Annotated in this window: 53 protein-coding genes and 1 pseudogene (2 of these 54 cut by a window edge); 21 read left to right on the top strand and 33 right to left on the bottom strand. The window is 69.1% G+C overall.

Annotated elements, in window-relative coordinates; translation table 11 throughout:
• Positions 1-861, top strand: partial view of a rhamnogalacturonan lyase B N-terminal domain-containing protein gene (locus tag SPR02S_RS29380; protein WP_019060603.1) — the 3' portion only. The gene continues 831 nt to the left of window position 1, outside the view; 861 of the gene's 1,692 nt are visible here — the last part of the coding sequence; its start codon lies off the left edge, out of view; it ends in the stop codon at positions 859-861.
• 72 nt (positions 862-933) lie between these two features.
• On the opposite strand, the gene SPR02S_RS29375 is transcribed toward SPR02S_RS29380, so the two are convergent.
• Complete coding sequence (locus tag SPR02S_RS29375) at positions 934-1,884, bottom strand: MerR family transcriptional regulator (protein WP_019060602.1); 951 nt, start codon at positions 1,882-1,884, stop codon at positions 934-936.
• Between the two features lie 140 nt (positions 1,885-2,024).
• Here SPR02S_RS29375 and SPR02S_RS29365 point away from each other — a divergent pair.
• Positions 2,025-2,396: pseudogene (locus SPR02S_RS29365) on the top strand (PIN domain-containing protein); the annotation flags it as partial.
• Between the two features lie 233 nt (positions 2,397-2,629).
• Here SPR02S_RS29365 and SPR02S_RS29360 read toward each other — a convergent pair.
• Positions 2,630-2,818, bottom strand: coding sequence for a hypothetical protein (locus tag SPR02S_RS29360; RefSeq protein ID WP_019060600.1), 189 nt, complete (start codon positions 2,816-2,818; stop codon positions 2,630-2,632).
• A 148-nt stretch (positions 2,819-2,966) separates the two neighbouring features.
• On the opposite strand from SPR02S_RS29360, the gene SPR02S_RS56590 reads away from it, so the two are divergent.
• Together SPR02S_RS56590 and SPR02S_RS56585 are read left to right on the top strand one after the other, a co-directional pair.
• Entirely contained in the window at positions 2,967-3,875 is a 909-nt protein-coding gene (locus SPR02S_RS56590) for an alpha/beta hydrolase (protein WP_078623030.1), read from the top strand.
• The gene (locus SPR02S_RS56585) at positions 3,860-4,168 is read left to right on the top strand and encodes a hypothetical protein (protein WP_026150958.1); all 309 of its coding nucleotides are present in this window, start codon (positions 3,860-3,862) and stop codon (positions 4,166-4,168) included. The genes SPR02S_RS56590 and SPR02S_RS56585 overlap by 16 nt, the downstream gene beginning before the upstream one ends.
• Before the next feature lie 69 nt (positions 4,169-4,237).
• Here the strand turns inward: SPR02S_RS56585 and SPR02S_RS29345 are convergent, their stop codons facing one another.
• Complete coding sequence (locus SPR02S_RS29345) at positions 4,238-5,392, bottom strand: right-handed parallel beta-helix repeat-containing protein (protein WP_019060597.1); 1,155 nt, start codon at positions 5,390-5,392, stop codon at positions 4,238-4,240.
• Positions 5,393-5,641: 249 nt separating this feature from the next.
• Here SPR02S_RS29345 and SPR02S_RS29340 point away from each other — a divergent pair, with 249 nt between their 5' ends.
• Positions 5,642-7,870, top strand: a complete 2,229-nt coding sequence (locus SPR02S_RS29340) for a glycoside hydrolase family 43 protein (RefSeq protein WP_019060596.1) — start codon at positions 5,642-5,644, stop codon at positions 7,868-7,870.
• Between the two features lie 12 nt (positions 7,871-7,882).
• Here SPR02S_RS29340 and SPR02S_RS29335 read toward each other — a convergent pair whose 3' ends face one another.
• Complete coding sequence (locus SPR02S_RS29335; RefSeq protein WP_019060595.1) at positions 7,883-8,674, bottom strand: HAD family acid phosphatase; 792 nt, start codon at positions 8,672-8,674, stop codon at positions 7,883-7,885.
• A 202-nt stretch (positions 8,675-8,876) separates the two neighbouring features.
• On the opposite strand from SPR02S_RS29335, the gene SPR02S_RS63290 reads away from it, so the two are divergent.
• A complete protein-coding gene (locus SPR02S_RS63290; protein WP_019060594.1) occupies positions 8,877-9,017 on the top strand; it encodes a hypothetical protein in 141 nt (46 codons plus the stop codon).
• A 117-nt stretch (positions 9,018-9,134) separates the two neighbouring features.
• Positions 9,135-9,401 carry a hypothetical protein gene (locus SPR02S_RS29320; RefSeq protein ID WP_019060592.1) on the top strand — a complete coding sequence of 89 codons (267 nt, stop codon included), beginning with the start codon at positions 9,135-9,137 and terminating at the stop codon, positions 9,399-9,401.
• A gap of 73 nt (positions 9,402-9,474) precedes the next feature.
• Here the strand turns inward: SPR02S_RS29320 and SPR02S_RS29315 are convergent, their stop codons facing one another.
• The 15 genes from SPR02S_RS29315 to SPR02S_RS29245 all read right to left on the bottom strand — a co-directional run bounded on the left by SPR02S_RS29315 (position 9,475) and on the right by SPR02S_RS29245 (position 26,393).
• Entirely contained in the window at positions 9,475-10,578 is a 1,104-nt protein-coding gene (locus SPR02S_RS29315; RefSeq protein WP_026150957.1) for a right-handed parallel beta-helix repeat-containing protein, read from the bottom strand.
• Between the two features lie 31 nt (positions 10,579-10,609).
• On the bottom strand, positions 10,610-11,671 hold the full coding sequence (locus SPR02S_RS29310) for a pectinesterase family protein (RefSeq protein WP_373283349.1): 1,062 nt from the start codon (positions 11,669-11,671) through the stop codon (positions 10,610-10,612).
• Positions 11,672-11,678: 7 nt separating this feature from the next.
• Entirely contained in the window at positions 11,679-12,845 is a 1,167-nt protein-coding gene (locus SPR02S_RS29305) for a pectinesterase family protein (RefSeq protein WP_019060589.1), read from the bottom strand.
• Positions 12,846-12,869: 24 nt separating this feature from the next.
• Positions 12,870-14,180, bottom strand: coding sequence for a pectate lyase family protein (locus SPR02S_RS29300; RefSeq protein WP_026150955.1), 1,311 nt, complete (start codon positions 14,178-14,180; stop codon positions 12,870-12,872).
• A 17-nt stretch (positions 14,181-14,197) separates the two neighbouring features.
• Positions 14,198-14,986, bottom strand: a complete 789-nt coding sequence (locus tag SPR02S_RS29295; protein WP_026150954.1) for a rhamnogalacturonan acetylesterase — start codon at positions 14,984-14,986, stop codon at positions 14,198-14,200.
• Positions 14,987-15,078: 92 nt separating this feature from the next.
• The gene (locus tag SPR02S_RS29290; protein ID WP_026150953.1) at positions 15,079-16,416 is read right to left on the bottom strand and encodes an ABC transporter substrate-binding protein; all 1,338 of its coding nucleotides are present in this window, start codon (positions 16,414-16,416) and stop codon (positions 15,079-15,081) included.
• A gap of 140 nt (positions 16,417-16,556) precedes the next feature.
• The gene (locus SPR02S_RS29285; RefSeq protein WP_019060585.1) at positions 16,557-18,068 is read right to left on the bottom strand and encodes a glycoside hydrolase family 43 protein; all 1,512 of its coding nucleotides are present in this window, start codon (positions 18,066-18,068) and stop codon (positions 16,557-16,559) included.
• 8 nt (positions 18,069-18,076) lie between these two features.
• Complete coding sequence (locus SPR02S_RS29280; protein ID WP_019060584.1) at positions 18,077-18,922, bottom strand: DUF6807 domain-containing protein; 846 nt, start codon at positions 18,920-18,922, stop codon at positions 18,077-18,079.
• The gene (locus SPR02S_RS29275) at positions 18,922-20,139 is read right to left on the bottom strand and encodes a Gfo/Idh/MocA family protein (RefSeq protein ID WP_019060583.1); all 1,218 of its coding nucleotides are present in this window, start codon (positions 20,137-20,139) and stop codon (positions 18,922-18,924) included. Before SPR02S_RS29275 ends, SPR02S_RS29280 begins: the two co-directional genes overlap by 1 nt.
• A gap of 49 nt (positions 20,140-20,188) precedes the next feature.
• Entirely contained in the window at positions 20,189-21,073 is an 885-nt protein-coding gene (locus SPR02S_RS29270) for a carbohydrate ABC transporter permease (RefSeq protein WP_019060582.1), read from the bottom strand.
• Positions 21,070-22,005 carry a carbohydrate ABC transporter permease gene (locus SPR02S_RS29265; RefSeq protein ID WP_019060581.1) on the bottom strand — a complete coding sequence of 312 codons (936 nt, stop codon included), beginning with the start codon at positions 22,003-22,005 and terminating at the stop codon, positions 21,070-21,072. Before SPR02S_RS29265 ends, SPR02S_RS29270 begins: the two co-directional genes overlap by 4 nt.
• Positions 22,006-22,104: 99 nt before the next feature.
• Entirely contained in the window at positions 22,105-23,835 is a 1,731-nt protein-coding gene (gene araD, locus SPR02S_RS29260; RefSeq protein WP_026150952.1) for an L-arabinonate dehydratase, read from the bottom strand.
• The gene (locus SPR02S_RS29255; protein ID WP_019060579.1) at positions 23,823-24,731 is read right to left on the bottom strand and encodes a dihydrodipicolinate synthase family protein; all 909 of its coding nucleotides are present in this window, start codon (positions 24,729-24,731) and stop codon (positions 23,823-23,825) included. Before SPR02S_RS29255 ends, araD begins: the two co-directional genes overlap by 13 nt.
• Positions 24,728-25,441, bottom strand: coding sequence for a GntR family transcriptional regulator (locus SPR02S_RS29250; protein ID WP_019060578.1), 714 nt, complete (start codon positions 25,439-25,441; stop codon positions 24,728-24,730). The genes SPR02S_RS29255 and SPR02S_RS29250 overlap by 4 nt, the downstream gene beginning before the upstream one ends.
• 202 nt (positions 25,442-25,643) lie before the next feature.
• Positions 25,644-26,393, bottom strand: coding sequence for an MBL fold metallo-hydrolase (locus SPR02S_RS29245; protein ID WP_026150951.1), 750 nt, complete (start codon positions 26,391-26,393; stop codon positions 25,644-25,646).
• A 114-nt stretch (positions 26,394-26,507) separates the two neighbouring features.
• Between SPR02S_RS29245 and SPR02S_RS29240 the strand changes: the two genes are divergently transcribed.
• On the top strand, positions 26,508-27,101 hold the full coding sequence (locus SPR02S_RS29240) for an HD domain-containing protein (RefSeq protein WP_019060576.1): 594 nt from the start codon (positions 26,508-26,510) through the stop codon (positions 27,099-27,101).
• A gap of 236 nt (positions 27,102-27,337) precedes the next feature.
• Here SPR02S_RS29240 and SPR02S_RS29235 read toward each other — a convergent pair whose 3' ends face one another.
• The 3 genes from SPR02S_RS29235 to SPR02S_RS56580 all read right to left on the bottom strand — a co-directional run bounded on the left by SPR02S_RS29235 (position 27,338) and on the right by SPR02S_RS56580 (position 30,455).
• A complete protein-coding gene (locus SPR02S_RS29235; RefSeq protein WP_019060575.1) occupies positions 27,338-27,925 on the bottom strand; it encodes a TIGR03086 family metal-binding protein in 588 nt (195 codons plus the stop codon).
• Between the two features lie 380 nt (positions 27,926-28,305).
• Entirely contained in the window at positions 28,306-29,469 is a 1,164-nt protein-coding gene (locus SPR02S_RS29230) for a hypothetical protein (protein WP_019060574.1), read from the bottom strand.
• A complete protein-coding gene (locus tag SPR02S_RS56580; protein ID WP_019060573.1) occupies positions 29,466-30,455 on the bottom strand; it encodes a 5-dehydro-4-deoxyglucarate dehydratase in 990 nt (329 codons plus the stop codon). Before SPR02S_RS56580 ends, SPR02S_RS29230 begins: the two co-directional genes overlap by 4 nt.
• A gap of 245 nt (positions 30,456-30,700) precedes the next feature.
• On the opposite strand from SPR02S_RS56580, the gene SPR02S_RS29220 reads away from it, so the two are divergent.
• The 7 genes from SPR02S_RS29220 to SPR02S_RS29190 all read left to right on the top strand — a co-directional run bounded on the left by SPR02S_RS29220 (position 30,701) and on the right by SPR02S_RS29190 (position 38,187).
• Positions 30,701-31,510: an NAD-dependent epimerase/dehydratase family protein gene (locus tag SPR02S_RS29220; RefSeq protein ID WP_019060572.1), complete on the top strand. Its 810-nt coding sequence runs from the start codon at positions 30,701-30,703 to the stop codon at positions 31,508-31,510.
• Positions 31,511-31,821: 311 nt separating this feature from the next.
• Entirely contained in the window at positions 31,822-32,592 is a 771-nt protein-coding gene (locus SPR02S_RS29215; RefSeq protein WP_019060571.1) for a DeoR/GlpR family DNA-binding transcription regulator, read from the top strand.
• A gap of 132 nt (positions 32,593-32,724) precedes the next feature.
• Entirely contained in the window at positions 32,725-34,095 is a 1,371-nt protein-coding gene (locus tag SPR02S_RS29210) for an ABC transporter substrate-binding protein (RefSeq protein ID WP_019060570.1), read from the top strand.
• Entirely contained in the window at positions 34,092-35,030 is a 939-nt protein-coding gene (locus SPR02S_RS29205) for a carbohydrate ABC transporter permease (RefSeq protein WP_019060569.1), read from the top strand. Before SPR02S_RS29210 ends, SPR02S_RS29205 begins: the two co-directional genes overlap by 4 nt.
• Positions 35,027-35,875: a carbohydrate ABC transporter permease gene (locus tag SPR02S_RS29200; protein WP_019060568.1), complete on the top strand. Its 849-nt coding sequence runs from the start codon at positions 35,027-35,029 to the stop codon at positions 35,873-35,875. Before SPR02S_RS29205 ends, SPR02S_RS29200 begins: the two co-directional genes overlap by 4 nt.
• A complete protein-coding gene (locus tag SPR02S_RS29195) occupies positions 35,872-36,861 on the top strand; it encodes a zinc-dependent alcohol dehydrogenase family protein (RefSeq protein ID WP_019060567.1) in 990 nt (329 codons plus the stop codon). Before SPR02S_RS29200 ends, SPR02S_RS29195 begins: the two co-directional genes overlap by 4 nt.
• A gap of 135 nt (positions 36,862-36,996) precedes the next feature.
• A complete protein-coding gene (locus SPR02S_RS29190) occupies positions 36,997-38,187 on the top strand; it encodes a TerD family protein (protein WP_019060566.1) in 1,191 nt (396 codons plus the stop codon).
• Positions 38,188-38,246: 59 nt separating this feature from the next.
• Here SPR02S_RS29190 and SPR02S_RS29185 read toward each other — a convergent pair whose 3' ends face one another.
• A complete protein-coding gene (locus SPR02S_RS29185) occupies positions 38,247-38,828 on the bottom strand; it encodes a TetR/AcrR family transcriptional regulator (protein ID WP_019060565.1) in 582 nt (193 codons plus the stop codon).
• Positions 38,829-38,965: 137 nt separating this feature from the next.
• Between SPR02S_RS29185 and SPR02S_RS29180 the strand changes: the two genes are divergently transcribed.
• Positions 38,966-40,417 carry an MFS transporter gene (locus SPR02S_RS29180; RefSeq protein ID WP_019060564.1) on the top strand — a complete coding sequence of 484 codons (1,452 nt, stop codon included), beginning with the start codon at positions 38,966-38,968 and terminating at the stop codon, positions 40,415-40,417.
• Between the two features lie 28 nt (positions 40,418-40,445).
• On the opposite strand, the gene SPR02S_RS29175 is transcribed toward SPR02S_RS29180, so the two are convergent.
• The 4 genes from SPR02S_RS29175 to SPR02S_RS29160 form a co-directional block, all read right to left on the bottom strand.
• Positions 40,446-41,462 carry a 1-aminocyclopropane-1-carboxylate deaminase gene (locus SPR02S_RS29175; RefSeq protein WP_019060563.1) on the bottom strand — a complete coding sequence of 339 codons (1,017 nt, stop codon included), beginning with the start codon at positions 41,460-41,462 and terminating at the stop codon, positions 40,446-40,448.
• Between the two features lie 13 nt (positions 41,463-41,475).
• Positions 41,476-42,123 carry a GntR family transcriptional regulator gene (locus tag SPR02S_RS29170; protein WP_019060562.1) on the bottom strand — a complete coding sequence of 216 codons (648 nt, stop codon included), beginning with the start codon at positions 42,121-42,123 and terminating at the stop codon, positions 41,476-41,478.
• A 116-nt stretch (positions 42,124-42,239) separates the two neighbouring features.
• Entirely contained in the window at positions 42,240-43,823 is a 1,584-nt protein-coding gene (locus SPR02S_RS29165) for a TROVE domain-containing protein (protein ID WP_019060561.1), read from the bottom strand.
• Between the two features lie 353 nt (positions 43,824-44,176).
• Positions 44,177-45,634, bottom strand: a complete 1,458-nt coding sequence (locus SPR02S_RS29160; RefSeq protein WP_019060560.1) for an alkaline phosphatase PhoX — start codon at positions 45,632-45,634, stop codon at positions 44,177-44,179.
• Between the two features lie 438 nt (positions 45,635-46,072).
• Here SPR02S_RS29160 and SPR02S_RS29155 point away from each other — a divergent pair, with 438 nt between their 5' ends.
• Positions 46,073-47,236 carry a chymotrypsin family serine protease gene (locus SPR02S_RS29155; RefSeq protein WP_019060559.1) on the top strand — a complete coding sequence of 388 codons (1,164 nt, stop codon included), beginning with the start codon at positions 46,073-46,075 and terminating at the stop codon, positions 47,234-47,236.
• A gap of 57 nt (positions 47,237-47,293) precedes the next feature.
• On the top strand, positions 47,294-47,740 hold the full coding sequence (locus SPR02S_RS29150) for a hypothetical protein (RefSeq protein WP_019060558.1): 447 nt from the start codon (positions 47,294-47,296) through the stop codon (positions 47,738-47,740).
• A gap of 57 nt (positions 47,741-47,797) precedes the next feature.
• Here the strand turns inward: SPR02S_RS29150 and SPR02S_RS29145 are convergent, their stop codons facing one another.
• The gene (locus SPR02S_RS29145; protein ID WP_019060557.1) at positions 47,798-49,234 is read right to left on the bottom strand and encodes a hypothetical protein; all 1,437 of its coding nucleotides are present in this window, start codon (positions 49,232-49,234) and stop codon (positions 47,798-47,800) included.
• A 334-nt stretch (positions 49,235-49,568) separates the two neighbouring features.
• Here SPR02S_RS29145 and SPR02S_RS29140 point away from each other — a divergent pair, with 334 nt between their 5' ends.
• Positions 49,569-51,392, top strand: a complete 1,824-nt coding sequence (locus SPR02S_RS29140) for a DUF8508 domain-containing protein (RefSeq protein WP_019060556.1) — start codon at positions 49,569-49,571, stop codon at positions 51,390-51,392.
• Between the two features lie 63 nt (positions 51,393-51,455).
• Here SPR02S_RS29140 and SPR02S_RS29135 read toward each other — a convergent pair whose 3' ends face one another.
• Both SPR02S_RS29135 and SPR02S_RS29130 read right to left on the bottom strand, forming a co-directional pair.
• Positions 51,456-52,181 carry an SRPBCC family protein gene (locus tag SPR02S_RS29135; RefSeq protein WP_019060555.1) on the bottom strand — a complete coding sequence of 242 codons (726 nt, stop codon included), beginning with the start codon at positions 52,179-52,181 and terminating at the stop codon, positions 51,456-51,458.
• A gap of 52 nt (positions 52,182-52,233) precedes the next feature.
• The gene (locus SPR02S_RS29130; protein ID WP_019060554.1) at positions 52,234-52,842 is read right to left on the bottom strand and encodes an ArsR/SmtB family transcription factor; all 609 of its coding nucleotides are present in this window, start codon (positions 52,840-52,842) and stop codon (positions 52,234-52,236) included.
• 168 nt (positions 52,843-53,010) lie between these two features.
• Between SPR02S_RS29130 and SPR02S_RS29125 the strand changes: the two genes are divergently transcribed.
• Complete coding sequence (locus tag SPR02S_RS29125) at positions 53,011-53,250, top strand: hypothetical protein (RefSeq protein ID WP_019060553.1); 240 nt, start codon at positions 53,011-53,013, stop codon at positions 53,248-53,250.
• Here SPR02S_RS29125 and SPR02S_RS29120 read toward each other — a convergent pair whose 3' ends face one another.
• The 3 genes from SPR02S_RS29120 to SPR02S_RS65760 form a co-directional block, all read right to left on the bottom strand.
• A complete protein-coding gene (locus SPR02S_RS29120) occupies positions 53,251-53,958 on the bottom strand; it encodes an antibiotic biosynthesis monooxygenase (protein WP_019060552.1) in 708 nt (235 codons plus the stop codon).
• Between the two features lie 80 nt (positions 53,959-54,038).
• Positions 54,039-54,746, bottom strand: coding sequence for a hypothetical protein (locus tag SPR02S_RS29115; RefSeq protein WP_019060551.1), 708 nt, complete (start codon positions 54,744-54,746; stop codon positions 54,039-54,041).
• A complete protein-coding gene (locus SPR02S_RS65760) occupies positions 54,743-54,871 on the bottom strand; it encodes a hypothetical protein (protein ID WP_019060550.1) in 129 nt (42 codons plus the stop codon). The genes SPR02S_RS29115 and SPR02S_RS65760 overlap by 4 nt, the downstream gene beginning before the upstream one ends.
• Positions 54,872-55,026: 155 nt before the next feature.
• Here SPR02S_RS65760 and SPR02S_RS29105 point away from each other — a divergent pair, with 155 nt between their 5' ends.
• On the top strand, positions 55,027-55,197 hold the 5' portion of the coding sequence (locus SPR02S_RS29105) for a hypothetical protein (RefSeq protein ID WP_020684224.1). The gene runs 72 nt beyond the window's last position; 171 of the gene's 243 nt are visible here — the first part of the coding sequence; it begins with the start codon at positions 55,027-55,029; the stop codon falls past the right edge of the window.

Raw genomic sequence — 55,197 nt, 5'->3', positions numbered from 1 at the left:
TCCCTCTCGGCGGCGAACCTCGACACCTCCTGGGTGGACTCGCTGGGCATCAAGGGCTGGGTCGGCAAGGCGGGCCGGGGCAAGGTGGCGGGCGTCGGCCTGAAGGGCATGGACGCCAACTACCCCTACACGGTGGGCTTTTCGAACACCAACGCGCAGTACTGGGCGAAGGCCGCGGCCGGCACCGGCGCCTTCTCCTGCAAGGGGATGCTGCCGGGGACGTACACGCTGACCGTCTTCAAGGGCGAACTCGCCGTGCACAGCCAGTCGGTGGCGGTGACAGCGGGCGGTACGACGTCCCTGCACACCCTGAACATCACGGGCGACCCCTCCACCGCGTCGACCGTATGGCGGCTCGGCAACTGGGACGGCACACCAGGCGAGTTCAAGAACGCCGCGCTGATGACGTACGCGCACCCCTCGGACGCCCGGGCGGAGAAGTGGACCGGGAACGTCACGATCGGGAGCGGGAGCGAGGCCGCGTCCTTCCCGGCGTACATCTGGAAGGACGTCAACAACGGGGTACTTGTGTACTTCAAGCTCACCGCAGCACAGGCCGCCGCAGCGCACACCCTGCGGGTCGGGGTGACGACGGCGTACATCAACGCCCGCCCCCAAGTCACCGTGAACGACTGGGTCTCGGCCATTCCCACCCCTCCCACCCAACCCTCGACGCGCGATCTCACCACGGGTTCCTACCGCGGAAACAACCACACCTTCGTTTTCAACGTCCCTTCCAGTGCGTGGAGTTCGGACGCGACGCAGTACAACGTGTTGAAGATCAATGTCGTCAGTGGTTCGACGGGGTCGGGGTTTCTCAGCCCGGGCACGTCGTTCGACTGCATTGACCTGCTGACCTGAGCCCCCCTCGGTCAGCAGAGCAACGCCCCTGCCGGTGACGACCGGTGGGGGCGTTGCGTTGTGCCCTGGATCTCAGGGACTCGTACGCCCCGGTGTCCGGACACGCAGAGCCTGGACGGACCAGTCGAGGACGGGGGCGAGACTTTCCGGTGCCGTCCAGCCGTTGACCACCGCGAGGAGCTGGAGATATCGCTCCCTGCGGGGGTCGTTGACGCTCTCCAGCCGCGTCGCCAACTGGGTGCGGAGCTCGATGTCGTCGGAGCGGCCGAGGAGGTGGGCGTAGTGCGCCGTGAACGACGCGACGAACGGATCGGCCTGGGGTGAGGTCGGGTCGACGCCGGCGGTGAGGGCCGGGCCGACCTGGTCGCGGACGGCTGCGGCGATGTCGCGGCGCGGAACCGTCGTATCCCTTCGGGCCTGCTCGGCCGCCTGCTCCTCGGCCATCCGCCGTACGGAGGCACGGAAATCCGGGTCCAGGGACAGTTCGGCCAACTCTACCCACGCCTGGACCTGTTCGGCCTCCGGGTTGTCAGGCAGCTCGGGGGTCATCGAGCGCCTGGCCCCCGCGAATGCGGGAGCGGCGTCAAGGCCGCCGAAGACGGCGTCGAGGAACTCGCCGATCAGGTATCGGCGTTCGTCCTCGGAAAGCTGGGCCAGCCTGTGCATGAGTTCCGTCTCCTCAGGTGTGGACCCGCGCTCGGCCACCGCCATCAACACCGCGCGCCGTATACGCAGGACCCGGATCTGCACGGCCAGCGCTTCGGCGTGCGCCGCGGCGACCTCGGGCAGCGAGAGCTCCCGGTCCACGACCTTGCGGATCGTGGAGAGGTCAACTCCCAGCTCGCGCAGGGTCCTTACAAGGTCCAGGCGTGCGACGGCGTCGATGCCGTAGAGGCGGTGGCCGGCCGGGCTGCGGTCCGTCGGCGCCACGATTCCGCGATCGGAGTAGAACCGGATGGTCTTGACCGTAAGACCGGTCCGCCGAGCGAGTTCACCGATCGAGTGAAGCGTGTCGCCGTCCATGCCCCCCACCTTCGCGTCTCCCCTTACTGGAGACTCAAGCCCCTTCGCCTGCCGGCGGGCAACCATGTCAAAGGTCCTTTGCGAGCCGGACTCCAAGGGAGATCCCGGTCCAGAGGGAGGTGACCAGGCCGACGATCCCAGCGCATGAGGCGATCATGTCCGCCGGACTTCTGGTCATGTCCCCGCTCCTGCTGGCGAAACTCGATCACGTCGCTACGCGCGAGCTCGGGCGTGAGGCCGCCATCAGCGCGGTCGATGACCTCCGGCGTTGGATGAGCCGAGGCCGGGTCGCCATGCCCGAGATCACGGAGGGCCACGTGGGCGCCGCCCCATCCGTCCGCGTCCGCTACGGCGCACTGGATCTGGACCTCACCGATGCTGTGAACATGCCGTTGGCAGCGGACTACGACACCGACACGATCCTCGCCCTCGACCGGCGCGACTTCCGTGCCGTACGTCCTCTCGGCCGGCACAAGGCATTCCGCGTCCTGCCCGCTGATCTGCCGCTGTGACGAGGGAACGGCAGGCTGCGATCTTCTGGTGCGGGATATTGCGGCATGAACGGTGAAGCCGGGCTGCACACTCCTCGACGAGCTTTAGCGAAGAACAACCCCAGGTCTCTGGCCCGGGGGCGAACTCTGGAGCGGGTGCCGAGAATCGAACTCGCACTCCAAGCCCGAGAAGCTCGGGTGTTCCAGGACCGCGTACACAGCCGGCCTGAATCAGTGCCGCGTTGCGGTCGTCGCTAGACCACCCTGCCCTTGCCCAGCGAGTCACCCAACGACTTGAACATCCGTGCCAACCGTGCGTCCGCCTCTGGCGGCGGTTCCGTGATAGGTGCGCCGGCGGCGATGTGCTCACCCACCAGCCACAGCACCTCGTACAGGTCCTCGGCGGTGTCACGATCGAGGCGCAGGACAATGTCATCGGTCATGACCGCAAGCTATCGCCTGAAGGGGGAGACACGAGGCGTGGGCCGCGGCTGAGCCGCTTCGTCCCGAAGCAGGACAGAGACGTCGAGCCGTCCGGGGTAGGTCCTAAATCCCTTTGAGACGGTCGCGGTCTCTCCTATGTTGGCCCGCGTGACGATCGAGGTGCCCTACCAGCCAATTCCGGTCGGCCAGACGGACGTTCACTACGCCCACGGCCCCGACTCGGCTCCACAGCCGGACGTGCCCGTCGGGGAGACGGTCGAGTCCGACTGGAACGACAGCGCGATCTACCCGGGCACGTCACGGAAGTTCTGGGTCCATGTGCCCGCGCGGTACGACCCGGCCGAGCCGGCGTCGCTGATGGTGTTCCAGGACGGGTGGTGGTACCTGGACCCCGCAGGGGAGGTCCGCGGCGCGACAGTCCTGGACAACCTCGTCCACCGTGGGGACATCCCGGTCACCATCGGCGTGTTCGTCGACCCCGGCGTCTTCACCGACGCCGAGGAACCGAAGAACCGCAACACCGAGTACGACGCCTACGACGATGCGTATGCCGGCTTCGTTCTGAACGAGATCATCCCCGAGGTCAGGAAGCACTACTCGATCGCCGAGGACCCGGATCGATGGGGCATCTGCGGTGGCAGCAGCGGCGGCAACTGCGCCTTCACCGCGGCGTGGCTGCGCCCGGACAAGTTCCGCCGCGTCATCGGGTACCTGTCCAGCTTCGCGCAGATGCCGGGCGGCAACCCGTACCCCGAGGTCATTCCCCGCGTTCCCCGCAAGCCGCTGCGGATTTTCCTCCAGGCAGGCCATCGTGACCTGCGCTGGAACGAGCCCGAGGCGAACTGGCTCGCCGCCAACCTGCGTGTCGCGGCCGCGCTCGCAGAAGCCGGCTACGACTTCCGCCTCGTCCTGGGGGACGGCGGCCACAGCCCCAACCACGGTGGTGTCCTGCTGCCCGACGCCTTGCGCTGGTTGTGGCGGTCCGACGTCGGTGATTCCCCGGGTTGCTGTCCTTCGTCGCCGTACAGCAGGATCGAACGATGTCCCGAACAGTAGGCGAGCACACCGCCGACCCATGCCCTCGGTGCTTCGTTCACGCGGTCCGGCCGGGCGAGCCGACGGCTGTCGGTGGATGCGATGTGGTCGGCTACCTCTGCGATCGATGTGCGCATGCGTGGACTCGACCGGTCGAGGATGACCTGGACGTCTACGACATCGTCAGGGTGGACCTGACCGACGCCACGCTCTACGGCACCGTCTGGCAGATGGACGCCGATCGCGTCCTGGTGCGCGGTACGAGCGGTGAGTGGCTGCGGTGGGTCGAGCGCTGGAGGGTGATCGTCTACTGAAGACCCTCACGAGGCAGAGACCCCGGTCAACCCGCGGTGACGGGGTCCGGGGTCTCCTCACGCGTCAGGTCAGTCCATCGTCGCGCCGATCGTCGTAGAGCCCGTCGTCAGGAACGTCGTCGTCGGCAGCGTCCCGCTCGACGAACGGGCACCGTACGCCGTCGTCGCGTCCGTCGACTTGAAGGACGGGGCGGTGACCCGGCTGTCCCAGTTGTTGGCCGCGGAGACCGTGGCCGAACCGAGCTTGTCCAGGCCGCCCTTGTTGCCGACCGCGAGGTTCCGGGCCAGGCGGGCCTTGCTGGTGGCGAAGAAGAAGCCCGCCTCCGTGTTGGCGTACGCGGTGTTGCGGTTGAGGACGATCGCGCCGGTGTTGGAGTTCTCGGTGAAGCCGTTGAGGGTGTTGTCCCAGGCCGCGTTGTCGTTGACGACGTGCGCGACCGAGACGCCTCCGCCGCCGAGCTTGAAGCCGTTGCCGTTGCCCTCGAACGCGGAGTCGTTCCAGCGGTTCTTGCCGTTGCCGAACGCCCAGGAGTGCTCGATGGTGACCGGCGAGGAGAACTGCCACAGGTCGAGGCCGTCGTCCGAGTTGTTGTAGAGGCGGGCGCCGGTGACCTTGTTGCCGGTGCCGGAGCCGAACTTGATGGCGATGCCGTCGGCGTTCTGGCCGTGCCCGGCGGCGTCGTAGTTGCCGTAACTGTCCAGGTTCTGCACGAGGTTGTTCGTGGTGCCGTCGCCGCGCAGGGTGAAGCCGGAGTCACCGTTGTTCGCCGTCACCAGGTTTTTGAAGATGCCGCCTACCGACGACGTGGCTACGAAGCCCTGTGCCGGGGAGTTCTGGAACGTGAGGTTCTGCACCGTCCAGTAGTCGCCGTAGATTCCGGCCAGCCACTGGCCCGCGGGCAGCTTGGAGCCGTCGATCTTCACCTTCTCCGTGCCGTACGCCTGCAAGGTGATGCGGGCCGAACTGGTGCCGTTCGCCGTGGACTTGAGGGTCGCAGCCGGGGTGTAGGTGCCGGCGCGGACCTGGATCACCGTCCCCGCCGTGGCGTTGGCCACGGCCGACTCCAGCTGGGCGGTGGTGGACACGGTGACCGTCGGCGAAGCGGCTTGCGCGCCACCGCTGTTGAGGCCGAGGTAGACGCCGCCCGCCCCCGCGGCGACGGCCACCGCGGCGGCGATCGAGAGGGTGCGGGTCCTGCGGTGGCGTCCGGTGCTCGTACGCACGGCGTTGGTTCCTTTCCTGGATGACGAGGACGAAACGGGCCGGAGGGGCCGCCCCGGCCCGTTTCTGATCCCTGGTCGCCGCCGCGGCCGGAAAGGGTTGCCGCGGTCACGGGAAAAGGCGGGGGGAAGGAAGCGAAACTTTCGCTCCGGCCCGTCCCACCCGCACCGATTGACGCCCCGCACCTCGCTGGTGACACTCCGAAGGCACAGCCACTCAACAGAATCCCCCACACTCCCCCAGGATGTGCCATGCGACCCCGCACCGCCCGCACCCTCCTGCTCCCCTTCCTGGCCCTCCTCACCCTTCTCCTCGCCCTGCTCGCCGCCCCACCCAGTACCGCGCACTCAGGAGGACCGCCCGTGACCCACCCCAAGTACGCCGGCTACCTCTTCGCCTACTTCACCGGCGAGGGCACCGCCGACGGCGAACAGATCCGCTACGCCCTCAGCCGGGGCAACGACCCGCTGCACTGGCGGGAGTTGAACCAGGGCAAGCCGGTCCTGACGTCGACGATCGGCGAGAAGGGGCTGCGCGACCCGTTCGTGATCCGCTCCCCGAAGGGCGACAAGTTCTACCTGATCGCCACCGACCTGCGGATGTACCGGAACAGCAGCGGGAGTTGGGACGACGTCCAGCGGCACGGCAGCAAGTCCGTGATGATCTGGGAGTCGACCGACCTGGTCCACTGGACCGACCAGCGGCTGGTGAAGGTGGCCCCGGACAACGCGGGCAACACCTGGGCACCAGAGGCCTATTGGGACGACTCGCTCGGTGAGTACGTCGTCTTCTGGGCGTCGAAGCTGTACGCCGACGACGATCCCGAGCACACCGGCTCGACGTACAACCGCATGATGTACGCGACCACCAAGGACTTCCGTACTTTCAGCGCGCCGAAGGTCTGGGACGACCCCGGTTACTCCGTCATCGACTCAACTGTCGTGAAGTACAAGGACACTTACTACCGCTACACCAAGGACGAGCGCGACCCGTCGTCCAGCTCGCCCTGCTCGAAGTTCATCACCGGCGAGAAGTCGACCTCGCTGACCTCCACGTCGTACGACTTCGTCTCCGAGTGCATCGGCAGCGGTGCGATCGAGCGGGGCGAGGGGCCGACGGTGTTCAAGTCCAACACCGAGAAGAAGTGGTACCTGTTCGTCGACGAGTACGGGCTGCGCGGCTACGTCCCCTTCGAGACCACCGACCTCGACTCCGGCGAGTGGACCCCCTCCACGGACTACCAACTCCCGGCAAGTCCCCGGCACGGCACGGTACTTCCGGTGACACAGGCGGAGTACGACCGGCTGCTGGCCGCGTATCCCGCCACTCCGACGTCGGTCGTGGACGCGACGGCGGGCGGGCAGAAAGGGTACGCCGTCGTCACGGAGGCCTCGTCGAAGGTCGTGCTGCCGATGCAACCCGGCGCGGATCTGCGGCACTTGGCGCCCTCGCTGGCGATCGGCTCGGGCTCCACGATCAGCCCGCCGTCCGGCAAGCGACGCGACTTCCGCACACCACAGCAGTACACAGTCACGGCCGCGGACGGAACGAGCCGCACCTGGACGGTGGAGGCGGTGCCGACGCGAAGTCCCGTGCTGCCGGGGCTGACCGCCGATCCGGACGTGCACTATCTCGACGGGCAGTACTGGATCTATCCGACGAGCGACGGCTACGCGGGCTGGAGCGGGACGAGCTTCAAGGCGTACTCCTCAAGGGACTTGGTCCACTGGCGGGACCACGGAGTGATCCTCGACCTGGGGCCCGACGTCTCCTGGGCCGACAAGAACGCGTGGGCGCCGGCGATCGCGGAACGCGACGGGAAGTACTACTTCTACTTCTGCGCCGAGCAGCAGATCGGGGTCGCGGTGGCGGACTCGCCCGCCGGTCCGTTCAAGGACGCGCTCGGCAAACCCCTTGTGGCGAAGGGTGGTTCGTTCAGCGGCCAGATGATCGACCCGGCCGTCTTCACGGACGACGACGGGCAGTCGTATCTCTACTGGGGCAACGGGCACGCGTACGTGGTGCCGCTGAACGCGGACATGACGTCGTACGACGCGACGAAGGTGAAGGACATCACGGCGGGCGACTTCCGTGAGGGGTCCTTCGTGGTGAAGCGCAAGGGCACGTACTACTTCATGTGGTCCGAGGACGACACCCGCAGCGAGAACTACCACGTGGCCTACGCGACGGGACCGTCCCCGCTCGGTCCGTGGACCGAGCGGGGCACGATCCTGTCCAAGAACCCCGAGTACGGCATCCTCGGCACCGGCCACCACTCCGTGGTGAACGCTCCGGGGACCGACGACTGGTACATCGTCTACCACCGGTTCGCCCTGAACGGGCCGGGAAAGCCTGGTGGGGACGGCACCCACCGGGAGACCACGATCGACCGCCTACGGTTCGCGGCGGACGGCACGATCCTGCCGGTGGTGCCCAGCCTCGGGTCGGTCAGCCCCGTACCGACGACCCGTACGAACTAGCGAACTAGCGAACTAGCCGACGAAGTAGGTCGGGTTGGGGATCTTGTACGTCTTGTCGGCGTAGCCCCCGTCGAGGTCCGAGTACTGGTCGCCGAAGTTGGCGATGATGTTGTACCCGAGGTCCTCGATGTGCTTCCGGGTACCGGACTTGTACTGCACGGTGGTGCAGGTCCAGGTACCGGCGGTCGCGCAACCGCTCAAGTACGACGGCGGGTTGGCCGTGTTCTTGAGGAACATGTGGTCGGCGTCGAGGTTGACGTCGGCGCCGACCTTCTTCAGGTTGTCGACCGCGTAGGTGCGCTGCGCCTCGCTGAGACCCGAGTTGTAGAACACCGTGACGCCCTTGGACGCGGCGTACTTGACCAGCTCGGGGCTGCCGAAGACCTCCGGGCGGTTGGCCTGCGCGACGTACGCGGCCCAAGTGGCCGAGCTGTAGCCGTAGTTGTTCTTCTTCTCGTAGTCGAGGCTGAGCAGCAGCGTGTCGTCGATGTCGAAGACGACCGCGGGCTTGACGCCCTTGTGGTGCTTGCGCACGGCCTCGTCTATGTACTTCTTCGCCGACGCGTCGATGCGCGCCAGGTCCTTGGCGTACGGGCTGGTCGCCGAGGCCTGGTAGACGCCACCGCTGTCGAGCGCGGTGCCGTAGTAGGTGTCGATGTCCTTCGTCAACAGGCCGATGTTGTACGGCTCGTGCGTCGAGTTCGCCGTCGACTGACCGGCGGTGGCGACGCCACTGCCGTACAGGGCGGCACCGGCGACGACACAGGCGGCGCCGAGGGCGGCCGCTCTAAGGGACTTCCGCATGGAATCTCCGGATCTGGTTCCGATGGGTGATGCACCAGGTCAGAGACTGTCTACGCGCATCACGCGCCGGGCGCGAGGAGCGTTATCCGATCGATACGCAATCCACAGGGCGGGTAATTACCCGCGCATGGGCCTCACTTGACCTTCTCTTGGCGGGCCTCCCCTACCGTCGTGGACGCGACTGCGAACGGGGGAACGCGCGATGGGTGACGGCAACGACCCGGCCAAGGCCCTCATCAAGACCGCCGACATGGCGGACGGTCATGTCGGCAACGACGAGTTGATCGCCGGGATGTTCACCGAAGTGAAGGTCACCGATTCGGACGGTGCCGGTGAGCGTTGAGGACGAGGCCCGGAAGATCCTGCTGGATCTGGGCCTGTGGTGGCCGGAGGCCGACTCCGGGAAGCCGCGGTCGGCGGCCGCTGACACAGAACACATCACCGAAGGAGAACCGAGAACGTGATCGACATCGTCTTCGCCCTGGGCGGTCTGCTGGCTCTGTGGTGCGGACTGAGCTGGGCCTTCGATGTGCGGGGTATCACCACGCGGAGGTCCGAACGGATCCGGCTCAAGAACGAGGCGGCATGGGCGGCGATGGGGCGCCTCGGTGGTTCGCCCACCGTTTTCGCGACCGTCGGCTATCTGCGGTTCCTGGGTGTCGTCATGGCAGGTGCGGGGCTGCTGCTCCTGGTCGTGGCGTACGCCCTGTGGCACCTGTCCGCCTAACACTGATGTGGGCTCGGCCGACCTTCTGCGGCACCTCGACCGAGCCCACGCCGCCACACGTCAGTTCATGACGTCAGTTCATCGTCGCGCCGATCGTCGTGCTCCCCGTCGTCAGGAAGGTCGTGGACGGCAGCGTGCCGCTCGACGAACGGGCGTTGTACGTCGTCGACGCGTCCGTGGAGACGAACGACGGGGTGGAGATGCCGGAGTCCCAGTTGTTGCCGGCCGAGGTGACCGCGGAACCCTTGCTCACCGAACCGCCGCCGTTGCTCACCGCGAGGTTCTTGCCGAGTTTGGCGGAGCTGGTGGCGAAGTAGTAGCCCGAGCCGCTGTTGGCGTACGCGGTGGTGCGGTTGATGACGATGGCGCCGGTGTTGGAGTTCTCGGTGAACCCGTTGCCCGAATTCCCCCAGGCGGCCGAGTTGTTGACGACATGGGCGACGGTGACGCCGTTGCCGCCCAGCTTGTAGCCGTTGCCGTTGCCCTCGAAGGCGGAGTCGCCCCAGCGGTTGATCCCGTTGCCGAAGGACCAGCTGTGCTCGATGGTGACCGGCGACGAGAAGGACCACAGGTCGATGCCGTCGTCCGAGTTGTTGTACAGGCGGGCGCCGGTGACGAGGTTGCCGGTGCCGGAGCCGAACTTGATGGCGACCCCGTCAGCGTTCTGACCGTGCGTCGCGGCATCGTAATTGCCGTACGAGTCAAGGTTCTTGACGGTGTTGTTCACCGTGCCGTCGCCGGTGAGCGTGAAGCCGGAGTCGCCGCCGTTGATGGTCTTGACGTTGCTCCAGTTGGTGCCGGTGCAGGACTGGCAGACGACCGCGCTGTCCGGGGAGTTCTGGAAGGTGAGGTTGGAGACGTTCCAGTAGTCGGCGGTGAGCTTGAAGATCCAGGACCCCGACGGCAGCGACGAGCCGTCGATCTTGACCGTCTCCGAGCCGTACGCGGTGAGGGTGATCGGCGCGGAGGAGGTGCCGTTGGTCGTCGACTGGAGGGTGGCCGTCGGGTAGTAGGTGCCGGCGCGGACCTGGATGACCGTGCCGGCGGTGGCGTTCTTGATGGCGTTGGTCAGATCGGTGGAGTTGCTGACCACGACGGTCGCCGCGTGTGCCGGGGTGGCGATCACGGCGAGTCCGAGCGAGGCCGTGGTCACGGCGAGTGCGGTGAAGGTGCTGATACGACGCATGACGTGCGGGTCCTTTCGTCGATCAGAGTGGGCGGACGGGTCGCCAGTCACCGAGGTAGGCGGCAGGGGTGTGCAAGTCGGCCTCGGCGGGCGTGAGTTGGGGCCGGTTCTCCGGGACGGTGATCACGGAGCCCGGTCCCCTGTTGCGGTACTCGTGGAAGCGCATCGACTGCCAGGGGTAGGCGTCGCGCATGTTCGTGTAGGGCGCGACCGGGTCGATGCCGGGCCCGATCCGGGTGTCCCGCACGACGAGGGACGGCCAGGCCGTCGTCTCGTACGACGGGACCCACGGCCGGGCCAGCTTGTAGGCGGCGTCCTCGGCGCCGGAGGTGATCCGCGAACGGACCGCGAGGATGCCGTACGGGTTGGCACGGGCGGTGGACGGGGCGAAGACCATGCCCTTGGGCGTGAAGGCAACGTCCCGTTGGAGGGTGTGGAAGTGGCAGTCCGCGAAGACCGCCGTGGCCCGCCCGAAGACGAAGTCGACGTCCCCCTCGATGTAACAGCGGGAGAAGTACTGCCGGTTGAAGGCTTCCAGCGCCGTCGTGTCCACGAACAGCGTGTCCTGGTGGGCCAGAAGACGGACGTTCGAGAACCGCGAACGGTCCCCCGTCACATACGCGGCCACCGCCTGCGTCCCCGTGATCTCCGGATGGTCCGCGCGCAGCCAGTCGTTGGCGAGGGTCAGGTCGCGCACGGTCAGCCCGGGCGCCGCCGAGGTGAACGTCGCGGAGCCCGCCGTCCCGTACGTCCCCGAACCGTCGGGTTTCTGCGTCCCGTTGGCGTTGTCGTAGACGATGACGACGTCACGCGGATCACGAGTGGCACCGCGCAACGTCAACTCCCCCAGTCCTACGGGTACGTTGACGACCTGGCGATACGTCCCGGGGTGCACGGCGATCGTCCAGCCACCGCCCTCCACCGCGTCCAGGGCCGCCTGCACCGAGTCACCGGGCCGGACGTGCAGGACACGACGACGATCGAGGGCTACGGCAGGCCCGGCACCGGCGGCCACCAGCCCACCGGCGATTCCCACCGATCCCGTTACTCCCGCCAATCCCGTCAGAAGTGTGCGTCTGCGCAGGGTCATCTCAGCGCCTCCGCCCGGGTGTCCAGTCGCCGAGATACGCCTCGCGGGTCGCCGACTCGGCCTGTTCGGCGGTGAGTTGGGGCCGGTTCTCCGGGACACTGATCACGGCACCCGGGCCCGTGTTGCGGTACTCGGCGAACCGCTGGCTCTGCCAGGGATAGGTGTCCGACATGTTGGTGTACGGCGCCACCGCGTCGATCCCCGGACCCAACGCCGTGTCCCGCACGGTGAGCATCGGATGGGCGGTGGTGTCCGAGCCGGGCACCCAGGGACGGGCCAACTTGTAGTAGCCGCCCGGGGCTTCACTGCTCACGCGGCTGCGCGTCACCAGGTATCCGCGCGGGTTCGCGACGGCCGTGGAGGGCGCGAAGACGAAACCGTACGGTGCCGTCGCCAGGTCGGTGCGGTCGAGCGTGCGGAAGTGGCAGTGGTCGTAGACGGCGGTCGCCCGCCCGAAGACGAAGTCGACGTCTCTCTCGATGTAACAGCGCGCGTAGTACTGGCGGGCGAAGACGCCGAGGGCCGACGAGTCGGCGTACAGGGTGTCTTGATGGCCGAGGAAGTGGCAGTCGAAGAACGCCGAACGGTCGCCCTGCACCTTGATCGCGACCGCCTGGGTACCGGTGATGTCGGGGTGGTCGGCGCGCAGCCAGTCGTTGGCGAAGGTGATCCGGCGGGCGGTGAAGCCGCCGGTGCGGATGGTCGTGGTGGCCGAGCCGGTGGTGCCATAGGCGCCCGAACCATCCGGCTTCTGGGTGCCGTTGGCGTTGTCGTAGACGATGACGACGGCACCCGGGTCCGCACCGGCACCGAGCCAGGTCATCTCGCTCGCGGCGGCGGTGAGTTGGCCGGTCGCCGGGTCGGTGACTCCGGCGGTGACCGTCTCGCGGTAGACGCCGGGGGCGATGACCAGGGTGTATCCGGCGGTGGTCGCGGCCGACACGGCTCCCTGGACGGTGGTGAAGTCGCCCCGGCCGCGCGGATCGACGTACAGGGTGAGCGGGGTCAGGCGCGCGGCCGGTGAACCGTACCGGCCGAATGGGCGCGGCCGGCCGGCGGCCAAGGCGGGGGTCGAGGCGAGGCCGAGCGCGGCGCCGGCGGCGACGGTGCCCGCTGCGAGGAACCCCCGTCTGGACAAGGGGCGTTGGAGGTGGTCGGGCGAGGGCATGCGGGTGCTCCTTATGACGGAGGGTCAGCGCAGGCGACCCGCACCGGCGTTGTGGTCGACGACGTACGGCACGGCCCTCGCGGGGTCGATCTTCGTGCGCAGGGTCGGTGTCCAGCCCGCGCCGGACTGGAGGATCTCGGTGGGCACACCGGCGTTGTGGACGGCGATCAGGTCGGTGAGCTCGCCGTTGACGTAGTTGTCGTCGGCGGTGAGCGGCGCCTCGGACCACTTCTTGAGGATGGTGGCCTCGGAGATGCCGGCCGGGACGGTGAACGCGTTGTGCTCCGCGACGAGTTGGGACTCCAGTCCGATGCCGTAGCTGTAGCCGTATCCGGGCTCGGCGACGAAGTGGTTGTTGTAGGAGTCCACTTGGCCGAAGCGGACGCGGGGTGCGCGCTCGACCAGGTTGGAGAACAGGCTGTGATGGAGCGTCACCTTCAAGTGGCCCCGGTCGACCGCGGCGGTGGAGGCGCTGTCGCTGTTGCCGATGAGGATCGTCTTGTCGTGGTCGCCGAAGACGTTCCAGGAGGCGGTGACGTAGTCGGCGCCCTTGACGATGTCGAGTTCGCCGTCGTGCTGCTCGAAGATCCGCCCGAAGTAGGTGGGCAGCGTGCTGTCCGGGTGGTCGCCGTCGGTGAACGAGTCGTGGTCCAACCACACATGCGTGGAGCCGTAGATGACGGCACTGTCGTACTCGGAGTTCCAGTTGCCCGTGTCCCCGTCGGTCGGGTCCCACTGCGGGAAGCAGTCGAGCGGGCTCTCGAACGAGAGGTTCCGGACGATGACGTTGTCGACGGCCGTGATCTGCAGGCTGGCGCCCTTGAAGCCGGCGTTCCTGTCGACGCCGATGAGGGTGGTGTTGGCGGGGATGAAGGCCTTGATGGCGGTGTTCTGGTTGGCGGCGGAGACGCGGCGCAGGCCCTCGGGGCTGTCGGCGGGCTCGTTGTCGAGGTTCTGGTCGTAGCCCCAGACGGCGGGGTCGTAGGTGGCGAGGTACTGCGCGAAGTCGTGGCCGGGTGCGGCGAAGGAGTCGCAGCCCTCGGCGTTGGCGTCGATCACACCTTTCACTCTGATGATCTTCGGCGCGCTGCCGCCGGCGGCCAACGCGGCCTTGAAATCGGCCCAGTTGGTGACGGTGTAGACATGCTCGGCGGTCGCGCTCGCACCACCGCTGGTGCCGGTGCCGTAGGAGCCCCAGCCGTCACCGGCGCCGAGGGTCTGCCGGTCGAGGGCGCGCGGATGGGCCTGGGCCGTGGTCGTGGTGACGGCGAGGGCCAGGGCGGTGCAGCCCACCAGCGTCGCTATGACACGTCCATGACATTTCTGTGTGCGCATCGTGCGGGTCTCCTTGCCTACGCGTCCGAGGCGTCGCTCGCCTCGGGCCAGGTGATCCAGAACGGGGGAATCTCGTCGTGCAGCCGGACGAGCTCACGCGGCGCGAGCACCCGGGTGCGCGCCAACTCCCGCGCCACGAGCCGCGCCACGGCGATGGCGCCGGGCGGATTGAAGTGCGTGTTGTCCTGCTCGGTGTCGGTCCAGTTGAAGTAGACCTTCGTCTCCTCGACCCCGAGCCGCTGCCACAACGCGAGCGACAACGCCTCGATGTCGAGCAGCGCGACCCGCTCCTCCTGCGCGAGCGCCCGCATCGCCGCCGGGTAATCCCCGTGCGTCGGCAGCGCGTTGCCGTCGACGTCGAACCTGCGGCGCTCGACTGGGGTGGCGAGCACGGGCAGGGCGCCACGGCCCCGGGCCCCGTCGATGTAGAGCCGCAGACAGTCCTGGTAGGTCGTCCAGGGCTCGGTGTACCGGGTGGGGTCGGCGGTCTTCTCGTCGTTGTGCGCGAACTGGATGAGGAGGAGATCGCCGGGCTGGATGCCGGCGAGAATCGCGTCCAGCCGCCCCTCGTCGACGAAGCTCTTCGAACTCCGGCCATTTATGGCCTGGTTGGAAACCTTCACCCCCTTGCGCAGAAAGAAGGGGAGGGCCATTCCCCACCCGGTCTCCGGAGCTTCGATGACGTACTTCTGGGCAGCGGTGGAATCCCCGGCGATGTACAGAGTCCGATTCCGCCGAACACCGCCACCGCGTAAAGGAACGGCGGCGAGAGCAGCTAACGCGACTTGCCTACGGGTAAGAGACACAATGGGGCCACCTTTCGGTTTTTAGGGGCGCGGGGAACTGCGCGACCAGCCCCCACCGGCCCGCAGCCCCCCACAATCCGCAACCACCCAATTCAGTGGTTCTTCTTCCAGTCCGCCTGAGCCTTGTTCAACTGGTCGGCCAACGTGTCCAGAAACTCCTTCGCCGTCACCTTCCCCAACAACAGCTTCTGGAAGTTGGGCTCGTTGTCCGCCTTGGAGATCGTGTTCCAGTCCGGCAGGTAATACGGCAACTGCACAATCTTCGTGGACGCCCCGTTCAACGCCGCCGCAGCCAACTCCGTAGGCTCGGACTTCTGAATCCAAGCCGCACCGGCAGCATCCGTGTTGGCCGGAACCTGCCCCGCCGACTCGTTGTACTTCGAGTTCTCCGCCGCGGACACCGCGAACTCGATGAACTTCCAGGCCGCGTCCTTGTTCTTGCTGGACTTGAACAGACTCAGCCCGTCAACGGGGTTGGAGATCTGCACCCGCGTACCGTCGTCCAGCGTCGGATTGGGAATGCCCTTGAACTTGTCCGCGCCCAACGCCTTCAGGTGATCCTGATAGGACCCGAGGTTGTGACTCAGCATCCCGATCGTGCCGCTGTCCCACTGCGCGACCATTTTCGTGAAGTCGTTGTTGAGGTCGGCGGACGGGGTGTCCTTCTTGAACAGCCCGACGTACTTCGCCAACGCGGCAACATTCTTGGGGTCATTGACCGTGGTCTTGTCCCCGTTCCAGAACGACGTGATCCCGGTCTGCCCGTACACCGCGTCGAGCGCAGGCGCGATCGACCCCTCGCCACCCCGAATGGTGAACCCGAACTTGTTCTTCGCCTTGTCGGTGAGCTTGTCCGCGGCGGCGTAGAACTTCGACCAGGTGGTCGGCGCGTCCAACCCCGCCGCCTTGAACAGATCGGTGCGGTACCACAAGGTCCCGTTGTTGGCGGAGGTGGGAATCTGGTACAGCGTGTCCCCACCCCCCGCGCTCTTGCTGACGTCGAGCAGGTTCTGGCTCAACTTCCCGTTCAGGGAACTCGACTTGAGCCGACTGTCCAACGGCTCCAGCGCCCCCTGCACCGCGACCTCCGCGAGCACAGCCGTCCCCACACCGCCGACGTCGGGCAGCCCGCCGCCCTGGATCGCGGTGTCGTACTTGGACTGGGCGCTCGCGGCCGGTATCCCGACGTACTTGACCTTGATGTCGGGGTTCTTCTTCTCGAAGTCCGCGATGATCTGCTTCCAGATGTCGGTGCGGACACCGCCGTTGTTGTCCCAGAAGGTGATCGTGCCCTTGCCGGACCCCTCGTCGCCCTTGTCCCCCGCGGCGCCGCTGCCGTCGTCGCCGCACGCGGTGGCGGTCAGCGCGAGCACGGAGCCCAGGGCGACGGCCACGGCGGCACGCCTGCTTCTGCGGATGCTGGTCTTCATAGAGCGGCTCTCTTCTTGTGGATACGACGGTGTGATGGCCTCGCCGGCGGTGAGCAAGCGCTTGCCACGGAGGTGCGTCATTGCGACTCCCAACAGGCGTACGGGCAGGGCGAGTCAACGGAGCGAGTGAACAGGACGAGTTACTGGAGAGAACTGATCCGGAACCGCGTGAACGTGGCCGCGCCGGCATGTCCCGTGCCGACGGGCGCGAGCGAGAAGAGCCCGAGCAGGGCGCCGACCCAGCGCCAGGGGGTGGCGGCGAAGACCTGGCCGGTCGCACGCGGCCCGTCCCCGACGTCGTAGAAGAAACGGCAGCGCGCCCCGGTGCCGATCTCGATGCGGAGCCGGACGCGCCCCGAAGGGGCGAGGCTCGGCTCCCCCGCGTCGCGTTCGCGCTCGGCGACGGGTTCGGCGAAGCGGTGGACGAACATCGCTCTTCCGTCCGCGCCCCGCTCAAGCCCGATCCAGCTGTACGCGTCGCCGAGCACGGCGAGTCCGGCTCGCGCCCCCAACTCCTCGCTGTGCAGCCGCAGTTCGACCTCGACGGCGGCGGGCGTGCCGGGCAGGCGCTGGGTGAGGAGGTTCGGGAGCCTGCGCAGGTCGTGCGCGTCGGCCGTGCGGGCGCAGGTCAGGCGTAGGCCGTCGCCGGAGTGGTGGGTGGCCCAGCCGTCCTGCGGGTTAGCCGTCCACTGCCACTGGCGGCCGTACCGTCCGCCGGGGAAGTCGTCGTCGGTGGCTGGCGCGGCGGGCGGCTGCGGCGGGAGGTCGGGTTTCCGGTGTACGGCTACGGGGGCGCCCGCGTCACCGATGACCGGCCAGCCCTCGTCGTCCCAGCGCATCGGCTGGAGGTGGACCAACCGGCCGTAGGCGCCCCGCTGTTGGAAGTGCAGGAACCAGTCCTCGCCGGACGGGGTGCTCACCCACGCCCCCTGGTGGGGACCGTTGATGTCGGTGTCCCCTTGTTCCAGGACGACCTTCTCCTCGTACGGGCCGAAGAATCCGCGTGAGCGGAACGCGCCCTGCCAGCCGGTCTCGACTCCTCCGGCGGGGGCGAAGATCCAGTACCAGCCGTCGTGTTGGTGAACCTTGGGGCCCTCCAGGGTGAACCAGCCGGGGATGCGGTCCGCGTCGACGATCACTTTGCCGTCGTCGAGCAGGGTCGTGCCGTCGGGGTGCATACGGTGGCCGGTGAGGCGGTTCTTGATGCCCGCGCGGGACTTGGCCCAGGCGTGGACGAGGTAGGCCTCGTCGTTGTCGTCGTCCCACAGCGGGCACGGGTCGATGAGGCCCTTGCCCTCCTTGAGGAGGTGCGGGCGGGTCCAAGGGCCGCGTATCTCGGGGGCGTTGATCTGGAAGATGCCCTGGTCGGGGTCGCCCCAGAAGATCCAGAAGCGTTCGTCGTGGTATCTCAACGCCGGTGCCCACACGCCGCAGTCGTGCCGTGGGGTCCTGAACTCCGCTGCCGGTTCCAGGCGTTGGAGGGCGTGGCCGATCAGGGTCCAGTTGACCAGGTCGCGCGAGTGCAGCAGCGGCAGGCCCGGTACACGGCCGAAGCTGGACGCGGTGAGGTAGAAGTCGTCGCCGACGCGGATGACGTCCGGGTCGGACCAGTCGGCGTTCAGGACCGGGTTCGTGTACGTCTCGTGCGTCACTGGCTGAGTCACTGGCTGACCGCCTTCCGCACCAGCACCGACGCCTCGTCCGGGTCCAGGCGGCCGTCCGCGACGACGGTGACGACGCGTCGTACGACCGTGTCCCCAGGCGGTATCGGCAGCCGTTCGGCCGAGGCCAACGACGCGCCCACGCCCGGGTATTCGGCGGTGCGGACGAACCACGGGTCCTGGCGGGAGCGGCCCGTGGCGCCGGCGAAGACCAGCGTCCAACCGGTGCCGGCGAGCGCGAGCCAGTCGGCGCGGGTGCCGTGGATCTCCGGTGCGCCCTCGCGGTCGGCGGTGAAGACCTGCGGGGTCTCCGCCTCCTTGCGGGCCCGCCAGAAGAAGCCGCCGTACGCGGCTCCGGGGCGGCCGTTGGTGGCGGGGCTGCCGATGGAGAGCGGGGTCGGTGTCACGTTGGTGAGGGAGAACGTGAAGTCCAACGCCCAGGCCGTGTCGGTGAGTTCGGTGGCCGCGACCGTACGGCGCTCGCGCAGCAGCTCGGCGCCGGAGGCCATCCAGCGCAGTTCCTCCACGAAGCCGTCGGGGTCGCGGAGTTGGAAGGCGGAGTGGCGTTGCGCGCCGTGGTTGTCCAGTTCCGTGGGGCCCTGGTCGCGGACGTACGTGCGGCCGCCCCAGAAGTTGTGCCCCTCGACGTCGGGAACGGCGACACCGACGCCGAGGTGGTGGGTGTGGTCGACGGGACTGAGTTCGGTGACCGCCGTGCCGGCCAGGGTGGTGACGGGGTGCAGATACGGGCGCGGGGAGAGCCGCTCGGGCAGCTCGGGCCTGGTGACGTACCGGGCGACCGGGCGGCCCGCGACGCGCAGCACCGGGGTGTCGTGGGTGATCATCAGGTGCTCACCTCTTTCGGTGGGGCCCAGGAGGCGCCCAGCTCGGAGTAGAGGGCGAGGGTGTCGGCCGCCGCCGTGACCAGTGCGTCGATGCCGGGGACGACCCGGCGGTTCTCGGCGGTCAGCAAGTGCCAGGCATCGGTGGGGAGTTGGGCCGGGTCGGGAGCCTCGCGGATCGCTTCGACGACCTTCATGAAGGCGCCTGTCGCGTCCGGTTCGACCAACAGCTCGTCACCGTCGGTGAGATGGGCGACCAGGTTCTCCAGCAGGTCCGTGCTGCCGTACTCGAACTCCTCGGGGCCGTGGCCCGCTCGCTGGAGCAGGGCGCGGTCCTGCTTGTACCAGTAGGTGATCCGGCCCTCGCTGCCGTGCACCAACACGTAGGGCTCGCCGGGGTGTTCGGCGCACAGGGTGACGGCGACGGTGACCGGGCGGCCCTGGACGGTGGTGACGCGGACGCAGGAGGTGTCGTCGGACTCGATGTCGTTGGCGCGCACGAGTTCCGTCTCGATGCGGGTCACGTCCTCGGCGCGGGTCGTGCCGTTGAGGGCGAGGGCGGTGGCCACGGCGTGCGCGAGGGGGTTGGTGAGGGCGCCGTCGATCACGTCGACGCCGTTCAGGCGCCGCTTGCCCGCCCAGGGGGCACGTCGGTAGTACGCCTCGTCGCGCGCCCAGGCACCGGCGCCGCCGACCCCGGTCAGCGTGCCGATCGCGCCCTTGGCGATCAGCTCTCGGATCGCGGGCACGGCGTGTGAGCCGAGCGACTGGAACCCGATCTGGCAGGCCACCCCGGCGGCGGCGACCCCGTCGGCCATCCGGCGGAACTCGGCGTACGAGGGCGCGGGCGGCTTCTCCAGCAACAGGTGCACGCCTCGCTTGGCGGCGGCCAGGGCGAGGTCCGTGTGGGTCGGGATCGGGGTGCAGACCACGGCGACCTGGGCGCCGGTGGAGTCGAGGAGGGCGCCGAAGTCCGGTGACTGCGCGGGGAGTTCGCCACCGAACTCCTCCTCGGTCAGCGGGGTCAGCTCGCAGATTCCGACGAGGCGTACGAGGCCCTTGTCCTGGAGCCGGCGGATGTTCTCGACATGCCAGCGGCCGTGGCCCCGGGCGCCCGCGAGGACGATGGTGACGGGCGGGGCGAGGGGTGTGGGGCCAGGTGCGGCGAGGGGCGTGGTGCCGGATGCGGGAACGGTCGTAGGACCGGTGTTGGTGGTCATGGGATTCTCCCTGCGTCGACGATCTTCGCCAGCAGGGTAAGCGGTTGCCTCATCCCTTCACCGCCCCCGCGCTGAAGCCGGTGATCAGCCACTTCTGAATGAAGGCGAACACGATCACCACCGGGATCGCCGCGACGATGCCGCCCGCGGCGAGCGCGCCGAGGTCGACGCTGTCCGCGCTCATCAGGGTGTTGAGGCCGACCGGGATCGTCTGCTTGCTCTGGTCGGAGAGGAACATCAGGGCGAAGAGGAAGTGGTTCCAGGCGTGCACGAAGGCGAAGGAGCCGACGGCGATCAGCCCGGGCCGCAGCAGCGGGAGGACGACGATGCGGAACGCGGCGAAGCGGTTGCAGCCGTCGACCCAGGCGGCCTCTTCGAGGGACTGCGGGACGTTCCGGATGAAGCCGCTGATCAGGATCATCGAGAGCGGGAGCTGGAAGACGGTCTCCGCGAGGATGACGCTGCCGAGCGAGTTGATCATCTGAAGCTTGGCGAAGATCTGGAACAGCGGGACCAACAGCAGGGCGCCCGGCACGAATTGGGAGCACAGCAGGGCCAGCATGAACGCGCGCTTGACCTTGAACTCGAAGCGGGCGAGCGCGTAGCCGCCGGCCAGCGCGACCACGGTGGTGAGGATCAGGGTGGCGACGCCGACGTAGACGCTGTTCTGGAAGTAGACGCCGAAGCTGCGTTCGGTCCACACCTTCTGGAAGTGGTCGAGGGTCATCGGCCAGGGGACGAGGGAGGTCGAGCCGGCCGGGCGGAACGCGAAGAGCAGGATCCAGTAGAAGGGGATCAGGGTGAAGACGAGGTAGATGCCCAGGGGGAGGTAGATCTGCCAGCGCGGGACCTCGTCCCAGGCGCGCCGGACCTTGCGGGGCTGTTGTGGGGCGGCGGACTCCTGCTCGCGCGCCGGAGCGATCTCGGTGATCACTTGTCGCCGCCTCCGAACTTGCTCAGGCGCAGATAGATGATCGAGAAGAAGAGCAGGATCACGAAGGCGACCGTGGTGAGGGCCGAGGCGTAGCCGAAGTTGTGTGCTTCGACGCTGGTGTTGGCGACGTAGAGCGGGAGCGTGGTCGTCTCGCCGGCCGGGCCGCCGCCGGTCAGGGTGTAGAGGAGGTCGACGTTGTTGAACTCCCAGACCGCGCGCAGCAGCGTGGAGAGCACGATCGCGTCCTTGAGGTGCGGCAGGGTGATGTTCCGGAACTGCTGGAAGCGGCTGGCTCCGTCGACCTCGGCGGCCTCGTACAGGTCCTTCGACACGGACTGGAGGTCGGCGAGGATGAGGATCGCGAAGAACGGGACGCCTCGCCAGAGGTCCGCAACGACCGCTGCGGAGAAGACGGTTGAGGGGTCGGAGAGCCAACTCGTGCCGTACTGGCCGATTCCCATGTCTGCGAGGTAACGGGTCACGCCTGTCTGGGAGTTGTAGAGCAGCACCCAGATCGCGGAGGTCAGGACGCCCGACACGGCCCACGGGGAGAACACCAGCGCGCGGCCGATGGACCGGCCCACGAAGGTCTGGTTGACGATCAGGGCGAGGGCGAGACCGAAGAGCAGTTGGAGGCCGACCTCTACGACGACCCACTTGGCGCTGAACGTCAACGTGTCCCAGAACTGGGGGTCGTTGGTGAAGGCGTGGGTGAAGTTGTCGAGGCCCGCGAAGCCGTTGCGCCACGGCTTGGTGGGGTTGTAGTTCTGCAGGCTGTAGTAGAAGACGCTGATGACCGGGTAGGCGATGAAGCCCAGCATGAGCAGGGCCGCCGGGGCGATCAGCAGGTACGGGAGCCTGCGCGGGGTCGCGGAGGCACGGCGCCGCCGGGGTGGCGCGGGCGGTTTCGCCACGGCTGCGGCTTGGGCCATGACTGTTCTCCGTTCGCTTGCGGGGGGTCGTGTACGGGGTGAAGCGCTTTCTCAGTGGGTGTGGCGCGGCGCTGTGCGCTACGAGGAGGCGGCGAGGGGCTAACCCGCGTACGGGTCGGCGACCTTGCCCGGCCGGGCCAGGAACTCGAAGTCGCAGCCGGTGTCCGCCTGGGTGATCTGGTCGTTGTAGAGCGCGCCGTAGCCGCGCTCGTACCGTGCGGGCGGCGGTGTCCACTCCGCCCTGCGTCGCTCCAACTCCTCGTCGTCCACGTTGAGTTGGAGGGTGCGCGCCTCGACGTCCAGGGTGATGGTGTCCCCGGTCCGCACGAGCGCCAGTGGTCCGCCGATGTACGACTCGGGCGCGATGTGCAGCACGCACGTGCCGTAACTCGTCCCGCTCATCCGGGCGTCGGAGATCCGGACCATGTCCCGGACGCCCTGCTTGAGGAGGTGGTCGGGGAGCGGGAGCATGCCGTACTCGGGCATACCGGGGCCACCCTTGGGACCCGCGTTGCGCAACACCAGCACACTGTCGGCGGTGATGCCCAACTCCGGGTCGTTGATGGTGCGTTGCATGGTCCGGTAATCGTCGAAGACGACCGCGGGTCCGGTGTGCTTGAGCAGGTGCGGTTCGGCGGCGATGTGCTTGATGACCGCGCCGTCCGGGCAGAGGTTGCCGCGCAGGACGGCGACCCCGCCCTCGTCCGCGACCGGGTTGTCGCGCGGGCGGATCACGTCGTCGTTGTGCACCCGCGCGCCGTCGAGCTGTTCGCGCAGGGTGTCGTAGGAGACCGTCGGCCGGTCCAGGTGGAGCAGGTCGGTGATCCGGGAGAGGAATCCGGGGAGGCCGCCGGCGAAGTGGAAGTCCTCCATGAGGTAGGTCTGGCCGCCGGGCCGTACGTTCGCGAGGACCGGGACCGTGCGGGCGATGCGGTCGAAGTCGTCGAGTGTGAGGTGGACGCCGGCGCGGCCGGCCATGGCGATGAGGTGGATCACGGCGTTGGTGGAGCCGCCGAGGCCGAGGACGGTGGTGACCGCGTCCTCGAAGGCGTCCTGGGTGAGGATCGACGAGAGAACACGCCCCTTTTGGACTTGTTCAACGATCCTCATGCCGGATTGCGCGGCCATCCGATCGTGCCCCGAGTCCACGGCGGGGATGCTCGACGCGCCCGGCACGGTCACGCCCAGCGCCTCGGCGGCGGCGGTCAGCGTGGACGCCGTCCCCATGGTCATGCAGTGCCCGGGCGAGCGCGCGAGGCCGCTCTCCAGTTCGGTCATCTCGCACTCGCCGATGAGGCCGGCGCGCTTGTCGTCCCAGTACTTCCACATGTCGGTGCCGGAGCCGAGGATCTCGTTGCGCCAGTGGCCCGGCAGCATCGGTCCGGCGGGGACGAAGACGGTGGGCAGGTCGACGCTGGCGGCACCCATGAGCAGCGCGGGGGTCGACTTGTCGCAGCCGCCCATCAGCACGGCACCGTCGACCGGGTACGACCGCAGCAGTTCCTCGGTCTCCATCGCGAGGAGGTTGCGGTAGAGCATCGGGGTCGGCTTCTGGAAGGTCTCGCTGAGTGTCGAGACGGGGAATTCGAGCGGGAAGCCGCCCGCCTGCCACACGCCCCGCTTGACCGCCTGGGCGCGCTCACGGAGGTGCACATGACAGGGGTTGATGTCCGACCATGTGTTGAGGATCGCGATGACGGGCTTGCCGAGGTGTTCCTCGGGGAGGTAGCCGAGCTGGCGGGTGCGGGCCCGGTGACTGAAGGAGCGCAGCCCGTCGGTGCCGTACCACTGGTGGCTTCTGAGCTCGTCCGGTGACTTCATACGGACCATCCGGCGGCTATCGCGGCGACCTCGGCCCGCTCACCCTCGGGCAGGGGCCTGCTGGGCGGGCGGACCTCGCGGCGGCAGAGGCCGAGGGACGCAAGCGCTTCCTTGACGATGGTGACGTTGTTCGCGGAGCCGTTTACGGCCCTTAGCTCCTCAAATCGGCGGATCTGCTCCCACACCTTCATCGCCCCCGGATAGTCCCCTGATCGAAGCGCTTCGATCATGTTCAGCGAGACGGACGGGGCGACGTTCACGAGCCCTGAGGTGAAGCCGGTGGCGCCCGCCGAGAAGTAGGAGGGCGCGTACGGTTCGGCCAGCCCGGCCACCCATACGAAGCGTTCGAGCCCCGCGTCCCGGGCGAAGGCGGCGAAGCGGGCCGCGTCCGGGACGGCGTACTTGACGCCGATCACGTTCGGGCAGTCGTCGGCGAGTTCGGCGAGGCGGGCGCCGAGGAGCTGGGCGTTGCGGATGTACGGGACGACGCCCAGGTCGGGCACGGCCTCGGCGATGGCGCGGTGGTAGTCGACCCAGCCGTCCTGTGAGACGTACGGGTGGACGGGCTGATGGACCATCACCATGTGGGCGCCCAACTCACGGGCGTGCAGGGCGGATTGGACGGCGGTGGGCACGTCGTGTCCGACGCCGACGAGGATCGCGGCGCGTTCGCCCACCTCGTCGACGGTCAACTCCGTGACCAGTTGCCGCTCTTGGGGAGTCAGGGCGTAGAACTCGCCGGTGTTCCCATTGGGCGTGACGATCCTGACCCCGCCGTCGAGCAGTCGGCGCAGCAGGGCCCGGTGGGTGTCCTGGTCGACGCTGCCGTCCTCGGCGAACGGGGTCACCGGGATCGCCACCACGTCGGCCAGGGCGGCGCGTTGGGCCTCGAACCTCGCCGTCATGCCCTACCGTCCTCTCCGTGGGTGTCCCGTCCCTGGCTGTCCCGTCCGGGGGTGCCCTGTCCGTGGGTCTCCAACTCCGTGCCGGGGAAGGCCCGTTGCACGAACGACGCGATATGGGTGTGCAGCGCGGTCGCCGCGCCGTCCGCATCACCGTCGAGGGCGAGCCGCAGGATCTCCCGGTGTTCGCCGGCCTCCCGTTCCCAGGAGGGCGAGGCGGCCCAGGCGACGGCGGAGACGAGGGCGGCCTGGTCGCGGACCTCGTCGAGCATCCGGCCGAGCAGCGGGTTGCCGCACGGCAGGTACAGCGCGCGGTGGAACTCCCGGTTGGCGAGGGAGCGTTCGGCGGTGTCGGTGGCCTCGTCGGCGCGGGTCAGCGCCTCGCGGGCGGCGTCGAGGGAGGCCTGGCGTCGTACGGCACGGCGGAGCGCCTCGGGTTCGAGGAGCAGCCGTACGTCGTACACCTCGCGCGCCATGTCCGCGTCCACCATGCGCACCGTGACGCCCTTGTACTGGTTCATCACGACGAGCCCGGTACCGGCCAGGGTCTTGAGCGCCTCGCGCACCGGGGTCTTGGACACCCCGAACTGTGCGGCGAGGTCGGTCTCGACCAGTGGCTGACCCGGCGTCAACCGCCCGGTGAGGATGCGGCGTTTGATCTCCTCCTGCACGTACTGCGTGCGGGACGGGATCGGCGTGGGCACAGAGGTCATGCGCGCCTCTCGGATGTCACGTGGTTGCGGTCGCGGGGTCGGATCTCACGGGTCCGGCTCGCTGGTCCGGCTCTCGCGTATCTGATCTCGCATATCGCGTCTCATATATGACGTATGAAGTACGACGCGTTGAAGGTAGGAGCGCGCTTTTGTTTCGTCAATGCTTCTGACAGAAGAACCGGCAACTGGCCCCGGTGGGGCGTCACATGGTCTTGGTGACGCCTTCCAGCGCGGCGGAGGTCCGGCCGGGGAAGATCGCGGCGGCGCGTTCCAGGGCCGCTTCGCGGGTGAGGGTGGGTCCCACGTGGGTGATGAGGAGTTCGCGCGCACCCTTGGCGCAGGCGGCGGCGTCCTCGGGCGTGAGGTGGAATTGCCGTTCGCCCTCGCGATGCCGGTCGATGTCGGCCTCGCACAGGAACACGTCGGCGCCGCCCGCGAGTTCGGTCAGCGCCTCGCAGGGTCCGCTGTCCCCGGAGTACCCCAGGACACTCCCCTGGCACTCGGCGCGCAGCCCGTACGCCTCGGTGTCGTGGGCGACGGCGCGTGCGGTGAGCCGGAGGTTCCAGTGCCGGACGGTGTGGCCGTCGTAGAGCGATCGGAAGTCGAAGACGCCGTTCAGGAAGCGGACGTCCGGCTGTCCGAAGAAGCCGGCGAGCCGGCGGGCGCAGTCCTGCGGGGCGTAGAGCGGGATCGGGGAGGTCGGGGTCATCCCGCCGAAAGCGAACGCGTAGGCGGCGGCGAGGAGATCGGCGCTGTGGTCGGCGTGCAGATGGGAGATCCAGATGGCGGTGAGCCGCGCCGGATCCGTGTGCCGCTGCAACTCGGCGAACGTCCCGGTCCCCGCGTCCAGCCACACCTCGGCGCCGCCGCCGCGCAGCAGGTACCCGGAGCAGGGGCGGCCGGGGCGCGGATGCGGGGAGGCGGTGCCGAGGATGGTCAGACTGAGAGGCATGGTGGGGAAGAGTACGGTTCCGGGGCCCACGGCACTCACATTTCAGGGCGTTCCGTGGTGCTCGGCCTCGGACCGACCGCGCCTGGGCACCGCGGTCAGTACCCTGACGCGGTGATGGCCGACACTCTCCTGTCGAGGGCGATGACCGGCGCCGTCGACCCGCCACTGCTTCCGCTGCCGGATCGGGTGGTCGAGCTGCTGTCCGAGTTGAGCAGCCCGGCGCGGCTCGCGGCCCACCTGCGAGCTGTCCATGACGTCGCCCATCAGCTGGTCGACTGGGTCGAACTGCACTGCCCCGCCGTGCGGTTCGACCGCGAGGCGGTGCTCTTCGGGGCGGCGACGCACGACGTGGGGAAGACGCTGCACGTCTCCGAACTGTCCGGGCCGGGAGCGGCGCACGAGGAGGCGGGACGGGATCTTCTGCAACGCCACGGCGTCAGCCCGGAGTTGGCCCGCTTCGCCGCGACGCACGCGTCGTGGGGGCGCCAACAAGTGGGCCTGGAGGACCTGTTGGTGAGCCTCGCCGACAAGGTGTGGAAGAACAAGCGTGTCCCCGAGCTGGAGGATCTCGTCGTGGCCCGGCTGACCGAGGCGACGGGCCGGGCGGCATGGGAGGAGTTCATGGCGCTCGACGAGCTCCTCGCCGGCATCGGCGACGGGGCCGACGAGCGCCTGGCGTTCCAGTCGTCCTTCCCGGTCCACGGCTGAGGCGCTTCGCCTCCCTCCGCTAGGCCGTGTCCGCAAAGTCCCTCCCCCACTGCCTTAAGGGCGTGGGCGGTGCCCCCACTCGCCGCACCGGGCGAAAGCCCAAGTACGTCCAGTACGAGGACTTCCGCCCGGCACTCCCCCAGCCTCCGGCCGGGGGACCCCCAGAGCACGCACCAGACGCCGCAGGGCCCGCCCTCCTGGACCGGACGACGGGACTTTGCGGACACGACCTAGCCCTACGGCTTCCAGCCCGGGTCCCGTCCGCTCAGGCCCACCGCCCGGTCCAGGAGGGGTGCGTCCGTCGGTACCGGGACCACCGGTCCGAAGATGCCCCCGCCTCCGGTCGGGTCCTCGGCCGCCGCCAGCAGGAAGGTGTACGACGTCCGCAGCGCGGCCGCGTCGGGCTCGTACGGCTGGCCGGTGGCCACCGCCAAGTCCCAGCCGTGGATGACCAGTTCGTCGGCGACGACGGCCGCGGCGACGGCTCCGGGGAGGTCGATGCCGCCCGCGCGGGTCATGCCGGTCCAGGCGGCGGGGTCGCGCCAGGCCTCGGCTAGTCCGTCGAGAATCTTGGGGAAGTCCTCGCGCCAGCCGGGGCCGATGTCGGAGGCGCCGGTGTCCGGTGCGGTGTCCGTCATGACGCCCAGGTCCTTGCGCGCGGCGTCACGGAAGGCGACGGACAGCCCGAGCAGGTGCCCCAGCATGTTGCGTACGGCGGTGCCGGGGCACGGGGTCACCTCCCTGAGCTGCTCGTCGGTGACGCCCTCGACGAGGCGGGCGACGACGCGGGTCTGCGGGCCGAGGTCGATGATGCTGTCGGTCATGCGCTTTCCTTCCGGGGGTCGGTCTCCACTCGTGAGGTAGACCGACGGCGGCCCCGAAACTCATCGCGGGCCGGTACGCCGGCCGCGTTCGGCGGACCTGCGGTGGCCGATCCGGACGCGGTCACATCCGTACCGGCGGTGGGACTGTGATTGCTGCCGCAGTGATCGGCCTGGGGCTCCGCGCGTGCCGGCGGGTGCCGCGGCGCTCGGCCTGGTGCTGCCGTGCGTGCCGATCGCCGCGTTCACCCCCGTACGGCGGGAGTCGCCGGGTCCGCTCGCGTGCCCGACGTCGCTTGAGCCCGGCGCGTCCCCGAAGTCGCCCGCTCCGTCCGGACACACCCCCGGCTCAGAGCCCGCTCAACGCCTCCCGCACCCCCGCCTCAGAGCCCGCCCAACGCCTCCCGCACCCTCACCAAGTCTCCCTCCGACGCCAACCCCGCGTGATACAGCCGCAGTTCACTCGCCCCGAGATCCCGCGCCCGTTCCGCGTCCGTCGCCAGCGACCCCGGCCGGCCGCCCATCCCGGAGACCACCGTGAAGTTCGCGGCCAACACGGCCCCGTCCACGCCCTGTTCGGCGAACGGTGTCAGCAGGCCCGTGCCGCCCGCGCAGGGGACGACCACGCCGTCGGCCACGGAGAGGATGTGCCCGGGATCCACGCCCGCGTTGGCACCGCAGTGGTACGACACCGGGTCCGCGTGGAGCAGTACCTGGAAGTCGGCGGGTGCGGCAGCCCGGACCGCTGCGACCGCCGTCTCCTGGAGGGTGCGGGCCCGCTCGTCGCGCCACGCGCGTGTGGCCGTCGCGTTCGCCTCGCCGAGGAGTTTCTCGACCCCCGCCCAGCCGCCGTCGGAGGGCGCGCCCTGCCACACGGGTTCCAGCGCGGCGCGTACGACCGCCGCCAACTCCTCGGCGTCGAGGCCCTGTTCGCCGTAGCCCTCCTGGCAGGTCGAGCAGAAGCACAGGGACATGAGGAACTGGGCGGCGTCCCCGAGCCCGACCCCGGCGGTCTTGTCGTGGGCGTGGAGATGGGTGAGGCCGTACCAGCCGAGGGACTCCAGTTCGGTGCCGCGCGCGCCGGGGCGTACGGCGGCCTCGGTGGCGAGGTCGACGAGGTACGCGCGCGTGGCGGGTTGGGCGATGCAGGGTGCCCAGGGGTAGTGGTCGCCGTACGCGTTGACCACCGAGGTGTCCGGATGGTCCGCGCCCAGGCGGGAGTTGTGGGCTAGCACGACCCAGGTGTGTACATCGAGGCCCGCGTCCGCGAGGGCAGCCGCGGCCTCCCCGTAGGCGTCGCCGGGGGCCCAGTCGCCGGCCGCGTACGGCTTCAACTCCCGTCCCTGCCAACGGTTGTCCGGCGGATACAGGACGGCCGCGTGCTCGGCGGTGACGATGCGGTGGCGCGGGTGGCGGGGGGTCAACGCGCGCGTGGAGTGGTACGCGGAGGCCAAGGTCGCCTGCTGGACGCCGAGTTCGGCGATCCTGGCGCCCGCCTCCGGGTCGCCGTTGACGTCCCAGGGGTAGACGAATGCCGATGCCTTCACGCGCCCTCCTCGATCCGCGACGCGACCTGTGACTCGACCTGCGACTCGGTCTCCGACTCGATCAACGCGTAGCCGCGCTCGATGAGTTGGGCGAGCTGCTTGACGTGGTCCTCGGTCGGTTCGGTCAGCGGCGGGCGGACCTCGCCGACGTCCGACCCCCGCATCCGCACGCCCGCCTTGACGAGCGAGACGGCGTAACCCCGGCCCTGGGCGCGCAGTTCGACGAACGGCAGGTAGAAGCCGTCGAGGAGGCGGTTGGCCGTGGTGTCGTCGCCGGTCGCGAGCGCTCGGTGGAAGGCGAGCGCGATCTCGGGGACGAAGCAGAACACGGCGGAGGAGTACAGGGTGATGCCGATGCCCCGGTAGGCGAGCTGGGTCTGTTCGGCGGTCGGCAGGCCGTTGAAGTACAGGAAGTCGCCCGGGACTTCGGCACGTACGGTGCTCACGATCCGCTGCATCAGGTCGAGGTCGCCGAGGCCGTCCTTGAACCCGATGATGCCCTCGGTGCGGGCGAGTTCGACCACCGTGGCGGGGGTGAACACGGCGTTGTCGCGCTGGTAGACGATGACGGGCAGCGCGGTCGCCGCGGCCACCTCGCGGTAGTGCCGCAGCAGCCCCTCCTGCCCGGCGACCACGAGGTACGGCGGCATGGCGAGCAGCCCGTCCGCGCCGGCGGCCTCCGCGAGCCGTGCGTACCGTACGGCGAGCGCGGTGCCGTAGCCCGCGCCCGCGACCACCGGCACCCGGCCCTCGGTCGCCTCCACGGCGGCCCGCACGCACGCCTCGAACTCCTCGGGCAGCAGCGCGTGGAACTCCCCAGTGCCGCAGCACGCGAAGACCGCAGCGGCTCCGGCCTCGACGCCCCGGCGGACATGCGCGCGGTAGACGTCGAGATCGACGGAGCCGTCGGGGCCGTAGGCGGTGACGGGGAAGAAGAGCGGCCCGCTGGGGATGCTGAGCCGGGCGGCGAGAGGGGCAGACGTCACGGGCTCTCCCTTGAACAGGTGCGTGCGTTGAACAGGTGCGTGCGTTCTTCTGATCCACGTCTACATTTCTGAACGATCCCACCCTAAGGAGCTGCCTCAGGATGGGTCAAGCCAGCAAATGAGCAAGAGTGAAGCGGATTTCGCAGGTCCGCGCCACACTTGACGGGCATGGTGACGGATATCTAGCTTGTCCATGCATGTGAATACCGTCCATGGATGAGATCGACCACTCAAGGAGACCGAGGATGCCCGCTCCCCGCACCGTTCTGCTCACCGGCGCCGCAGGCGGGCTCGGCACCCTGATGCGGGACCTGCTCCCCTCCTACGGCTACGAGCTGCGGCTGCTCGACCTCCGCCCCATCGAGGGCGAGCCGGACGCGATCACCGCCGACCTCTCGGACCGGGCGGCCCTGCGCGAGGCGGTACGGGGCGTCGACGCGATCATCCATCTCGCGGGCATCTCCCTGGAAGCCTCCTTCGACAAGATCCTCGCGTCGAACATCGAGGGCACGTACAACCTCTACGAGGCCGCCCGCGAGGAGGGCGTCCCCCGCATCGTCTTCGCCTCCTCCAACCACGCGGTGGGCTACACCCCGAGGCCCGAAGCCGGAGACCCGCTCATCCCCATCGACACCCCGCACCGCCCCGACACCTTCTACGGCCTCTCCAAGTCCTTCGGTGAGGACCTGGCGCAGCTCTACTGGGACAAGCACGGCCTGGAGACCGTCTCCGTGCGCATCGGCTCCTGCTTCCCGGAGCCCAGCAGCGTGCGCATGCTGTCGATCTGGATGAGCCCCGCCGACGGCGCCCGCCTCTTCCACGCGGCCCTCACCGCCGAGGACGTACAGCACACCGTCGTCTACGGCTCCTCCGCCAACACCCGCCTGTGGTGGGACCTGTCGACCGCGCGGGCGCTCGGTTACGAGCCGCAGGACGACTCCGAGCCGTACGCCGAGAAGATCGTCGCCGAACAGGGCGAGCTCCGGCCGGGAGTCGAGGCGCACGCCTATCTGGGCGGCCACTTCGTGAACGACCCGCCGATCTGGCCGTACTGACACGGGCGGGTACTGACACGGGCCGTACATCCGGTCGAACTGACGGGAAACGGGTCTCCGGAGACGCGGGCGGGCACCGAACGGGCCCGCCCGCAGGCATGTTCGGGCACGGACGCTGCCCGATCTCACGCCCGGGCGGACAGCCGCGCAGGTCCGCGACGGGCACACCGCGCGGTAAACGGTCACACACGGGCAGCATCGGGCGTGCAACAGGCCTGGTCAGTGCCGCGCACCCGCTGTAGAACTTCCCCCAAGGGTCGCACCGGGCCCGAACGGGCAGTACTCCAGTGAGCGGGAAGGTGGTGTCGGCCATGAGCACGAGTTCGGCGGAGGAGCGTCAGCGGGAGATCGTGCGGGCCGCGCGCCGCACCGGCTCGGTCGACGTCACCGCGCTCGCCGCGGAGCTGGGCGTGGCCAAGGAGACCGTACGGCGCGATCTGCGCGCCCTGGAGGACCACGGGCTGGTCCGCAGGACACATGGCGGCGCCTACCCCGTGGAGAGCGCCGGTTTCGAGACGACGCTCGCCTTCCGCGCCACCAGCCATGTCCCGGAGAAGCGCCGGATCGCGATCGCCGCGGCCGAGCTGCTCGGGGACGCCGAGACCGTCTTCGTCGACGAGGGCTTCACCCCACAGCTCATCGCCGAGGCGCTGCCCAGGGACCGACCGCTGACCGTGGTCACCGCGTCCCTGCCCGTGGCGGGCGTGCTCGCCGAGTCGGAGAACACCTCGGTGCTGCTGCTCGGCGGCCGGGTCCGGCACGGCACCCTGGCGACCGTGGACCACTGGACGACGAAGATGCTCGCCGGCTTCGTCCTCGACCTCGCCTTCATCGGCGCCAACGGCATCTCCCGCGAACACGGCCTGACCACGCCCGACCCCGCCGTCAGCGAGGTCAAGGCACAGGCCATCCGCGCCGCCCGGCGCACCGTGTTCGCGGGCGTGCACACCAAGTTCGGGGCGGTCAGTTTCTGCCGGTTCGCCGAGATCGGCGCCCTGGAGACGATCGTCACGAGCACGCTGCTCCCGTCGGCCGAAGCCCACCGCTACTCATTGCTGGGGCCACAGGTCATACGCGTCTAGAGCGTCACAAGCATCGGGCGCGTCCAGAACGCCGTTTGAAAAACCAACTGAGTCACTACGTAGGGCGCAGCCATGCCCGGCGGCGCCTTTGTCACCCCATAAGTCCAACTCCCCTTACTGCAGGAGCGATCCATGCGAACCCAGAGCCGACGACGGCCGCCGCGAGCCACGCTCGCCCTGGCCGCCGTAGGGACGCTGCTCGCCCCGTTGCTCTCCGGCTGCTGGGTCGGAGCGGGCGGCGCCGGATCAGGCGGCAACTCGATCAACGTCCTGATGGTCAACAACCCCCAGATGACCGAACTCCAGAAACTGGCACCGAACTTCACGAAGGAGACCGGCATCAAGGTCAACTTCACGGTGCTGCCCGAGAACGACGTCCGCGACAAGATCAGCCAGGACTTCGCCAACCAGGCCGGCCAGTACGACGTCGCGACCCTCTCCAACTACGAGATCCCGATCTACGCCCGCAACGGCTGGCTGCACGAGATGGACTCGTACGTGGCGAAGGACCCGGCCTACGACGAGCAGGACATCCTCAAGCCGATGCGCGAGTCCCTGACCGCCGACGACGGCAAGCTCTACGGGCAGCCGTTCTACGGCGAGTCGTCCTTCCTGATGTACCGCAAGGACGTGCTCGCCGACAAGGGCCTCACCATGCCCGCGCACCCGACCTGGACCCAGGTGGCCGACATCGCCGCCAAGGTCGACGGCGCCAAGCCGGGCATGAAGGGCATCTGCCTGCGCGGGCTGCCCGGTTGGGGCGAGCTGATGGCGCCGCTGACCACCGTCGTGAACACCTTCGGCGGCACCTGGTTCGACAAGAACTGGAAGGCGCAGCTCGACTCCCCCGGCTTCGAGCAGGCGACGAAGTTCTATGTCGACCTGGTCCGCAAGCACGGCGAGTCCGGCGCGGCCCAGTCCGGCTTCGCCGAGTGCCTCAACAACATCACGCAGAGCAAGGTCGCCATGTGGTACGACGCCACCTCGGCGGCCGGTTCGCTGGAGGCCAAGGGCTCCCCGGTGAAGGGCAAGATCGGCTACGTCCCCGCCCCGGTCGAGAAGACCGACTCCTCCGGCTGGCTCTACACGTGGGCCTGGGGCATCCAGAAGGCGTCCCACAACTCCGACAAGGCCTGGAAGTTCGTGTCCTGGGCGTCCGGCAAGCAGTACGAGCAGCTGGTCGGCGAGAAGGACGGCTGGGCCAACGTGCCGGCCGGGAAGCGCGCCTCGACGTACACGAACCCCGAGTACGTGAAAGAGGCCGCCGCCTTCCAGGAGCAGACGAAGGAAGCCATCGAGGGCGCCAAGCCCAATGACCCGGGCGTACAGCCGCGGCCCGCGCCCGGCATCCAGTTCGTCGACATCCCCGAGTTCACCGACCTCGGTACGAAGGTCTCCCAGGAGATCAGTTCGGCCATCGCCGGACGGCAGTCCGTCGACTCGGCCCTGAAGAAGTCCCAGAAACTCGCCGAGAAGATCTCCAAGGAGTACGAGGGACGATGACCGCCACGACAACGGCCCCGCTGGCCACCAGTCCGACCCGCACCGCGCGACAGCCATCGGACAAGCTGCGCGCCTGGGCCACCCGCGCCCCCCTGCTCCCCGCCCTGATCTTCATGATCGTCGTGACCCAACTCCCGTTCGTGGCCACGCTGGTGATCTCCTTCTTCGACTGGAACGCGCTCTACCCGAAGGCCCGGCACTTCACCGGTTTCGACAACTACCAGCAGGTCCTGACCGACGCCGACCTGCGCCACTCGGTGTGGACGACCGTCCTGCTCACCGTGGCGGTGGTGGTGGCCAGCCTGATCTTCGGCCTGCTGCTCGCCCTGCTCCTGGACCGGAAGTTCAAGGGCCGGGGCTTTGTCCGCACGCTGCTGATCGCCCCGTTCCTGGTGGTGCCGGTGGCCGCGGCCCTGCTCTGGAAGCATGTGCTCTACAACCCTGAATACGGCCTGTTCAATGGGCTGTTGCACTATGTGGGCGGCCCACAGCCGGATTGGATCTCCAACACCCCGCTGCTCGCGGTCGAGGCTTCCCTGGTGTGGCAGTGGACGCCGTTCATGATGCTGATCCTGCTGGCCGGCCTCCAGAGCCGCGACCACCAGCAGATCGAGGCCGCGAAAGTGGACGGCGCCAGCGACTGGCAGGTCTTCCGCTATCTGACACTCCCGCATCTGCGCCGCTATCTCGAACTCGGCGCCCTGCTGGGCTCGATCTACATCGTCCAGAACTTCGACGCGGTCTTCACCATCACGTCGGGCGGCCTGGGCACCGCCAACCTGCCCTACACCGTCTACCAGAGCTTCTACCAGGCGCACGAGAACGGCCTCGCCTCGGCGGCCGGTGTCCTGGTCGTCATCGGCTCGATCATCATCGCGACCTTCGCCCTGCGCGTCGTGTCGTCCCTGTTCCGTGAGGAGGCGTCCCGCGCATGAGCAGCATCGCCGTACGCGTGCGTGACCGCCGTAAAGGAGCGGGCCTCGGCCTGGTGGCCTGGCTTCTCGGCATCGTGTTCTTCCTGCCCATCGCCTGGATGGCGCTGACGTCCTTCCACTCGGAGACGGACGCGGCGACCAACCCGCCGTCCTTCGGGGCCGCCCTCACCCTGAGCGGCTACCGGGAGTTCTTCGGCACGGGCGGCGGCGCGAGCCCCTGGCCCGCGCTGGTCAACTCGCTGGTCGCGTCGGTGGCTTCGACACTCTTCGTGCTGGTGCTGGCGTTCCCGGCGGCCTACGCGCTGTCGATCCGCCCGGTGAAGAAGTGGACCGACGTCCTGTTCTTCTTCCTGTCCACGAAGATGCTCCCGGTGGTGGCGGGCCTGCTGCCGATCTACCTGTTCGCGAAGAACGCCGGGATGCTGGACAACATCTGGCTCCTGGTCATCCTCTACACCTCGATGAACCTGCCGATCGCGGTGTGGATGATGCAGTCGTTCCTCGCCGAGGTCCCGGTCGCCGTCATCGAGGCGGCGCAGATCGACGGCGCGCGGCTGCCAACCATCCTCGCGCGCGTGGTGGCCCCGATCGCCCTCCCCGGTATCGCGGCGACCTCCCTGATCTGCTTCATCTTCAGCTGGAACGAGCTGCTGTTCGCCCGGGTCCTCACGGGTGTGGTCGCCGAGACCGCCCCCGTCTTCCTGACCGGCTTCATCACCAGCCAGGGCCTGTTCCTGGCCAAGGTGTGCGCCGCGTCGCTCGTCGTCTCCCTGCCGGTGCTCGCCGCAGGGTTCGCCGCCCAGGACAAGCTGGTCCAGGGCCTCTCCTTGGGAGCCGTGAAATGAAGGCCGCCGTCATCGAGTCCGTGGGCCGCGCCGTCGTCACCGAGGTCCCCGACCCGACGCCGGGCCCCCGCGAGGTCGTCGTCGAGGTCGCCGCCTGCGGGCTGTGCGGCACCGATCTACACATCCTCCAGGGCGAGTTCGCGCCCAAGCTGCCGATCGTGCCGGGCCACGAGTTCGCCGGCGAGATCGTCGCGGTCGGCACCCAGGTCACCGAGGTCTCGGTCGGCGACCAAGTAGCCGTAGACCCATCCCTCTATTGCTACGAGTGCCGGCAGTGCCGCAACGGCCACAACAACCTCTGCGAACGCTGGGCCGCGATCGGCGTCACCACGGCGGGCGGCGCGGCCCAGTACGCACTCGCCCCGGTGGCGAACTGCGTGAAGCTCCCCGAGCACGTCCGCACCCAGGACGCGGCCCTCGTCGAACCCCTGTCGTGCGCGGTGCGCGGCTACGACGTCCTCAAGTCCCGCCTCGGCGCACACGTCCTGATCTACGGCTCCGGGACCATGGGCCTGATGATGCTGGAGCTGGCCAAGCGCACCGGCGCGGCGAGCGTCGACATCGTGGACCTGAACCCGGCCCGCCTGGAGACGGCCCGCACGCTCGGTGTCTCCGGCTCCGCGGCGAACGCGGACGAGCTGGACCGGCCGCAGGGCTGGGACCTCGTGGTCGACGCGACCGGCAACGCGGCGGCGATCCAGGACGGCCTGGGGCGGGTGGCGAAGGCCGGCACGTTCCTGCAGTTCGGGGTGGCCGACTACGCGACCCGGGTGTCGATCGACCCGTACCGCATCTACAACCAGGAGATCACCATCACCGGTTCCATGGCGGTGCTGCACAGCTTCGAACGGGCGGCGGAGCTGTTCGCGAATGGCGTCCTCGACCCGGAGATCTTCATCAGCGACCGGATCGAGCTGGAGCGGTATCCGCAGGCGCTGGAGCAGTTCGCGGCGGGGGTGGGGCGGAAGATCGTGGTGATTCCCTAGTCCGCAGAAGGGTTCAGGGGAGTCCGCAGGAGGGATCGAGGGCGGTTTCGAGCCGGTGGTGTCAAGGGTTGGCCAATTGGTCGCTTGGTAAGGGAACGGCAAAATGGTCTCGGTCGTTCACGAGTCATGACAGCTATGACCCCCGGCTCGAACATCCCTCTCTCCGCCGCGCGCGTGACGGTGGACGTCGCCGCCCCGGTGCGGCTCGACGTATCGGGCCTGCTGCTCACGGGCGACGGCAAGGTGCGCTCCGACGACGACTTCATCTTCTACAACCAGCCGACGGGCCCCGGCGTGACCTACCGCTCCGGCGGCGGTACGGCACCCGACGCGATCACCGTCGACACCGGCGCCGTCCCGCCGGGCATCGAGAAGATCGTCGTCACCGCCAGCCCGGACGCGGCCGGCCAGAGCTTCCAGGGCGTCGAACCCACGGCCACGATCCGCAACGCGGACGACAACAGCGTGCTGGGCACCTTCACACCCCCGCAGCTCGGCGCCGAGACGGCACTCGTGGTCGTGGAGATCTACCTCCGCAACGGCGTCTGGAAGGCCCGCGCGGTCGGCCAGGGCTACGCCAACGGCCTCGCGGGCATCGCCACGGACTTCGGCGTCTCGGTCGAGGAACCGGCCGCGGCTCCGGCAGCGGTTCCAGCTCCGGTGGCCCCGCCCGCACCGCAGGCCGCAGCAGCTCCCGTCGCTCCCGCGACTCCCCCGCCGCCGCCCGCCGCACCCCCGCTCGGCGCCGGAAAGATCAACCTCGACAAGGGCCGCGTCAGCCTCCAGAAGAACCAGACCGTCTCCCTGGTCAAGGGCGGCCGCCCGCTCCTCTCCCAGGTCAAGATGGGCCTCGGCTGGGAGCCCGCGTACCGCGGCAAGGACATCGACCTGGACGCCTCGGTCATCGCCTACGGCCCGCAGCGCAACCACGTCGACAGCTGCTACTTCGGCAAACTGTCGATCCTGAACGGCGCGATCAAGCACTCCGGTGACAACCTGACGGGCGAGGGCGGCGGTGACGACGAGGTGATCGTGGTCGACCTCGGCCGCATCCCCGAGAACGTCACCGGCCTGGTCTTCACGGTCAACTCCTTCTCCGGCCAGAAGTTCACCGAGGTCGCCAAGGCCTACTGCCGCCTCCTGGACGCCGCGACCGGCGAGGAACTGGTCCGCTTCGACCTCACCAACGCCGAGTCCCAGACGGGCGTGATGATGGCGAAGCTGGTCAAGCAGTTCACCGGTGAGTGGGACATGACCGCGATGGGCGACTTCGTGAAGTCCCGCACGGTGCGCGGCATGGTGAAGCCGGCGGCCCAAGCGCTGTAACCACCACAGACACAGTCCTACGACCGCTGCGGGCGCTCCTTCCGAGGGGCGCCCGGCGTTCACTCCGACCCGGCAGCGGGCCGTAGCCCGTTCGTCAGCAGGGACAGATAGCGGCGGATGGACTTCCCCTGGCCGTCCGCCAGTTCGGAAGCCGTGGACACCCCGTGGGCCAACCGCAGGACCTCGATCGGCTCGATGTCCTGACGCAGGGTCCCCTCCCGCTGTGCCGCCTCCACCAACCGCTGCGTCGCGCCCTTCATATGCGTACCGCAGGCCGTGAGCGCGAGATTGCTGCCGTCCGCGACGGCCGAGCCCAGCAGGGCCTTCATGCCGCGCACCTGGATCGTGCCGACGCAGACCTCGTACAGCCACTCGGCCAGCGCCTCGCCCGGCGGCAGCTCCTTCGCGAGCTCGTCGGCGCGGGTCCCGAGCGCCTCGATCCGGTCGACGTAGGCCGCCTCCAACAGCGCCTGCCGGGTGGGGAAATGCCGGTACAGCGTCCCTGATCCGACGCCCGCGCGCTTGGCGATGTCGTCGAGGGACGCGTTCTCCCCGTGCTCGGCGAAAGCCTCCGCCGCCACCTTCAGCAGTCGGTCATAGTTGCGCCGGGCGTCCGCGCGCATGGGTCTGACCTGCGCCATCCAGATACTCCTTGCGAACCGGGGACTGTCTCCGTATCTTACCGAGTACTAAACGGAGACAGTCCCCGCTTACCGCTGCGGGCAGTCCGTGCTGCCCGCACATGTCTCAGCCGGGGACGCCAGAACGGGAGAACTCCATGTCCAGCCCGTCCGCACCGTCCACCACCGTCGATCCTCTCTCCGCACCACCCCGAACCGCCAGGCTCGGCACCGTCCTCTTCGTCGTCGTCACGGCCTATTTGATGGTCGGCGTCGACTCCACTGTCGTCAACGTAGCGCTGCCGGACATCCAGAAGGACCTCGACTTCAGCCCCACCGGGCTGTCCTGGGTCCTCAACGCCTACACGCTCGCCTTCGGCGGGCTGCTTCTGCTGGGCGGCCGGGTCGGCGACATCGTCGGCCGTCGCCGTACGCTCACCATCGGCGTGCTGCTCTTCGCGACGTCCTCCCTGCTCGGCGGACTCGCCACCGACAGCGCCTGGCTGCTCGCGGCCCGCGCGCTGCAGGGCGTGGGCGCCGCGCTCATCGCACCCAACACGCTCGCCCTGATCACCACCAACTTCCCGGAGGGCCCGCGCCGTCACCACGCGCTCGGCATCTACACCTCCATGGCCGGCATCGGCGCCTCGATAGGCCTGGTCATCGGCGGCATGTTGACCTCCTGGGCGTCCTGGCGCTGGGCCCTGCTGATCAACGTGCCGATCGGCGTCGCGGTGGCCACCGCCCTCCCCCGTTTCGTCGCCGAACCCCCGCGCCACGCGGGCCGGTTCGACGCGGCGGGCGCGCTCACCGGCACCGCCGGGATGACCTCGCTGGTGTACGCGTTCATCCGGGTCTCGTCGGACGGCTGGGGCGATACGCAGGCGCAGTTGGGGTTCAGTTTCGCGGCGGCCCTGCTGGCGGGCTTCACCCTGGTCGAGTCCCGCGCCGCCCAACCCATCATGCCGCTGCGCCTGTTCGCGAGCCGCAACCGAGCGGGTGGCTACGCGGGCGTCCTGCTGTTGCCGGCGGGCATGTTCGGCGCGTTCTACTTCCTCACCCTGATCAGCCAACGGGTCCTGGACTACAGCCCGTTGCGCGCGGGCTTCGCGTTCCTGCCGATGACGCTGGCGATGTTCACGGTCGTGCGTTTCGTACCGCGCCTGCTGGCCCGCTTCGGCGCCAAGCCGATCCTGCTCACCGGCATGGCCGTGCTCGTCGCATCGGCGACGTGGCTGTGGCAACTCCGCCCCGGCGACGGCTACTTGACCGGCCTGCTGGGCCCCCTGTTCCTGATGGGCCTGGGCGTCGGCCTCAGCTTCATGCCCCTCAATGTGACGATCCTCGCGGGCATCGAGCCCCGTGAGGCGGGCGCCGCGTCGGGTCTCCTCCAGACCCTCCAGTGGCTCGGCGGCACCCTCGGACTGTCCATCCTGGTCACGGTGTTCGGTACGGCGACCCGGCAATCGACCGGGTCACCGTCCGAGATCCTCGTCCACGGGTCGGCCCGCGCGTTCGGCGTCGGCGCGCTGATCGCCCTGACCGCGCTGCTGGTATCGGCGCTCGTGATCACCGGCAGGAAACCCGAGCGGGCCAAGGGGACTGCCTAAAGAGGACTGAGGGGACTGCGGGGCCTGCCTAGAACAGCGCGCTGTACGCGTTCAGCGCGGGCTGTCCGCCGAGGTGGGCGTAGAGCACGGTGGAGTCGGCGGCGATCTCACCGCGGGCGACCAGGTCGATCATCCCGGCCATGGACTTGCCCTCGTAGACGGGGTCGGTGACCATCCCCTCGGTGCGGGCGGCGAGGCGCATCGCCTCCAGGGTGGTCTCGTCGGGGATGCCGTAGATGCCGGCGTGGTAGCGGTCGTCCAGTTCGACGTCGTCGAGGGTCAACTCGCGCTTGACGCCGATCAGTTGGGCGGTGCCCTGGGCGATGCGGGCCACCTGCTCGCGGGTCTCGGCGGGCTTCGCCGAGGCGTCGATGCCGAGCACCCGGCGCTCGCGCCCGCCCGCTTCTTCCAGCGCGCGGAACCCGGCGACCATGCCCGCCTGGGTGGACCCGGTCACCGAGCACACCACCACGGTGTCGAAGAAGACGCCCAACTCCTGTTCCTGCTGGGCGACTTCATGGGCCCAGTTGGCGAAGCCGAGGCCGCCGAGCGGGTGGTCGGAGGCGCCGGCCGGGATGGCGTACGGCTTGCCGCCGCCTTCCTCGACCTCCCGCAGAGCCTGCTCCCAGCTCTCCTTGAAGCCGATGCCGAACCCGGCCTTCACCAGCCGTACGTCCGCTCCGGCGAGGCGGCTGATCAGGATGTTGCCGACCTTGTCGTAGACGGAGTCGGGCCACTCCACCCAACTCTCCTGGATCAGCACGCACTTGAGCCCGGCGCGGGCGGCAGAAGCCGCGACCTGGCGGGTGTGGTTGGACTGCACGCCGCCGATCGACACGAGGGTGTCGCAGCCCTTCGCGAGGGCGTCGGCGACGAGGTACTCCAGCTTGCGGGTCTTGTTGCCGCCGTACGCGACACCGGAGTTGCAGTCCTCGCGCTTGGCCCACAGGGCGGCGCCGCCGAGGTGGGCGGTGAGGCGCTCCAGGGGGTGGACGGGCGAGGGGCCGAAGAGGAGGGGGTAACGGTCGTACGAGGAAAGGGACATGAGTTCTCCAGGGTCAGTCGGCGTCGGCCAGGTCTGCGAGGGTGTGCCAGATGTCGGCCGTGACGCGGACCGCACCGTCCGTGTCGCCTTCGGCGCAGGCCTCGATCAGCCGCTCGTGCAGTCCGGCCGAGCGGCATGAGCCGCCCTCGCCGAAGCGTCGTCGCTCCAGTCGGCGGATGAGCGGGGTGTAACGGGCGATGGTGGCGGCGGCGGCGCGATTGCCGCTCACCCGCACCGGTACGTCGTGGAGTTCGTCGTCGGCGCGCAGGGCCGCGTCCACGTCACCGGCGGCCACGGCGGCGGCGAACCGGTCGTTGGCCGCGCGCATCACGTCAACGTCCTTGTCCCGCAAGAGGGGTACGGCGACCCGCGTCACCAACTCGTGCATGGCCCCGACCACGGCGGCGGCGTCCCGCACCTCGGCGGCCACAACCGGCGTCACCCGGGTGTAGCTCTGCGGCTTGCTCTCCAGCAGGCCCTCCTCCACCAGCCGCGAGAACGCCTCGCGTACCGGCGCGCGCGACAACCCGAGCCGCTCGGCGAGATCGGCGTCCCGCACCACGGCCCCGGGCTCGATCTCCCCGGCCACGATGGCGTCGCGGATCGCTTCGTAGGCGCGGTCGCGGAGAAGGGTGCGCGGGACGGGCCGTAGGGCTTCCATGAACCGATAGTAGAACTGAAATGTTAGATGTCAATGGCTCGCCCACACCCTTGTCCGGACATGGGTGTGGCCCGCACCCATGTGTGGGTGCGGGCCACATGTCTCGCTTCCTCGCTTCAGGCCGCCCAGGGCCAGTCCGCGTCCCGGGCCGCCTCCAGCAGCGGCACCATCCGGAAGGCCGCGTCCGAGAGGCCGCCGAAGGTGTGCCGGTTCGCCGTGCCGGACGGGCCGTGGCCCGCTCGGTACCCGGCGAGGTTCCAGGTGTAGACCGGGATGCCGGCCGGTACCTGCTCGGTCGGGTCGCCGTGCCGGCTGTACGCGTACTGCTCGTCGGTGACGATCAGCACCCGGTCCTGGCCCCGGTAGTGCGAGCGGACCGCCGAGGTGGTGTCGGTGCCGCCCAGGTCGCCGAAGCGCTCCAGGACCTTGAGCACCGACTCGCCCGCGCCGAAGTCCAGGCGCTTGCTCGTGGTGCCGAACTCGACGAGGTCCGCGTCCGCCGCCCGCAGCGCGAGCGCCGTGCCGAAGATCGCCGCCGCGTCGGCCCGGTTGAGCTCCGAGCGGTCGGACAGCCGCGAGAAGAACATCGAGCCCGAGCGGCCCACGAGCACCAGCGTGCGGCCCGGCAGCGCGGGCACGTTGGCCAGCGAGTGGCCGAGCGCCTGCTCCAGCGGGTACGACCAGCGCAGCGAGGGAGCGTGCTGGTACGCGGCGAGGTACCGGAAGGGGAACTGCCGCGAGCGCGCGACCTCCGCCGGGTCGCTGATCTTCGCCGCGACCTGGGCCGCGACCTCGTCACAGACCCCGGCCTCGTCGAAGTTCCGGAGGTTCCGGACCAGCGCCATCGAGCCCATGGACGGGATGACCGCCTCCCAGGCCGCCTTGTCCATCGGCCCCTGGAGCCAGCCGGCCAGCGCCTCCCACGTCATCCCGGCCGCCGCGAACCGCTCCGCGCCGTCGGCCGCGGTGACGACAGCGCGTCGCCGCTCGACCGGCAGCGCCATCAACTCGCGGTGCGCGGTGAGGACTTGGTTCGACGCGGGCGGTACGGCGGTGTCCGGGTGGTGCCGCCGGTCCAGCGCGTACTGGAACAGCTCGCCCTGCCACGCCTTGTCCGGGTCCGGCGCCGCGTGCACCAGGTTGAGGATGTCGCCGAAGCGGTAGCCCTTGGCCGCGGTGTCGTACTTCAGCAGCGACTTGCCGCCGTAGAGACGTCGTACGGCGTCGGCGACACCGCGCTTGACGGGCTTCGGGATGGCGCGGCCGTAGCGCGTGGTCCAGTACGCGAGCAGCTCGCCGGGCTCGTCCGGGCGCCGGAGCACGGAGTCGACGACCTGTCGGTTCGAGGGGCCGTCGGTGGCGCCGGCGTCGAGGCGGGCCTTCACGTACTCGGCGGCGCCCACGAGGGAGGCCGTACGGAGGTTGCCCTCGCCGCGCAGCCAGCCGAGGAGGCCGGCCGTCCAGGCCGGGTCGGTGACGGCGAGCTCGCGCACGAGGGTGGCGAAGCGGTCGTCGCGGTCGGCGCCGGACTCGTAAAAGGTCTGCTGGGAGACGAAGTTGGCGACGGCGAGCAGGAAAAGCTCGGAGCGCGCGTCTCGCTCACTGCCTCGGCCGCCCTGGTAGGTACGGAGCACTCGGCCCGTGGAGGTGACCCGCGAAGTGGGCTGGGTCTTCGCCGCCTTGGTGTTGAATCGCGCCATGGTGAATTCCCCCGAATTCCTTGGTGTTTCGGAGGAAGACGCAGCGGAAGGTGGGTGCCCGAGATCAGAAAGCGGCGACGGACTTATCAGATGCTCCACCCAATTGAGCTACACCGACCCGAAGTCGATGACGGGACTCGAACCCGCAACCGTCTGGCCCAATGAAGTAACCGTTGCCTGCGCACCGGGCACCCACCATGAGCTGCGCCTCCCGAGATCAAGAACGGCTGCGGTGTCTTTTTCGATCACAACGAAGTAACCGCCGCCTGCGCACCGGGAGGTGCGTGCTGTTGTGATCTCAGAGTAGGAGGCACAGCTCTGGAGGGGCCAACCAATTAATTCCGTACGGGAGTTCAGCCGCGCTTCTGCCGCTTCCAAGGCCCCGTGATCGCCAGCATGATCCCCGGCGTCTGGATGTTCGCGAACAGCGTCTTGCCGTCGGGCGAGAAGGTCACGCCCGTGAACTCGCTGTATTCCGGCTTCTCTTCGGTGCCGATGTTGAGTTCGTTGCGGGCGATCGGGTACGTGCGCCCGCTGTCGGTCGCGCCGAACAGGTGCTGGACGCCCTCGCCGTCCTCGGCGATGACGAGGCCGCCGTAGGGAGAGACGGTGATGTTGTCGGGGCCGTCGAACGCGCCGTCCACGGACGGGTCGGGGTTGACGCCGATGAGGACCTTGAGGGTGAGGGTGCGGCGCTTGGGGTCGTAGAACCAGACGGCGCCGTCGTGCTGGACGGGGCTCTCCGTGCGGGCGAACGAGGAGACGATGTAGGTGCCGCCGTCGCCCCACCACATGCCCTCGAGCTTGCGGGCGCGGGTGATCTCTCCGGCGGCGAACTGCTTGCGGACCGAGACCGTCTTCGCGTCGCGGTCGGGGACGTCGATCCAGTCGACGCCGTAGACCGTGCCGATCTTCGTGGCGCGGGAGAGGTCGTCGATGAACTTGCCGCCGGAGTCGAAGCACTTGAAGGCCTGGAGGACGCCCGCGTCGTCGGCGAGGGTGCGGAGCTTGCCGCGGCCGTGGTGGAAGTGCTCCGGCGGGGTCCAGCGGTAGAGGAGGCCGTTCGGGCCCGACGCGTCCTCGGTGAGGTAGAGGTGGCCACGCTTGGGGTCGACGACCACCGCCTCGTGGGCGTAGCGGCCAAGTGCCTTGATGGGCTTGGGGTTTCGGTTGGCGCGACGGTCGACCGGGTCGACCTCGAAGACGTAACCGTGGTCCTTGGTGAAGCCGTTGGTGCCGGCCTTGTCCTCGGTCTCCTCACAGGTGAGCCAGGTGTCCCAAGGGGTGTTGCCACCCGCGCAGTTGGTGACGGTGCCGGCGATGCCGACCCACTCGGCGACATGGTCGCGGCGGACCTCGACGACCGTGCAGCCGCCGGCCCCGGCGGGGTCGTAGACGAGGCCCTCGGTGAGCGGGACGGGGTGGGGCCACTGGGCGCGGGGGCCGGCCAGCTCGTGGTTGTTGACGAGGAGGGTGGCGCCGCGCGGGCCGTCGAAGGTGGACGTGCCGTCGTGGTTGGAGGGGGTGAACTCGCCCGACTCCAGCTTGGTTTTCCCGCTGTAGGTGATGACGCGGTATTTGAAGCCGGCGGGGAGGGCGAGGAGGCCGTCCGGGTCGGCGAGCAGCGGGCCGTAGCCGACGCCGGGGTGCTGGTGTCCGTGGCCGTATTCGGCCGCCGAGTTCTCACTGTCGGTGTCGGTGGCGGCGAGGGCGTTGGGCGCGGTGGCGAGGGCGCCGACGCTGCCCGCCAGCGCGACCCCGGCACCGGTCAGCGCGGACTTTGCGGTGAAATCCCTGCGGGTGAGCGACATGCGTGTCTCCTGTGACGGTGGGTGTGCCGTGGAGGGTGGCGGACCTCGGTCGGCGCCACGCTTCCGCCCATGTCTGAACGGGAGTTGAACACCGAGCGACATCACCAGTCTCCCTTCCATGAATCCGTATGTACTCCCCCACGAAACCCAAAAGTCCTCCGCTCCGGAAGAACTGGCCTGGCGACGCTTCGAAAGCAAGGCCAAAGGGCGTGTAGCGGACGGAAAGTATGGATCGGGGCGAAATTCGTGATTCATTTCAGATTGCCTTGACTCCGCCTGCTCCCCGGCCATAGACCTGAAGAGCACACCGCAGAAGGCCGGCTCACGAAGCCGGCCCATGTGAGCGGGAAGTGCCCCCCGCGACCGGCCCTTTCGAGAAGGCGCGATCGCCGTAGCCCGTAAGGGACCAAGAGCCGTGATCTGATGAGGTGGTCTGGCGTGAGCCAGCCCGAGATGATGCGAGGACCGACCGGCGGCCAGCTGAGTGACAGCTCCCGTCGGCAAGCGAATTCAGACTTCCTGCGGCCGCAGTCGCCGCTGGCCAACGTCGTCGGCTTCGGCCACGGCGTGAAGTGGATCGACGGACAGGCCACGGGCGAAGCGGCCGTGCTGGTGTTCGTGACCCAGAAGGTGCCGGAGTCCCAGCTCCCCGAGCGGGATGTCATCCCGCGCACGATGGACGACGGCACCCCCACCGACGTCGTCGCGGTCGGCCATGTCGCCGCGCAGCGTCAGCAGCAGCAACGCCGGACCCCGGGCCGCTCCGAGGACCGCGGTACCTCCTACCGGAGCGACGGCAGCACGGCCGAGCAACTCGCCGGCCTCACGCAGCCGTTGCTGGAAGAGCTCGGCGGGCTCGGCCGGTTCGAGCCGCAGCTCCTCAAGCGCCGTATGCGCCCGGCCCGTTCAGGCGTCTCGATCGGCAACGTGCGAGTGACCGCGGGCACGTTGGGCAGCGTGGTGTACGACTTCCTGCCGGGCGCCTCCGTGGACCCGCCGGGTCCCGGCCTCGGCACCCCCGCGCGGTTCTACGTCCTCTCCAACAACCACGTGCTGGCCGACTGCAACCGCGCCCAGCCGGGGAGTTCGATCCTGCAGCCCGGCGCGTACGACGGCGGCACGGACCCGGACGACCGTCTCGCGACCCTGGACCGGTTCATCCCTATCCAGTTCGCGCCGCAGATCCCGGTGGAGCGCCACAACAACGTGGTGGACTGCGCGCTCGGCGCCGTGGACTTCCAGGACGCCACCCGTGAGCAGCACTTCAGCGGTGCGCCGCGCGCCTGGCGGCGCAAGGCCAACGTCTCGGTCGGCGACCTGGTGAAGAAGACCGGCCGTACGACGAACATCAGCTTCGGCCGGATCATCGCGACCGACGTCACGATCGACGTCGGCTACGGCACGGCGGGCACGGCCCGGTTCTTGGACCAGGTCCTGACGACGAGCATCTCGGCGGGCGGCGACTCCGGTTCGCTGGTGACCTCCCTCGACAACGTCGCGACCGGTCTGCTCTTCGCGGGTTCCTCGGTCGTCACCGTCGCCAACCACATCGAGAACGTCCGCGCGCTGCTGCGGGTGGAGATCGCCGAGCAGCTTGCCTGACGGTCACTCAGCACCCGTAACGGTCGCTCAACACCTGTACCGGAAGAGGGAATCAGCATGACCACGCAGGCCAAGCGGCAGAAGAGCCATACCGGCTCCGAGCACCGTTTCCACAATCCCCAGGGCGCGGAAGTAAAGACGCGTGACGAGGCGTTCGCCTCCCAGCAGGACATGACCGCCGAGGCGGCCTCCGCGTCCACCAAGCTGGAACTGCACAACGGGTCGATGACCTTCGCCATCGAGGTGGAGTACAACCCCAACACGTACCCGCACGTCGTGACCGGCGGCAAGATCACCTCCGGCATCAGCGGCGCCCCCTGGGACATCACGGGCGGCTTCATGGGCGAGACGATCCGTCTCGACGCGAAGCGCACCGGCCAGGGCGCCCACGCCAACGCGACGACCCTCGTCGGCGAGTTCCAGAACCCGCCGGCCTACCGGGGTACGTACGGCTTCAACGGGGACTCCTCGTCGTTCAAGCACACGACGAGCTACCACTGCTGAGGCGGTGAACCGTCGGGGTGTGGGGAGGTCGCCCTCCCCACACCTCGGCTTTCCGCGTCAATTCCCTTGCTGGGAACGCGCCTTGAACGCCGCCTTGCGCGCTTCCTTCGCGATCCGCTTGTCCGGGTGCAGCCGGCCCATCGCCTCCAGGACGTCCGCGGTTGCCGGGTGGTCGACCCGCCAGGCCGCCGCGAAGAACCCGTTGTGCTGCTGGGCCAGGCCCTCGACCAGGGCCTGCAGCTCCTCGGAGTTGCCCTCGGCGGCGAGCTGCGCGGCGACCGTGTCGACGGTCAGCCAGAACACCAGGTCCTCGGAGGGCGCGGGGACATCGCTCGCGCCGTGCTCGCTCAGCCAGACCCGGGCGAGGCCGCCCAGTTCGGGGTCGTCGAGCACCTCGCGCAGCGCGGGCTCGGCCTCGTCGCCGACGAGGGAGAGCGCCTGCTGGCAGAGCAGCCGCCGTAGCGGCGCTCCGGTGTCGGCGCCGCGGGCCGCGGCGAGCAACTCCCGTGCCGCCGCCAGGGGTTCACGACCGGCCAGCCACTGCTCGGTCTCGGCCCGCGCGGCCGCCTGCGGGAACGTCGACGTCCCGTCGAGCAGCGCGTCCGCGCCCTTGTCCGCGAGATCTCCTACGGCGGGGGCGGCGAAGCCCGCTTCGAGGAGGCGGGCGCGCAGGCCGTAGAGGCCGAGGGGGGTGAGGCGGACCATGCCGTAGCGGGTGACGTCGGTCTCGTCGACGGGCGCGGAGGGTCCGTCGGTCAGTTCGTCGGGGTCGGCCATGAGGGCCTCGTCGACGGGCTGGTACTCGACGATGCCGACCGGTTCGAGGAGCCGGAACTGGTCGTCGAGGCGCATCATCGCGTCGGAGACCTGCTCCAGGACGTCGTTGGTGGGCTCACCCATGTCGCTGGGCACGATCATCGACGCGGCGAGCGCGGGCAGCGGGACGGGGCCGTCGCCGGGGCCGTCCTCGTTGACGGTCAGGAGGTAAAGGTTGCCGAGGACGCCGTCGAGGAACTCGGCCTCCGCCTCGGGGTCCCAGTCGAGTGACGAGAAATCGACCTCGCCGCCCTCGTCCATGGCGTCGACAAGACCGTCCAGATCGGGCACGCTCGCGTCCGCGAGAAGAGTGTCGAGGGCTCCGAGCCACACCGCGAGCACATCGCCGGGCGAGCCGGAGGTGAGCTGTGCCAGCTCCTCGCCCGCCGCTACGGTGCCCTCCTCCTCGTCGACGACCTCGACGAGCCCGGTGTCCACGGCGACCCGCCAGGCCTCGCTCGCGTCGGCCGCGGCGTCCTCGCCGGTGAGGCCGAGGAGCTCGGCCGCGGCGGGCAGTTGCTCGTCGACAAGGCTGCCACCGGCGTCGATGCGGGTGTCGGGTCCCGCCCAGCGGGCGAGCCGTGCGGCCCGGGCGAGCAGGGGTGTGGACAGCGCGTCGCGCGCCAGCTCCGCTTCGGAGTGCAGCCGCACCGGCGGCAAGGGGGAGCTGTCTGACATCGGTGGGTTCTCCTAGGGCGCCTCGAAGGCCGTACGACGGCTGTACGACGGCCGTACACGACACACGACTCAGCCGCTCAGCCTAGACGGATTTCGACCCATGCCGCCCGGTTCATGTTCCGGCCACGAGGAGTACATGGCCGAAACCTTGACAACTGGGCGGCCTCGCAATGAGATTGACGCGCGTAGAAATGTCATGGACACCCATTCCAGGTAAGTTCTACGCGCGTCGCCACCGCCCCACCGGTTCGCGGCTCCCACCGCCGTATCACCTGTTGTCACCTGTTCCATCACCCTCGTCCCGGCACTCATGCATGTCCCCGGAGGGATCCCGTTGCCGAGCAAGTCCTCCGCGCGTCTCGCCGCGCTGACCGTCGCCGCCGTCTGTTCCGTGGCGTCCACGATCGTCCTCACCTCGCCCGCGCACGCCGACAGCGTGCGCATCCATGACATCCAGGGCACGACCCGGGTGTCCCCGTACGCCGGCCAGAAGGTCGCGGACGTACCGGGCATCGTCACGGGCGTCCGTACGTACGGCTCGTCGAAGGGGTTCTGGTTCCAGGACGCGACCCCGGACGACAACCCGGCCACGAGCGAGGGCGTCTTCGTCTTCACCAGCTCCACGCCGAAGGTCGCCGTCGGCGACTCGGTCACCGTCTCCGGCACGGTCTCCGAGTACGTGCCGGGCGGTGCCGCCACGGGCAACCAGTCGCTGACCGAGATCACCAAGCCGACGGTCACCGTCGTCTCCAGCGGCAACGCCGTTCCGGCCGCCACGGTGATCAGCGACCGGTCCGTGCCGAGCACGTACACCGCGGTCGGCGACACCGCCGCGAGCGGTTCGATCAACGCGCTGGCGCTCCAGCCGAAGAAGTACGCCCTGGACTACTACGAGTCCCTCGAGGGCATGAACGTCCAGGTCTCCGACGCGCGCGTGGTCACCGCGACCGACCCGTACGCGGAGCTGTGGGTCACGGTGAAGCCGCACGAGAACGCCACCAAGCGCGGTGGCACGATCTACGGCTCCTACGACTCGCAGAACGGCGGGCGCCTGCAGATCCAGTCCCTGGGCGCGACGGCGGACTTCCCGGTCGTCAACGTCGGCGACAAGCTGACCGGCACCACGGCCGGCCCGCTGGACTTCAACCAGTACGGCGGCTACACCCTCGTCGCGAACGAGATCGGCGCCGTGAAGAGCGCGGGCCTCAAGCGCGAGACGACGAAGAAGCAGTCGAAGAGCCAGCTCGCGGTGGCGACGTACAACGTCGAGAACCTCGACCCGTCGGACGGCACCTTCGCCGCGCACGCCGCCGCGATCGTCAACAACCTGCAGTCCCCCGACATCGTGTCCCTGGAGGAGATCCAGGACAACAACGGTGCGACGGACGACGGCACGGTCGACGCGAGCGTCACGGTCAACAAGCTGATCGACGCGATCGTCGCGGCGGGCGGCCCGAAGTACGACTGGCGTTCGATCGACCCGGTCAACGACCAGGACGGCGGCGAGCCCGGCGGCAACATCCGCCAGGTGTTCCTGTTCAACCCGGAGCGGGTCTCCTTCACCGACCGCGCGGGCGGCGACTCGACGACCGCCGTCGGTGTCACCAAGGTGCACGGCAAGGCCCAACTCACCGCCTCCCCCGGCCGGATCGACCCGGCCAACGCGGCCTGGAGCGCGAGCCGCAAGCCGCTCGCGGGCGAGTTCGTCTTCAAGGGCAAGACGGTCTTCGTGATCGCCAACCACCTGATCTCCAAGGGTGGCGACCAGCCCCTGACCGCGCAGTACCAGCCGGTCACCCGCAGCTCGGAGACCCAGCGGCACGCGCAGGCGACGGCGGTCAACGCCTTCGTCAACGAGATCCTCGCCGCGCAGAAGAACGCGGACGTGATCACGCTCGGCGACATGAACGACTTCGAGTTCTCCGACACCGCGAAGATCCTCGAAGGCGACGGCGAACTGTACTCGGCGATCAAGTCCCTGCCGAAGAACGAGCGTTACACGTACGACTACCAGGGCAACCAGCAGGTCCTGGACCAGATCCTGATCAGTCCGTCGATCCGCAAGGACTGCTTCGAGTACGACAGCGTCCACATCAACTCGGAGTTCAACGACCAGATCAGCGACCACGACCCGCAGGTGCTGCGCTTCCAGCCGTAGCACCTGCGGGGCCCACGGGGGCACGGGGGGTGGTTGGACGGGGTCTCGCCGACTTGCACCAGGTCAGGCGAAGGCCCCGTCCAGCCAGTTCCGCCAGGCGAGTTCGTTCGTCTTGGCGTCGGCGTCCGGGGCGAAGTCGTGGACGCTGATGCCGACCGGGGCGCCCCAGTGGTTGCGCCCGAAGAAGCGGATCAACGCGCTGTCGGTGCGCAGTCCGATGAAGTACGGGTCGCGGAAGTCGAGTACGGCGTCCAGGAGTTGGCCTTCGGGCCCGCGGGCCCGGACCCGTGCTCCCTCGGCGGTGTCGTCCGCGAGGCCGAGCGCCCGGCCGACAACTCCGAAGGCGTCGGCGGCGGTTGAGGCATCGGGGCCGTCGAAGGTCGCGAACGCGACCGGGCGGCCCGCGAAGTGGGTGACGTACTCCCGCAGGGTGTGCAGATAGAACGCGTTGTGCTTGCGCGCGCCGTCGTACTGGTTGTCCCAGTCGTCGGTGAAGATCCCGCTGTGCACGTACCGCACCCAGGCCCGCCGACCGTCGTCACGGGGTTCGATGGTCTCGTCGATCTGGTTGAGACTCTGGGTGGGGAAGCCGACGTCCTCACTGAGGGCGGTGAGCCGGTGCGGCGGATCGAAGTTCGTGAGCGTGGACCCGAAGGGCCCGGTGCGCTTCTCCCCGTCGAACTCCATCGGCCACAGCCACCCGCCCGTACCGGACGTGATGGCGTCCCACACCTCCCCCGGCGTGGCGTCGACCTCAAACTCGTAGACGATCTCGAATTCCTTGGACATGACTGGCTCCTGAGTGCTACGGGGTTCTACTGGCTCTATTGGTTCTGCCGGTCTACTGGTCCAGTTCTGGGGTGGGTGGCGTCTTGAGCGTGGGGTGGACGGCCACGACGATCCGATGGTCGCGCCCCTCCTCCGCGTCACCCGCGTCGTACTTGCGGATGAGGGCGCTCACCCCGGCGGTCAGCTCCTGGATGAACGCGGCCCGGTCGGCGGCGGAGGCGAAGCGCACCTCGCCGTCCAGCGCGTAGGTGGCCAGCCGCTGGTGGGCCTTGGTCGCGCCGGTGATCAGCGAACCGACGTCCCGCACCAGCCGGGCGCCGAGCGCCAGCAGCCAGCGTGCGGAGAGCTGGTCGCGGAACCGGTCCGGGTCCGGCTGTACGGCGGCGAGCGCGAGCGGCGAGATGACGTACGACGCGGCGGTCGCCCGCATCATCCGCTCGGTGACATTGCCCTTGCGCCGCTCGCCGTCCAGCTCGACCAGGCCGTGCCGCTCCAGCGCCTTGAGGTGGTAGTTCACCTTCTGCCGGGGCAGTCCGACCTTGCCGGCCAGCATGGTGGCCGACGCGGGTCCACCCGCCAGCTCGGCGAGCAGCCGGGCCCTTATGGGGTCCAGCGAGACGGCTGCGGCCTCGGGGTCCTCGATCACGGTGACGTCCAGCATGCGTCCACCGTCTCACCGAACACTTTTTTTGTCCAGGGGGGTGAGATTGTCGGTGGGGGGGGTGCCGGGGCGAGCTGTCGGGGGGAGTTGCCGGGGGGCCATTCTTGGCGGGTCCCGCTCCGCGGGGGGGCGACGCCACGACGCCACATCGACCAGGGGGACCCACTGATGAGCGCCGACCCCTCGGCCCGACCGCTCGCTCCCGCCCCGGCGCCGACCGAGAGCGAGCGGATCGCCAAGGAGAAGCGGCGACTCGGCATGATCAGGGAGTACTGGAACCAGCTCTGCGGCATCGTTCACGTCTGGCGCGAGAACGACGGTTACGACATCGCCCGGTGGCAGCAGGCGACGTACCTGGACGCGAGCGCCGAGGCCGAGCACCACCGGTACCGCGCCGAAGCCCCGTGATCAGTCGGGGACGAGCCCGAGGGCGTGGTCGTAGCGGCTGACCGTCGTGCTCTTCAACCCCGGCCAGGTCTGGACGCGTTGCCACAGCGCGGTGGCGGAGCCGATGCCGTCGCCGGGGGCCGCGAGGGCCTCGATGTGGGACTGGGCGCTGTCCCACTCGGCGTAGTTGAGGACGCGGGTGCCGTCGGTGGAGAGGTGGAAGTGGGCGGAGATGCCGCCGGGGTGCGGCGCGGGTTCGTTCTCCAGGGCCTCGAACACGGCGTCCACCCAGGCGCGTTGGCGGTCGGGGTCGGGGCCCTCGAACTCGATGTCCACGATCACGATGCAGCCGGGGACACGGCCACCCCGGTCCGCCGGGCCGCCGCTGCGGTAGTGCCGGTAGCGGCCGAGGCCGAGCCGCTCGATGCCCGGTACGGCGGTGTCGATCTCGTCGACGCGCTCCTGGCGGCGGGTCTTGACGAAGGCCTCGTACGCCGGCTCGCTCGTCCACTGCGAGTAGTGCAGCAGGGTGGAGGCGTCGTGGCCGGAGTACACGTGGTAGCCGAGGAGGTTGTCGGCGGGCCAGGGGCGGCGCTCCCAGGCACCGGCGATCGCCTCGACGGACTGCCGTTGGCGCAGCGGTGTTCCCACGCGCCAGGTGCTGAAGAAGGGGGCGCCGACGCGAGGGTCGGCGAGGTCGGGGTGGGAGTCGGTTCGGCGGGTGGTCATGCGGGCCTCCGGTGCTCGGTACGGGTGTGTGCACCGACCAGCCTTCAACCTCGACCAAAGTTGAGGTCAAGGCCCGCTCCCTACTGCTCCGCCCCGCCCCCTTCCAACCGCGCCAACCGGCTCTGGAACCAGTCGAGCCGGGCCTGCAACAGGGCGGCCTCCGCGACGAGTTCGGGCACACCGAGCCCTTCGGGAAGCCCGGGGTCGACGGTCGCCGCCGGGTCTCCTGAATCTCCCGATTCTCCTGGGTCGCCGCTCCCGGCCACCACCCGCAGCCCGTCCCCGGCCAGCCGGGCGAACGTGGCGAGCGAGACGGACGTACGGCCGCGGACACAGCCCGCGCACGCGGCGGCCAGGGCGCGCCAACCGGGCCTGCCCCAACCGGCGTCGGCGAGCGCGACGGCTCGCGCGCCGCAGGCGCAGGGGCCGACGGTGGCGGCGCGGACGCGCTGGCGGGCGTAGCGGAAGCCGAGTTCGAAACGGATGTAGGTGCCGAGGACGGTGATGTCGAGGAGGACCGCCGCGCGGTGCTCGGCGACGCACAACAGGGCTTCCGCGGTTGCCCGTTCGTGCACACAGTGGAAGCCGCAGTCGCAGCGCCGCGCGGGCGAACGGTGGCGGCGGCCGTAGACGCAGGACGCGTCGGCCACGACTCCGTACGGCAGCGCGCCGCCCAGCGACACACCGGTGAACCCGGCCCGGGTGCCGTCCTGGGACAGCACCGGGTGGGCGATCTTGAATCCGGTCGGCGGCTCCGTCGGACGTTCCTCGGGGAGCCGCAGCCTCATCGGGCGGCCGGAACCTCTTCGGGCGCCTTCAATTCCTTGATCTCCTCGGGGAGTTCGAGTTCTTCGTCGTGGATCTGCGGCCGCTCTTCGGCGACTCCGGTGGCCAGTGCCTTGCCGAGCTTCATGACGCCTCCCGTGACCAGGGGTCGATCAACTTCCCACGTCTGTGACCTTCCTGGCCATGGTGACCCATGAAGGGGCCAATTGGACATAGGGCCTTGACCCCGGGACGGGGGCGTCGGTAAGCGTGATCGTGGTCGCCCACGGGCATCGTGCCCCTGTGCACACGTTCGGGGTCATCATCATCTCGGTGGTCGGTCTGTTCGTCTGGCTGCTCGCGGCGCTGCTCCTCGGCATCGCCCGGACCTACTGGAACGCACGCTGGACGCGCGCGGCACACGTCGTGGCGTCCGCGGTGATCCTGGGGGCGCTGGCGTTCGGGATCTCCCGC

It is taken from the genome of Streptomyces prunicolor NBRC 13075, assembly GCF_000367365.1.
GTDB classification, from domain to species: domain Bacteria; phylum Actinomycetota; class Actinomycetes; order Streptomycetales; family Streptomycetaceae; genus Streptomyces; species Streptomyces prunicolor.
The sequence above is the reverse complement of the archived record's forward strand: the minus strand, read 5'-3'. Positions and strand labels throughout refer to the sequence as shown.

What these genes read in the sequence shown, in the direction of transcription:
- SPR02S_RS29375 (WP_019060602.1), bottom strand. Translation starts at nt 1,884, where the DNA reads ATGGACGGCGACACGCTTCACTCGATCGGTGAACTCGCTCGGCGGACC.
- SPR02S_RS29360 (WP_019060600.1), bottom strand. Translation starts at nt 2,818, where the DNA reads ATGACCGATGACATTGTCCTGCGCCTCGATCGTGACACCGCCGAGGAC.
- SPR02S_RS56585 (WP_026150958.1), top strand. Translation starts at nt 3,860, where the DNA reads ATGTCCCGAACAGTAGGCGAGCACACCGCCGACCCATGCCCTCGGTGC.
- SPR02S_RS29340 (WP_019060596.1), top strand. Translation starts at nt 5,642, where the DNA reads ATGCGACCCCGCACCGCCCGCACCCTCCTGCTCCCCTTCCTGGCCCTC.
- SPR02S_RS29335 (WP_019060595.1), bottom strand. Translation starts at nt 8,674, where the DNA reads ATGCGGAAGTCCCTTAGAGCGGCCGCCCTCGGCGCCGCCTGTGTCGTC.
- SPR02S_RS63290 (WP_019060594.1), top strand. Translation starts at nt 8,877, where the DNA reads ATGGGTGACGGCAACGACCCGGCCAAGGCCCTCATCAAGACCGCCGAC.
- SPR02S_RS29305 (WP_019060589.1), bottom strand. Translation starts at nt 12,845, where the DNA reads ATGCCCTCGCCCGACCACCTCCAACGCCCCTTGTCCAGACGGGGGTTC.
- SPR02S_RS29300 (WP_026150955.1), bottom strand. Translation starts at nt 14,180, where the DNA reads ATGCGCACACAGAAATGTCATGGACGTGTCATAGCGACGCTGGTGGGC.
- SPR02S_RS29290 (WP_026150953.1), bottom strand. Translation starts at nt 16,416, where the DNA reads ATGAAGACCAGCATCCGCAGAAGCAGGCGTGCCGCCGTGGCCGTCGCC.
- SPR02S_RS29280 (WP_019060584.1), bottom strand. Translation starts at nt 18,922, where the DNA reads ATGATCACCCACGACACCCCGGTGCTGCGCGTCGCGGGCCGCCCGGTC.
- SPR02S_RS29275 (WP_019060583.1), bottom strand. Translation starts at nt 20,139, where the DNA reads ATGACCACCAACACCGGTCCTACGACCGTTCCCGCATCCGGCACCACG.
- SPR02S_RS29265 (WP_019060581.1), bottom strand. Translation starts at nt 22,005, where the DNA reads ATGGCCCAAGCCGCAGCCGTGGCGAAACCGCCCGCGCCACCCCGGCGG.
- araD (WP_026150952.1), bottom strand. Translation starts at nt 23,835, where the DNA reads ATGGTCCGTATGAAGTCACCGGACGAGCTCAGAAGCCACCAGTGGTAC.
- SPR02S_RS29255 (WP_019060579.1), bottom strand. Translation starts at nt 24,731, where the DNA reads ATGACGGCGAGGTTCGAGGCCCAACGCGCCGCCCTGGCCGACGTGGTG.
- SPR02S_RS29250 (WP_019060578.1), bottom strand. Translation starts at nt 25,441, where the DNA reads ATGACCTCTGTGCCCACGCCGATCCCGTCCCGCACGCAGTACGTGCAG.
- SPR02S_RS29245 (WP_026150951.1), bottom strand. Translation starts at nt 26,393, where the DNA reads ATGCCTCTCAGTCTGACCATCCTCGGCACCGCCTCCCCGCATCCGCGC.
- SPR02S_RS29240 (WP_019060576.1), top strand. Translation starts at nt 26,508, where the DNA reads ATGGCCGACACTCTCCTGTCGAGGGCGATGACCGGCGCCGTCGACCCG.
- SPR02S_RS29235 (WP_019060575.1), bottom strand. Translation starts at nt 27,925, where the DNA reads ATGACCGACAGCATCATCGACCTCGGCCCGCAGACCCGCGTCGTCGCC.
- SPR02S_RS29220 (WP_019060572.1), top strand. Translation starts at nt 30,701, where the DNA reads ATGCCCGCTCCCCGCACCGTTCTGCTCACCGGCGCCGCAGGCGGGCTC.
- SPR02S_RS29215 (WP_019060571.1), top strand. Translation starts at nt 31,822, where the DNA reads ATGAGCACGAGTTCGGCGGAGGAGCGTCAGCGGGAGATCGTGCGGGCC.
- SPR02S_RS29210 (WP_019060570.1), top strand. Translation starts at nt 32,725, where the DNA reads ATGCGAACCCAGAGCCGACGACGGCCGCCGCGAGCCACGCTCGCCCTG.
- SPR02S_RS29205 (WP_019060569.1), top strand. Translation starts at nt 34,092, where the DNA reads ATGACCGCCACGACAACGGCCCCGCTGGCCACCAGTCCGACCCGCACC.
- SPR02S_RS29200 (WP_019060568.1), top strand. Translation starts at nt 35,027, where the DNA reads ATGAGCAGCATCGCCGTACGCGTGCGTGACCGCCGTAAAGGAGCGGGC.
- SPR02S_RS29195 (WP_019060567.1), top strand. Translation starts at nt 35,872, where the DNA reads ATGAAGGCCGCCGTCATCGAGTCCGTGGGCCGCGCCGTCGTCACCGAG.
- SPR02S_RS29190 (WP_019060566.1), top strand. Translation starts at nt 36,997, where the DNA reads ATGACCCCCGGCTCGAACATCCCTCTCTCCGCCGCGCGCGTGACGGTG.
- SPR02S_RS29185 (WP_019060565.1), bottom strand. Translation starts at nt 38,828, where the DNA reads ATGGCGCAGGTCAGACCCATGCGCGCGGACGCCCGGCGCAACTATGAC.
- SPR02S_RS29180 (WP_019060564.1), top strand. Translation starts at nt 38,966, where the DNA reads ATGTCCAGCCCGTCCGCACCGTCCACCACCGTCGATCCTCTCTCCGCA.
- SPR02S_RS29175 (WP_019060563.1), bottom strand. Translation starts at nt 41,462, where the DNA reads ATGTCCCTTTCCTCGTACGACCGTTACCCCCTCCTCTTCGGCCCCTCG.
- SPR02S_RS29170 (WP_019060562.1), bottom strand. Translation starts at nt 42,123, where the DNA reads ATGGAAGCCCTACGGCCCGTCCCGCGCACCCTTCTCCGCGACCGCGCC.
- SPR02S_RS29165 (WP_019060561.1), bottom strand. Translation starts at nt 43,823, where the DNA reads ATGGCGCGATTCAACACCAAGGCGGCGAAGACCCAGCCCACTTCGCGG.
- SPR02S_RS29160 (WP_019060560.1), bottom strand. Translation starts at nt 45,634, where the DNA reads ATGTCGCTCACCCGCAGGGATTTCACCGCAAAGTCCGCGCTGACCGGT.
- SPR02S_RS29150 (WP_019060558.1), top strand. Translation starts at nt 47,294, where the DNA reads ATGACCACGCAGGCCAAGCGGCAGAAGAGCCATACCGGCTCCGAGCAC.
- SPR02S_RS29145 (WP_019060557.1), bottom strand. Translation starts at nt 49,234, where the DNA reads ATGTCAGACAGCTCCCCCTTGCCGCCGGTGCGGCTGCACTCCGAAGCG.
- SPR02S_RS29135 (WP_019060555.1), bottom strand. Translation starts at nt 52,181, where the DNA reads ATGTCCAAGGAATTCGAGATCGTCTACGAGTTTGAGGTCGACGCCACG.
- SPR02S_RS29130 (WP_019060554.1), bottom strand. Translation starts at nt 52,842, where the DNA reads ATGCTGGACGTCACCGTGATCGAGGACCCCGAGGCCGCAGCCGTCTCG.
- SPR02S_RS29125 (WP_019060553.1), top strand. Translation starts at nt 53,011, where the DNA reads ATGAGCGCCGACCCCTCGGCCCGACCGCTCGCTCCCGCCCCGGCGCCG.
- SPR02S_RS29120 (WP_019060552.1), bottom strand. Translation starts at nt 53,958, where the DNA reads ATGACCACCCGCCGAACCGACTCCCACCCCGACCTCGCCGACCCTCGC.
- SPR02S_RS29115 (WP_019060551.1), bottom strand. Translation starts at nt 54,746, where the DNA reads ATGAGGCTGCGGCTCCCCGAGGAACGTCCGACGGAGCCGCCGACCGGA.
- SPR02S_RS65760 (WP_019060550.1), bottom strand. Translation starts at nt 54,871, where the DNA reads ATGAAGCTCGGCAAGGCACTGGCCACCGGAGTCGCCGAAGAGCGGCCG.